The 55,228-nt window shown below is 42.0% G+C and carries 61 protein-coding genes, 22 tRNA genes, 3 rRNA genes and 1 riboswitch (2 of these 87 cut by a window edge); of the genes, 13 read left to right on the forward strand and 73 right to left on the reverse strand.

Annotated elements, in window-relative coordinates; all coding sequences use genetic code 11:
* On the reverse strand, window positions 1-72 hold the 5' portion of the coding sequence (gene menD / locus NST57_RS14990; RefSeq protein WP_341298784.1) for a 2-succinyl-5-enolpyruvyl-6-hydroxy-3-cyclohexene-1-carboxylic-acid synthase. 1,671 nt of this gene lie to the left of the window's left edge; the window shows 72 of its 1,743 coding nt (coding positions 1-72); its start codon is at window positions 70-72; its stop codon lies off the left edge, out of view.
* The gene (locus NST57_RS14995) at window positions 65-1,483 is read right to left on the reverse strand and encodes an isochorismate synthase (protein ID WP_142155823.1); all 1,419 of its coding nucleotides are present in this window, start codon (window positions 1,481-1,483) and stop codon (window positions 65-67) included. Before NST57_RS14995 ends, menD begins: the two co-directional genes overlap by 8 nt.
* 382 nt (window positions 1,484-1,865) lie before the next feature.
* On the opposite strand from NST57_RS14995, the gene NST57_RS15000 reads away from it, so the two are divergent.
* The 4 genes from NST57_RS15000 (at window position 1,866) to NST57_RS15015 (ending at window position 5,510) form a co-directional block, all read left to right on the forward strand.
* Complete coding sequence (locus NST57_RS15000) at window positions 1,866-2,804, forward strand: 1,4-dihydroxy-2-naphthoate polyprenyltransferase (RefSeq protein WP_142155824.1); 939 nt, start codon at window positions 1,866-1,868, stop codon at window positions 2,802-2,804.
* Window positions 2,805-2,922: 118 nt separating this feature from the next.
* The gene (locus tag NST57_RS15005) at window positions 2,923-3,657 is read left to right on the forward strand and encodes a TraR/DksA C4-type zinc finger protein (RefSeq protein WP_341298785.1); all 735 of its coding nucleotides are present in this window, start codon (window positions 2,923-2,925) and stop codon (window positions 3,655-3,657) included.
* Window positions 3,658-3,744: 87 nt separating this feature from the next.
* On the forward strand, window positions 3,745-4,221 hold the full coding sequence (locus NST57_RS15010) for a TspO/MBR family protein (RefSeq protein WP_008342900.1): 477 nt from the start codon (window positions 3,745-3,747) through the stop codon (window positions 4,219-4,221).
* 99 nt (window positions 4,222-4,320) lie between these two features.
* A protein-coding gene (locus tag NST57_RS15015) for an IS3 family transposase (RefSeq protein ID WP_445818773.1) occupies window positions 4,321-5,510 on the forward strand; the annotation gives its coding sequence in 2 pieces (ribosomal slippage) (window positions 4,321-4,609 and window positions 4,609-5,510; 1,191 coding nt in all).
* A 100-nt stretch (window positions 5,511-5,610) separates the two neighbouring features.
* On the opposite strand, the gene NST57_RS15020 is transcribed toward NST57_RS15015, so the two are convergent.
* From NST57_RS15020 to NST57_RS15135, 24 genes are all read right to left on the reverse strand, one after another.
* Window positions 5,611-5,682, reverse strand: a tRNA-Glu gene (locus NST57_RS15020).
* Window positions 5,683-5,689: 7 nt separating this feature from the next.
* Window positions 5,690-5,780: transfer RNA gene (locus tag NST57_RS15025), tRNA-Ser, on the reverse strand.
* A 3-nt stretch (window positions 5,781-5,783) separates the two neighbouring features.
* Window positions 5,784-5,858, reverse strand: a tRNA-Asn gene (locus NST57_RS15030).
* Between the two features lie 6 nt (window positions 5,859-5,864).
* A tRNA-Ile gene (locus tag NST57_RS15035) sits at window positions 5,865-5,941 on the reverse strand.
* Between the two features lie 16 nt (window positions 5,942-5,957).
* Window positions 5,958-6,031, reverse strand: a tRNA-Gly gene (locus tag NST57_RS15040).
* A gap of 11 nt (window positions 6,032-6,042) precedes the next feature.
* Window positions 6,043-6,118 (reverse strand) — tRNA-His (locus tag NST57_RS15045).
* 24 nt (window positions 6,119-6,142) lie between these two features.
* Window positions 6,143-6,215: transfer RNA gene (locus tag NST57_RS15050), tRNA-Phe, on the reverse strand.
* A 17-nt stretch (window positions 6,216-6,232) separates the two neighbouring features.
* Window positions 6,233-6,309 (reverse strand) — tRNA-Asp (locus NST57_RS15055).
* A 15-nt stretch (window positions 6,310-6,324) separates the two neighbouring features.
* Window positions 6,325-6,401, reverse strand: a tRNA-Met gene (locus NST57_RS15060).
* A 22-nt stretch (window positions 6,402-6,423) separates the two neighbouring features.
* Window positions 6,424-6,516: transfer RNA gene (locus tag NST57_RS15065), tRNA-Ser, on the reverse strand.
* A gap of 7 nt (window positions 6,517-6,523) precedes the next feature.
* Window positions 6,524-6,600 (reverse strand) — tRNA-Ile (locus tag NST57_RS15070).
* 4 nt (window positions 6,601-6,604) lie between these two features.
* Window positions 6,605-6,678, reverse strand: a tRNA-Met gene (locus NST57_RS15075).
* A 26-nt stretch (window positions 6,679-6,704) separates the two neighbouring features.
* Window positions 6,705-6,777 (reverse strand) — tRNA-Ala (locus NST57_RS15080).
* Window positions 6,778-6,785: 8 nt separating this feature from the next.
* Window positions 6,786-6,862 (reverse strand) — tRNA-Pro (locus tag NST57_RS15085).
* Between the two features lie 7 nt (window positions 6,863-6,869).
* Window positions 6,870-6,946: transfer RNA gene (locus tag NST57_RS15090), tRNA-Arg, on the reverse strand.
* Window positions 6,947-6,957: 11 nt separating this feature from the next.
* A tRNA-Leu gene (locus tag NST57_RS15095) sits at window positions 6,958-7,043 on the reverse strand.
* Between the two features lie 12 nt (window positions 7,044-7,055).
* Window positions 7,056-7,127, reverse strand: a tRNA-Gly gene (locus NST57_RS15100).
* 30 nt (window positions 7,128-7,157) lie between these two features.
* Window positions 7,158-7,240, reverse strand: a tRNA-Leu gene (locus NST57_RS15105).
* 7 nt (window positions 7,241-7,247) lie between these two features.
* Window positions 7,248-7,323: transfer RNA gene (locus NST57_RS15110), tRNA-Lys, on the reverse strand.
* 37 nt (window positions 7,324-7,360) lie between these two features.
* Window positions 7,361-7,436, reverse strand: a tRNA-Thr gene (locus tag NST57_RS15115).
* A 33-nt stretch (window positions 7,437-7,469) separates the two neighbouring features.
* Window positions 7,470-7,545, reverse strand: a tRNA-Val gene (locus NST57_RS15120).
* Between the two features lie 493 nt (window positions 7,546-8,038).
* A 5S ribosomal RNA gene (gene rrf, locus NST57_RS15125) occupies window positions 8,039-8,154 on the reverse strand.
* Between the two features lie 61 nt (window positions 8,155-8,215).
* Window positions 8,216-11,146 (reverse strand): 23S ribosomal RNA (locus NST57_RS15130).
* Between the two features lie 183 nt (window positions 11,147-11,329).
* Window positions 11,330-12,878: ribosomal RNA gene (locus NST57_RS15135) — 16S ribosomal RNA — on the reverse strand.
* The 16S, 23S and 5S rRNA genes sit together here with 21 tRNA genes alongside, the layout of an rRNA operon.
* A gap of 436 nt (window positions 12,879-13,314) precedes the next feature.
* Window positions 13,315-13,417: riboswitch (TPP riboswitch) on the forward strand.
* Between the two features lie 97 nt (window positions 13,418-13,514).
* Between NST57_RS15135 and thiT the strand changes: the two genes are divergently transcribed.
* Window positions 13,515-14,090 (forward strand): energy-coupled thiamine transporter ThiT, encoded by a 576-nt coding sequence (thiT, locus tag NST57_RS15140; protein ID WP_142155826.1) that lies wholly within the window; start codon window positions 13,515-13,517, stop codon window positions 14,088-14,090.
* Window positions 14,091-14,330: 240 nt separating this feature from the next.
* On the opposite strand, the gene NST57_RS15145 is transcribed toward thiT, so the two are convergent.
* The 3 genes from NST57_RS15145 to NST57_RS15155 all read right to left on the reverse strand — a co-directional run bounded on the left by NST57_RS15145 (window position 14,331) and on the right by NST57_RS15155 (window position 17,165).
* Window positions 14,331-14,885 (reverse strand): GNAT family N-acetyltransferase, encoded by a 555-nt coding sequence (locus tag NST57_RS15145; protein WP_341298786.1) that lies wholly within the window; start codon window positions 14,883-14,885, stop codon window positions 14,331-14,333.
* A gap of 190 nt (window positions 14,886-15,075) precedes the next feature.
* Window positions 15,076-16,623, reverse strand: a complete 1,548-nt coding sequence (locus NST57_RS15150) for a flotillin family protein (protein ID WP_142155829.1) — start codon at window positions 16,621-16,623, stop codon at window positions 15,076-15,078.
* Window positions 16,624-16,634: 11 nt separating this feature from the next.
* Window positions 16,635-17,165 carry a hypothetical protein gene (locus tag NST57_RS15155; protein ID WP_017367919.1) on the reverse strand — a complete coding sequence of 177 codons (531 nt, stop codon included), beginning with the start codon at window positions 17,163-17,165 and terminating at the stop codon, window positions 16,635-16,637.
* A gap of 205 nt (window positions 17,166-17,370) precedes the next feature.
* Between NST57_RS15155 and NST57_RS15160 the strand changes: the two genes are divergently transcribed.
* Entirely contained in the window at window positions 17,371-17,850 is a 480-nt protein-coding gene (locus NST57_RS15160) for a DinB family protein (protein WP_019743389.1), read from the forward strand.
* A gap of 40 nt (window positions 17,851-17,890) precedes the next feature.
* Here NST57_RS15160 and NST57_RS15165 read toward each other — a convergent pair whose 3' ends face one another.
* Window positions 17,891-19,099 (reverse strand): iron-containing alcohol dehydrogenase, encoded by a 1,209-nt coding sequence (locus NST57_RS15165; protein WP_007500606.1) that lies wholly within the window; start codon window positions 19,097-19,099, stop codon window positions 17,891-17,893.
* A 27-nt stretch (window positions 19,100-19,126) separates the two neighbouring features.
* Window positions 19,127-20,596 (reverse strand): betaine-aldehyde dehydrogenase, encoded by a 1,470-nt coding sequence (gene betB, locus NST57_RS15170; RefSeq protein WP_341298787.1) that lies wholly within the window; start codon window positions 20,594-20,596, stop codon window positions 19,127-19,129.
* A gap of 206 nt (window positions 20,597-20,802) precedes the next feature.
* Here betB and cudC point away from each other — a divergent pair, with 206 nt between their 5' ends.
* Both cudC and NST57_RS15180 read left to right on the forward strand, forming a co-directional pair.
* Window positions 20,803-21,360, forward strand: coding sequence for a choline uptake/conversion transcriptional regulator CudC (cudC, locus tag NST57_RS15175; RefSeq protein WP_341298788.1), 558 nt, complete (start codon window positions 20,803-20,805; stop codon window positions 21,358-21,360).
* Window positions 21,361-21,432: 72 nt separating this feature from the next.
* Window positions 21,433-21,505: transfer RNA gene (locus tag NST57_RS15180), tRNA-Ala, on the forward strand.
* A gap of 59 nt (window positions 21,506-21,564) precedes the next feature.
* Here the strand turns inward: NST57_RS15180 and NST57_RS15185 are convergent.
* The 20 genes from NST57_RS15185 to NST57_RS15280 form a co-directional block, all read right to left on the reverse strand.
* A complete protein-coding gene (locus NST57_RS15185; protein WP_060781334.1) occupies window positions 21,565-22,011 on the reverse strand; it encodes a hypothetical protein in 447 nt (148 codons plus the stop codon).
* A 102-nt stretch (window positions 22,012-22,113) separates the two neighbouring features.
* Window positions 22,114-22,932, reverse strand: a complete 819-nt coding sequence (locus tag NST57_RS15190) for a peptidoglycan recognition protein family protein (RefSeq protein ID WP_341298789.1) — start codon at window positions 22,930-22,932, stop codon at window positions 22,114-22,116.
* 19 nt (window positions 22,933-22,951) lie between these two features.
* The gene (locus tag NST57_RS15195) at window positions 22,952-23,215 is read right to left on the reverse strand and encodes a phage holin (protein WP_142155834.1); all 264 of its coding nucleotides are present in this window, start codon (window positions 23,213-23,215) and stop codon (window positions 22,952-22,954) included.
* A 12-nt stretch (window positions 23,216-23,227) separates the two neighbouring features.
* Window positions 23,228-23,440: a BhlA/UviB family holin-like peptide gene (locus NST57_RS15200; RefSeq protein WP_017367922.1), complete on the reverse strand. Its 213-nt coding sequence runs from the start codon at window positions 23,438-23,440 to the stop codon at window positions 23,228-23,230.
* Window positions 23,441-23,543: 103 nt separating this feature from the next.
* Complete coding sequence (locus NST57_RS15205; RefSeq protein ID WP_341298790.1) at window positions 23,544-24,629, reverse strand: pyocin knob domain-containing protein; 1,086 nt, start codon at window positions 24,627-24,629, stop codon at window positions 23,544-23,546.
* A gap of 89 nt (window positions 24,630-24,718) precedes the next feature.
* The gene (locus tag NST57_RS15210; RefSeq protein ID WP_187424748.1) at window positions 24,719-24,862 is read right to left on the reverse strand and encodes an XkdX family protein; all 144 of its coding nucleotides are present in this window, start codon (window positions 24,860-24,862) and stop codon (window positions 24,719-24,721) included.
* Complete coding sequence (locus tag NST57_RS15215) at window positions 24,859-25,179, reverse strand: hypothetical protein (protein ID WP_341298791.1); 321 nt, start codon at window positions 25,177-25,179, stop codon at window positions 24,859-24,861. The genes NST57_RS15210 and NST57_RS15215 overlap by 4 nt, the downstream gene beginning before the upstream one ends.
* 13 nt (window positions 25,180-25,192) lie before the next feature.
* Window positions 25,193-26,587 (reverse strand): hypothetical protein, encoded by a 1,395-nt coding sequence (locus tag NST57_RS15220; RefSeq protein WP_341298792.1) that lies wholly within the window; start codon window positions 26,585-26,587, stop codon window positions 25,193-25,195.
* Between the two features lie 49 nt (window positions 26,588-26,636).
* On the reverse strand, window positions 26,637-26,939 hold the full coding sequence (locus NST57_RS15225; protein ID WP_341298793.1) for a hypothetical protein: 303 nt from the start codon (window positions 26,937-26,939) through the stop codon (window positions 26,637-26,639).
* Window positions 26,940-26,950: 11 nt separating this feature from the next.
* Window positions 26,951-28,093 (reverse strand): hypothetical protein, encoded by a 1,143-nt coding sequence (locus NST57_RS15230; RefSeq protein ID WP_341298794.1) that lies wholly within the window; start codon window positions 28,091-28,093, stop codon window positions 26,951-26,953.
* A 14-nt stretch (window positions 28,094-28,107) separates the two neighbouring features.
* Window positions 28,108-28,491, reverse strand: coding sequence for a phage tail-collar fiber domain-containing protein (locus NST57_RS15235; RefSeq protein ID WP_017359000.1), 384 nt, complete (start codon window positions 28,489-28,491; stop codon window positions 28,108-28,110).
* Between the two features lie 11 nt (window positions 28,492-28,502).
* Window positions 28,503-29,426: a putative phage tail protein gene (locus tag NST57_RS15240; RefSeq protein ID WP_142155840.1), complete on the reverse strand. Its 924-nt coding sequence runs from the start codon at window positions 29,424-29,426 to the stop codon at window positions 28,503-28,505.
* On the reverse strand, window positions 29,413-30,459 hold the full coding sequence (locus NST57_RS15245) for a baseplate J/gp47 family protein (RefSeq protein WP_341298795.1): 1,047 nt from the start codon (window positions 30,457-30,459) through the stop codon (window positions 29,413-29,415). The genes NST57_RS15240 and NST57_RS15245 overlap by 14 nt, the downstream gene beginning before the upstream one ends.
* Window positions 30,452-30,874, reverse strand: coding sequence for a DUF2634 domain-containing protein (locus NST57_RS15250; protein WP_024719684.1), 423 nt, complete (start codon window positions 30,872-30,874; stop codon window positions 30,452-30,454). Before NST57_RS15250 ends, NST57_RS15245 begins: the two co-directional genes overlap by 8 nt.
* 14 nt (window positions 30,875-30,888) lie before the next feature.
* Window positions 30,889-31,155, reverse strand: a complete 267-nt coding sequence (locus tag NST57_RS15255; protein ID WP_039169977.1) for a DUF2577 family protein — start codon at window positions 31,153-31,155, stop codon at window positions 30,889-30,891.
* Window positions 31,152-32,162 (reverse strand): XkdQ/YqbQ family protein, encoded by a 1,011-nt coding sequence (locus NST57_RS15260; RefSeq protein ID WP_341298796.1) that lies wholly within the window; start codon window positions 32,160-32,162, stop codon window positions 31,152-31,154. The genes NST57_RS15255 and NST57_RS15260 overlap by 4 nt, the downstream gene beginning before the upstream one ends.
* Before the next feature lie 11 nt (window positions 32,163-32,173).
* On the reverse strand, window positions 32,174-32,842 hold the full coding sequence (locus NST57_RS15265) for a LysM peptidoglycan-binding domain-containing protein (RefSeq protein WP_341298797.1): 669 nt from the start codon (window positions 32,840-32,842) through the stop codon (window positions 32,174-32,176).
* Window positions 32,835-36,863, reverse strand: a complete 4,029-nt coding sequence (locus NST57_RS15270) for a transglycosylase SLT domain-containing protein (RefSeq protein ID WP_445818823.1) — start codon at window positions 36,861-36,863, stop codon at window positions 32,835-32,837. Before NST57_RS15270 ends, NST57_RS15265 begins: the two co-directional genes overlap by 8 nt.
* A 1-nt stretch (window position 36,864) precedes the next feature.
* Window positions 36,865-37,002 (reverse strand): hypothetical protein, encoded by a 138-nt coding sequence (locus tag NST57_RS15275; protein WP_008344097.1) that lies wholly within the window; start codon window positions 37,000-37,002, stop codon window positions 36,865-36,867.
* A gap of 41 nt (window positions 37,003-37,043) precedes the next feature.
* Window positions 37,044-37,484 (reverse strand): phage tail assembly chaperone, encoded by a 441-nt coding sequence (locus tag NST57_RS15280; protein WP_008344099.1) that lies wholly within the window; start codon window positions 37,482-37,484, stop codon window positions 37,044-37,046.
* Window positions 37,485-37,667: 183 nt separating this feature from the next.
* Here NST57_RS15280 and NST57_RS15285 point away from each other — a divergent pair, with 183 nt between their 5' ends.
* Window positions 37,668-37,724, forward strand: coding sequence for a putative holin-like toxin (locus NST57_RS15285; protein WP_229200408.1), 57 nt, complete (start codon window positions 37,668-37,670; stop codon window positions 37,722-37,724).
* A 265-nt stretch (window positions 37,725-37,989) separates the two neighbouring features.
* On the opposite strand, the gene NST57_RS15290 is transcribed toward NST57_RS15285, so the two are convergent.
* The 18 genes from NST57_RS15290 to NST57_RS15375 all read right to left on the reverse strand — a co-directional run bounded on the left by NST57_RS15290 (window position 37,990) and on the right by NST57_RS15375 (window position 49,259).
* Window positions 37,990-38,433 (reverse strand): phage tail tube protein, encoded by a 444-nt coding sequence (locus tag NST57_RS15290; protein ID WP_003213309.1) that lies wholly within the window; start codon window positions 38,431-38,433, stop codon window positions 37,990-37,992.
* Between the two features lies 1 nt (window position 38,434).
* Window positions 38,435-39,781 (reverse strand): phage tail sheath family protein, encoded by a 1,347-nt coding sequence (locus NST57_RS15295; RefSeq protein ID WP_341298799.1) that lies wholly within the window; start codon window positions 39,779-39,781, stop codon window positions 38,435-38,437.
* 3 nt (window positions 39,782-39,784) lie between these two features.
* The gene (locus tag NST57_RS15300) at window positions 39,785-39,997 is read right to left on the reverse strand and encodes a hypothetical protein (protein WP_008344108.1); all 213 of its coding nucleotides are present in this window, start codon (window positions 39,995-39,997) and stop codon (window positions 39,785-39,787) included.
* On the reverse strand, window positions 39,984-40,439 hold the full coding sequence (locus NST57_RS15305) for a phage tail terminator family protein (protein ID WP_341298800.1): 456 nt from the start codon (window positions 40,437-40,439) through the stop codon (window positions 39,984-39,986). Before NST57_RS15305 ends, NST57_RS15300 begins: the two co-directional genes overlap by 14 nt.
* A 4-nt stretch (window positions 40,440-40,443) precedes the next feature.
* Complete coding sequence (locus tag NST57_RS15310; protein ID WP_341298801.1) at window positions 40,444-40,941, reverse strand: HK97 gp10 family phage protein; 498 nt, start codon at window positions 40,939-40,941, stop codon at window positions 40,444-40,446.
* The gene (locus NST57_RS15315; RefSeq protein ID WP_341298802.1) at window positions 40,938-41,294 is read right to left on the reverse strand and encodes a YqbH/XkdH family protein; all 357 of its coding nucleotides are present in this window, start codon (window positions 41,292-41,294) and stop codon (window positions 40,938-40,940) included. Before NST57_RS15315 ends, NST57_RS15310 begins: the two co-directional genes overlap by 4 nt.
* The gene (gene yqbG / locus NST57_RS15320) at window positions 41,291-41,674 is read right to left on the reverse strand and encodes a protein YqbG (RefSeq protein ID WP_341298803.1); all 384 of its coding nucleotides are present in this window, start codon (window positions 41,672-41,674) and stop codon (window positions 41,291-41,293) included. The genes NST57_RS15315 and yqbG overlap by 4 nt, the downstream gene beginning before the upstream one ends.
* Before the next feature lie 13 nt (window positions 41,675-41,687).
* Window positions 41,688-42,611 (reverse strand): phage major capsid protein, encoded by a 924-nt coding sequence (locus NST57_RS15325; protein ID WP_039963879.1) that lies wholly within the window; start codon window positions 42,609-42,611, stop codon window positions 41,688-41,690.
* A 22-nt stretch (window positions 42,612-42,633) separates the two neighbouring features.
* Window positions 42,634-43,725, reverse strand: coding sequence for an XkdF-like putative serine protease domain-containing protein (locus tag NST57_RS15330; RefSeq protein WP_341298804.1), 1,092 nt, complete (start codon window positions 43,723-43,725; stop codon window positions 42,634-42,636).
* A gap of 35 nt (window positions 43,726-43,760) precedes the next feature.
* Window positions 43,761-45,218, reverse strand: coding sequence for a phage portal protein (locus NST57_RS15335; RefSeq protein ID WP_341298805.1), 1,458 nt, complete (start codon window positions 45,216-45,218; stop codon window positions 43,761-43,763).
* Entirely contained in the window at window positions 45,215-46,528 is a 1,314-nt protein-coding gene (locus tag NST57_RS15340) for a PBSX family phage terminase large subunit (protein ID WP_142155847.1), read from the reverse strand. The genes NST57_RS15335 and NST57_RS15340 overlap by 4 nt, the downstream gene beginning before the upstream one ends.
* Entirely contained in the window at window positions 46,525-47,172 is a 648-nt protein-coding gene (gene terS, locus NST57_RS15345; RefSeq protein ID WP_341298806.1) for a phage terminase small subunit, read from the reverse strand. The genes NST57_RS15340 and terS overlap by 4 nt, the downstream gene beginning before the upstream one ends.
* Window positions 47,173-47,323: 151 nt before the next feature.
* Complete coding sequence (locus tag NST57_RS15350) at window positions 47,324-47,842, reverse strand: sigma-70 family RNA polymerase sigma factor (protein WP_116306119.1); 519 nt, start codon at window positions 47,840-47,842, stop codon at window positions 47,324-47,326.
* A 124-nt stretch (window positions 47,843-47,966) separates the two neighbouring features.
* Complete coding sequence (locus tag NST57_RS15355; RefSeq protein WP_370648332.1) at window positions 47,967-48,152, reverse strand: XtrA/YqaO family protein; 186 nt, start codon at window positions 48,150-48,152, stop codon at window positions 47,967-47,969.
* A gap of 17 nt (window positions 48,153-48,169) precedes the next feature.
* Window positions 48,170-48,574, reverse strand: a complete 405-nt coding sequence (locus tag NST57_RS15360; RefSeq protein ID WP_142155850.1) for a holliday junction resolvase — start codon at window positions 48,572-48,574, stop codon at window positions 48,170-48,172.
* 102 nt (window positions 48,575-48,676) lie between these two features.
* Window positions 48,677-48,871, reverse strand: coding sequence for a hypothetical protein (locus NST57_RS15365; RefSeq protein ID WP_341298807.1), 195 nt, complete (start codon window positions 48,869-48,871; stop codon window positions 48,677-48,679).
* Window positions 48,849-49,001: a hypothetical protein gene (locus tag NST57_RS15370; protein WP_162835675.1), complete on the reverse strand. Its 153-nt coding sequence runs from the start codon at window positions 48,999-49,001 to the stop codon at window positions 48,849-48,851. Before NST57_RS15370 ends, NST57_RS15365 begins: the two co-directional genes overlap by 23 nt.
* 18 nt (window positions 49,002-49,019) lie before the next feature.
* Window positions 49,020-49,259 carry a helix-turn-helix transcriptional regulator gene (locus NST57_RS15375; protein WP_039963874.1) on the reverse strand — a complete coding sequence of 80 codons (240 nt, stop codon included), beginning with the start codon at window positions 49,257-49,259 and terminating at the stop codon, window positions 49,020-49,022.
* 160 nt (window positions 49,260-49,419) lie between these two features.
* Between NST57_RS15375 and NST57_RS15380 the strand changes: the two genes are divergently transcribed.
* The 3 genes from NST57_RS15380 to bioB all read left to right on the forward strand — a co-directional run bounded on the left by NST57_RS15380 (window position 49,420) and on the right by bioB (window position 51,534).
* Window positions 49,420-49,797: a helix-turn-helix domain-containing protein gene (locus NST57_RS15380; protein WP_341298808.1), complete on the forward strand. Its 378-nt coding sequence runs from the start codon at window positions 49,420-49,422 to the stop codon at window positions 49,795-49,797.
* 243 nt (window positions 49,798-50,040) lie between these two features.
* Window positions 50,041-50,391, forward strand: a complete 351-nt coding sequence (locus NST57_RS15385) for a hypothetical protein (protein ID WP_003213146.1) — start codon at window positions 50,041-50,043, stop codon at window positions 50,389-50,391.
* Window positions 50,392-50,538: 147 nt separating this feature from the next.
* On the forward strand, window positions 50,539-51,534 hold the full coding sequence (gene bioB, locus NST57_RS15390) for a biotin synthase BioB (RefSeq protein ID WP_142155853.1): 996 nt from the start codon (window positions 50,539-50,541) through the stop codon (window positions 51,532-51,534).
* A 40-nt stretch (window positions 51,535-51,574) separates the two neighbouring features.
* On the opposite strand, the gene NST57_RS15395 is transcribed toward bioB, so the two are convergent.
* The 4 genes from NST57_RS15395 to NST57_RS15410 form a co-directional block, all read right to left on the reverse strand.
* Window positions 51,575-52,048 (reverse strand): stress protein, encoded by a 474-nt coding sequence (locus tag NST57_RS15395; protein WP_341298809.1) that lies wholly within the window; start codon window positions 52,046-52,048, stop codon window positions 51,575-51,577.
* Between the two features lie 370 nt (window positions 52,049-52,418).
* Window positions 52,419-53,252 (reverse strand): undecaprenyl-diphosphate phosphatase, encoded by an 834-nt coding sequence (locus NST57_RS15400; RefSeq protein WP_200831240.1) that lies wholly within the window; start codon window positions 53,250-53,252, stop codon window positions 52,419-52,421.
* Between the two features lie 127 nt (window positions 53,253-53,379).
* The gene (locus NST57_RS15405) at window positions 53,380-54,522 is read right to left on the reverse strand and encodes an AI-2E family transporter (RefSeq protein WP_341298810.1); all 1,143 of its coding nucleotides are present in this window, start codon (window positions 54,520-54,522) and stop codon (window positions 53,380-53,382) included.
* 65 nt (window positions 54,523-54,587) lie between these two features.
* Window positions 54,588-54,980: a MauE/DoxX family redox-associated membrane protein gene (locus NST57_RS15410; protein WP_142155856.1), complete on the reverse strand. Its 393-nt coding sequence runs from the start codon at window positions 54,978-54,980 to the stop codon at window positions 54,588-54,590.
* A 200-nt stretch (window positions 54,981-55,180) separates the two neighbouring features.
* Here NST57_RS15410 and NST57_RS15415 point away from each other — a divergent pair, with 200 nt between their 5' ends.
* On the forward strand, window positions 55,181-55,228 hold the start of the coding sequence (locus NST57_RS15415) for a Gfo/Idh/MocA family oxidoreductase (RefSeq protein ID WP_142155857.1). Its footprint extends 942 nt past the window's final position; only the first 48 of its 990 coding nucleotides appear in the window; it begins with the start codon at window positions 55,181-55,183; its stop codon lies beyond the right edge, outside the window.

Below are 55,228 nucleotides of genomic sequence, written 5' to 3' on the forward strand. Positions count from 1 at the left end.
CTCCTTCACACCACTTTGCACAAATTCATCCATTAATCTGCCAATATATGTTGTCATAATTTGATTATTCAATAGGATGACCCCCAAGAGCAGACAGCATTGGTCTTAATTTCACTTGCGTTTCCTCATACTCCTGTTTTGCAAGGGAATCCTCTACAATTCCACATCCAGCAAACAAACGAACTTGGTCTTCCTCAATCAGACCTGATCGAATGGCTACAGCAAATTCTCCATTGTCTTTAGAATCAATCCAACCCACTGGCGCCGCATACCAACCGCGTTTCAGCGGTTCGATTTCACGAATCACCTCAACCGCTTTTTCCTTAGGATATCCTCCAAGCGCTGGTGTTGGATGAAGCTGTTCAATTAATGAAAAGAGTGAACAGCTGCTTTTGATTTCTCCCACAATGGGTGTAAATAAATGCTGAATGTTTTTCGTTTTATAAAGACTTGGTTGGTTTGGCTTATGCACATGATGGCAGTTTGCTTCAAATGCCTGCTCAATCATATTTACGACAATTTGATGTTCAATCAAATTTTTCTCATCATGAAGCAGTTCCTCACCTAGTGCCTGATCTTCTACTTCATTTTGACCACGTACAATGGAACCTGCCAAACAGGATGAAAAAACTTCACCGCCGCTTTTTTTCACTAAACGTTCAGGCGTCGCCCCGACAAACGCTTGTCTTCCCTGCTCTATAGCAAATACATAACTCGTTGTTTGATGTCTTAGTAATTCTGCTAATAGTGGAGCGAGTTCTATTTGATTTTTATAGTGAAGCAAGACTTCTCTTGCTAAAACAACCTTTTCATATTCGTTCACACGAATGTGTTCTGTCGCTTCATGGATTGCTTTCATCCATTCCTGGACATCTAATTCTTCCATATGAACAAGCTCAGCTTGTCCATGATTTCTGGCAGGCAATGCATCAAAATTAGAAGCTTTCTGTTCTAACTCTTGAATGAGCTGATGAACATTTCCGTCCACCTCGTTCCATTCATTGATCGTTAGAAACGTGCCTTCTTTTGAAACAGTCAGCATCATCGATGGCACAAAAAAATGAGCCTCGCCAAATGCTTCCCAGTGACGCGCCTTCTCTTCATATGGATCAAATGAAAATCCTCCAAATAAAAGCGGACCAACTGCCGCTTGCTTTAACTCCTTCTCATCATGAAAATGGAACATATGCTGTTTCAGCTGTTCCCATTCTTGATGGACGATATTGAATCGTTCTTTGCCTTGCTCTGATGATTTAATCACGGCCGCTCTCCCAAGTCCAGAAAATATCATTTGGCTTTCTGGATCAGACCAAAAAAACCGCTCGCCTAAAAAATCCGCTTCGCCGCTTTGGAAAAAGGCAAGAGGATCCAGATCGTCAACTCTTCTGGAGTAGCTTATCAAAACAGCATGGTTGACGTTATTCGCTTCTTCTAATGTCGCAAGCGCTTCCTGCCGGAAAGTACTTTGCACTGTTGTCACCATGATACATTCCTCCAAAATCCATGAAATAACATATAAAATAAAACCATCATGTAAAAAAATACATGAACATTCGAGTATGTCGAATGACCTGCTTTTCTATTATAAACCTTAACAGATGAACTTAGTAAAGAAAACAGCTTTTAAAACCTCGAATCCTTATTATATCACGCTTTCAAGATTTTTTCGCTCCCGCTTATTGAAATGAGAACATCTCATGAAAAATGGTAAGACCTGTTCAAAGATCAAGCTTTCTCTCTAGATGGGAACGATTAGCAAACATCTTTTTCTTCTTTCATCGCATCAATATATTGACACCTTTTTGAACTTTGCTAAACTGGAATTTGGACGTGTACGTATTTTTGTATTTAAAGGAGTATATTTTATGCAGCATCAATCGATATCAGATCAGCTTTCACCAATTAAGCCTGATAAAAACTGGCGTATTTGGTGGAATTTACTACGACCGCATACATTAACAGCGGCATTTATTCCCGTTACTTTAGGAACTGTCTTAGCACTTCCGAGTGGTCAAATACATGTTGGGCTATTTTTAGCTATGCTATTTGCATCGATGTTTATCCAAATTGCAACGAACATGTTTAATGAGTACTTTGATTATGTCCGCGGATTGGACAACGAGAAATCTGTCGGTATCGGCGGAGCGATAGTAAGAAACGGTGTAAAACCAAAAACAGTTTTAGGCCTCGCTTATGCCTTATTCGCGCTTTCTTTATTACTTGGGATCTATATTTGCATGATGTCTAGCTGGTGGATTGCACTCATAGGACTGGTTTGTATGGCAGCAGGCTATTTTTATACCGGCGGCCCTGTACCAATTGCTTATACACCATTTGGAGAACTTGTATCAGGTGCTTTTATGGGACTAGGCATCATTTTAATTAGTTTCTATATCCAAACAGGAACATTGACATCAAAAGCTGTGCTCATTTCATTACCCATCTCTATTTTAGTTGGTGCCATCTTACTGTCGAACAATATCCGTGATTTAGACGGTGATAAAGAGAATGGACGAAAAACACTTGCTATCCTAGCTGGACGTAAAGCGGCAGTCAACATCCTGCTTTCCATGTTTGTGATCTCATATGTACTCATTTTTGTTTATATCTTTATGGATATCGTGGGTCTTTGGAGTCTTCTTGTCTTACTCAGTGTGCCAAAAGCTTATACAGCCATTAAAGAATTTAAGCAAAAAGTAAAACCAATTGAATTAATGAATGCCATGAAGTCGACAGCACAAACCAATACGTTTTTTGGTTTCCTGTTAACGATCGCATTGATCTTACAATACTATTTCGCATAACATTAAAACGCCTGCAGCCGCAGGCGTTTTTTATTGAAGAATTGCTTCAAATTGGCACAAGTCTTACATGAAAACTTGCTCATACTAACAATATGTTTGATATGAAAGGGTGATCGCTTTGTTGTCTAAAAACGAATTACATCAGTTGAAGCAGCGACTTCTCGATGAAAAACAAGAAATTGAAGCCAAAAGCCATGACGATGAACAAAAAGTATCATTTCCTTATGATTCAGTGGGTGAACTGTCAGCCTATGATAACCACCCTGGCGATCAAGGGACAGAACTATTCGAACGCGGAAAAGACATTGCCTTAAACAGTTTGGAACATGAGCACCTATCCGATATCAATGAAGCACTCCAAGCAATGGCAGACGGCTCTTATGGTTTGTGTAAAGTGTGTAAAGCCCCTATTCCTAAAGAGCGCTTAGAAGCCCTTCCCACCGCTGTCACATGCACAGAGCATTCCAAAGAACAGACTGTTTCACAAAACCGTCCCATTGAAGAGGACTTATTAAGTCCGCCCTCAGGGCAATTTGAAAATGAAGAAAGTGCTGCATATGATGGCGAAGATGCCTACCAAGATGTAGAACGCTATGGAAACTCTGATACCCCATCCGATATGGAATTTCCTCCATTGACATACGATGATGTCTATACACAATCAGAAGATGAAGATGATGTGGAAGACTATGAAGGGTTCGCAGCTGCTGATATTGAAGGTAAAGCAAGCAAGGTCTATCCAAATAAAGCACACGAAGCTTATGAAGAAGCATTAGATGAAGAAGGTGTCATGACGGTGTTTGGTGACTTGAAGCCGTACGAAGAAGAACCTTATACTAAAAAAAATCATTAGTCCCCACATATTGGGGGCTTGATGTTTATATCATGTAATAATTGGGAAATAAGTTGAAGAGTGAATTGATTGGGAGGAGATTTCTGAATGGCTAAAAAAAGTATCATTTGGGCGGTTATCGTCTTCTTTATTACATACGCATTATTTTCTATTGCAGGGTTCCTGTTCCCTATCGACAGAGAATGGTATGACGCACTAAATAAACCTGAATGGACACCTAGTGGTGGTGTCATCGGTGCAGTCTGGGCTGTCTTATTCGCCCTCATTTCGTTATCTGCCGCCATCATTTATGCAAAGTATGGTTTTCAAAAAATCACATTACCCTTTTGGATCCTTTTTCTTTTAAATTATGTATTCAATCAAGCTTTTAGCTTTTTTCAATTTACACAAAAAGATTTATTTGCAGCTACGATTGACTGCCTGCTAGTGGCACTGACAGCACTCGCACTTGTCATCGTCTCACGTAAACTAAGCAATGTTGTTCCAATTTTATTGATTCCCTATGTTTTATGGGGATTCTTTGCGACATACTTGTCTTATACGATCTATTCCATGAATATGTAAGAAAAGACCGCTATGATGATATTATCCCCTCTAAGTAGACAGTGTAAAAAGCCCAAGAACATATCTTGGCTGTTACACTATACTTGGAGGGGATTTTTTATGGCGAGAAAAGGACAACAATTTCAACAATATTCTAAAGAATTTAAGATGAAAGCTGTCAAAATGTACGAAGAAGGAAACAAAAGTTATCAGTCATTGTCTGAAGAATTAGGTATCAAAAGCTCCACTCAGTTAAAAAGTTGGGTCAGAAAATTTCGTGAGGGGCAATCTTTTGAAGATCAAAGAGGAAAACATACAAAGTCAGAAAATCCTTTTAACGGACGTCCCAAGTTCATGTTTAAAAATGTGGAAGAAGAAAGAGATTATTTAAAGGCACAGGTAGAATACTTAAAAAAGCGTTATCCAAATCTACACGGAGAGGATGGATTTTAAAGAATGTGAGGTTTGAAGTTGTTCACGAATTAAAGAGTTTTTTTCCGTTGACATGGCTCGTCTGCATCGCCAAAGTATCACGATCTGGGTACTATAAATGGCGTAAGAATCAAAAGATTCGAATGGAACGACAACTGAAAGAACAAATCCTCAAAGAACACATCATGGCCATTCATCATTCAAGACCCTTCTATGGCTATCCTCGGGTGACAATCGCTTTAAAGAAAGAAGGATTTCGCATCAACCATAAGCGTGTCTACAGGTTGATGAAAGAGATGAACATCCAATCAATCATTCGAAAAAAACGGCGGTATTTCGGAAGACAAGCTTCGGTTGTCCATCCAAACAGATTAAACCGAAAATTTAAAGCCAATCAATACAATCAGCTATATGTGACTGATATTACCTATATCGCTTGCCAGCATCACTTTTATTATCTTTCAGCTATACAAGATCTATACAACAATGAAATCGTCGCATGGAAACTGTCAAAACGAAATGATCTTGAACTGGTCATGGAGACATTAAAGAACTTGACATCCCTGCGGGATGTCAAAGGAGCCCTACTTCATTCAGATCAAGGATTTCAATACACAACAAAAGCATATCAAAAGCGACTAGAAAACGTTGGTTTGAAGGGCAGTCATTCCCGAAGGGGAAACTGCCTGGATAATGCCTGTATCGAATCATTTTTCTCCCATCTCAAAACAGAGAACACTTACTTTTCTTCGTGTCAAACGGAAGAAGAGCTTCATAAAAGCATAGAAGATTACATTCAATTCTATAATCACGATCGATTTCAGAAAAAATTAAACCAGTGTGCTCCGGTAGAATACCGTCACACACTGGCAGGTTAGGCTTTTTATAATTGTCTACTTGACAGGGGTAAGACCATGATGGCGGTCTTTCGTTTTGCGGAAAATAAAAAAGAGGTCTTTATTAGACCTCTTTAAAAAATGACCCGTACGGGATTCGAACCCGTGTTACCGCCGTGAAAGGGCGGTGTCTTAACCGCTTGACCAACGGGCCAGAAAAATGGCGGAGAAGGAGGGATTTGAACCCTCGCGCCGCTTGCGCGACCTACACCCTTAGCAGGGGCGCCTCTTCAGCCACTTGAGTACTTCTCCATTTGGCTCCGCAGGTAGGATTCGAACCTACGACCGATCGGTTAACAGCCGATAGCTCTACCACTGAGCTACTGCGGAAAGTCATGGTGGGCCTGAGTGGACTCGAACCACCGACCTCACGCTTATCAGGCGTGCGCTCTAACCAGCTGAGCTACAGGCCCATGAACGATATGCAAATGGAGCGGGTGATGGGAATCGAACCCACGACATCAGCTTGGAAGGCTGAGGTTTTACCACTAAACTACACCCGCAAAAATATGTATGGGGCGATTGATGGGAATCGAACCCACGAGTGCCAGAGCCACAATCTGGTGCGTTAACCACTTCGCCACAACCGCCATACTGATATTTATTTATAAAAGTGGCTCGGGACGGAATCGAACCGCCGACACACGGATTTTCAGTCCGTTGCTCTACCAACTGAGCTACCGAGCCATGTATTCATTTGAAAATGGCGGTCCGGACGGGACTCGAACCCGCGACCTCCTGCGTGACAGGCAGGCATTCTAACCAACTGAACTACCGGACCAATAGAGAAAAAATTTGGTTGCGGGGGCAGGATTTGAACCTGCGACCTTCGGGTTATGAGCCCGACGAGCTACCGAACTGCTCCACCCCGCGATGATATTATTTTTAAAAAATATGGCGGAGGAAGAGGGATTCGAACCCCCGCGGGCTTTGACACCCCTGTCGGTTTTCAAGACCGATCCCTTCAGCCGGACTTGGGTATTCCTCCGTATAGATGGTGGACCTTGTAGGACTCGAACCTACGACCGGACGGTTATGAGCCGTCTGCTCTAACCAACTGAGCTAAAGGTCCTTTATAGCGGCGGAGGGGATCGAACCCCCGACCTCACGGGTATGAACCGTACGCTCTAGCCAGCTGAGCTACACCGCCATGATATAAAATAACCTTTGAAAAAGTGGAGCCTAGCGGGATCGAACCGCTGACCTCCTGCGTGCAAGGCAGGCGCTCTCCCAGCTGAGCTAAGGCCCCATAAAAGATGGTCGGGAAGACAGGATTCGAACCTGCGACCCCTTGGTCCCAAACCAAGTGCTCTACCAAGCTGAGCTACTTCCCGATCTTAATGGCGCGCCCGAGAGGAGTCGAACCCCTAACCTTTTGATCCGTAGTCAAACGCTCTATCCAATTGAGCTACGGGCGCTTATTTTATAATGCCGAGGGCCGGACTTGAACCGGCACGGTAGTCACCTACCGCAGGATTTTAAGTCCTGTGTGTCTGCCAATTCCACCACCCCGGCGTGGATGGTATAAGCGGAAGACGGGATTCGAACCCGCGACCCCCACCTTGGCAAGGTGGTGTTCTACCACTGAACTACTTCCGCATTACAGGATTTCTTTATGTTGTTTGGCAATGCGGGTGAAGGGACTTGAACCCCCACGTCATAAAGACACTAGATCCTAAGTCTAGCGCGTCTGCCAATTCCGCCACACCCGCATGAAAATGGTGAGCCATGAAGGACTCGAACCTTCGACCCTCTGATTAAAAGTCAGATGCTCTACCAACTGAGCTAATGGCTCGCTTTTAAAGCGACTTGTCTATCTTACCATATGAAAGTGGTGCCGGCAAGAGGACTTGAACCCCCAACCTACTGATTACAAGTCAGTTGCTCTACCAGTTGAGCTACACCGGCTTTATCTATCCTAACATTATGTAAGAATAAATATGGTGGAGGATGACGGGCTCGAACCGCCGACCCTCTGCTTGTAAGGCAGATGCTCTCCCAGCTGAGCTAATCCTCCACTATGTAGGAATCTCTCGATCCGACAAAGATTATTATATACAGGTTTTACTCATTTGTAAAGGCTATATTAAAAAAATTTTATTTCATTTTTCATGACGTATTTCTTTTAACAGATGATGTTCATGTTCTCAGTCAAAACAGCTTCAATTCAGCGTTTAACAGCTGTATTTCTCTTTTCTATATTTAAAAACGAGCAAATCCTTTAAAAATATCAGCAGCCTTTCAACTTTTATACTTTAATGATATAGATATTTATTCATTTTAACTGTTAAAAGCAATGTATGTTATGATTTGAATAAAATAGACTTATACACCTGCTATTCTTTCTCTCTATTGTTTTTCTCTGCATTTAAAAGTGAACATTCTCACAGACTTTCTCGTTGTTTGAGAGAATCTGCACACTTGTCGTCAATTAAATCAATCTGAATCATACAACATATCAATTAGATAACAAAAAAGACCAGTTCCGACTGGAACTGATCCTTTGAAAAGCTTGGCGGCGTCCTACTCTCACAGGGGGAAACCCCCAACTACCATCGGCGCTGAAGAGCTTAACTTCCGTGTTCGGTATGGGAACGGGTGTGACCTCTTCGCTATCGCCACCAAACCTGATGGAGAGAATGTTCTCTCAAAACTAGATAACAATGTTCAAGCTTCACATTAGAATATAGGTTAAGTCCTCGATCTATTAGTATCTGTCAGCTCCACGTGTCACCACGCTTCCACCTCAGACCTATCAACCTGATCATCTTTCAGGGATCTTACTTCCTTGCGGAATGGGAAATCTCATCTTGAGGGGGGCTTCATGCTTAGATGCTTTCAGCACTTATCCCGTCCGCACATAGCTACCCAGCGATGCCCTTGGCAGAACAACTGGTACACCAGCGGTGCGTCCATCCCGGTCCTCTCGTACTAAGGACAGCTCCTCTCAAATTTCCTGCGCCCGCGACGGATAGGGACCGAACTGTCTCACGACGTTCTGAACCCAGCTCGCGTACCGCTTTAATGGGCGAACAGCCCAACCCTTGGGACCGACTACAGCCCCAGGATGCGATGAGCCGACATCGAGGTGCCAAACCTCCCCGTCGATGTGGACTCTTGGGGGAGATAAGCCTGTTATCCCCGGGGTAGCTTTTATCCGTTGAGCGATGGCCCTTCCATGCGGAACCACCGGATCACTAAGCCCGACTTTCGTCCCTGCTCGACTTGTAGGTCTCGCAGTCAAGCTCCCTTGTGCCTTTACACTCTGCGAATGATTTCCAACCATTCTGAGGGAACCTTTGGGCGCCTCCGTTACATTTTAGGAGGCGACCGCCCCAGTCAAACTGCCCACCTGACACTGTCTCCCTGCCCGATAAGGGCAGCGGGTTAGAAGGTCAATACAGCCAGGGTAGTATCCCACCGATGCCTCCACCGAAGCTAGCGCTCCGGTTTCCAAGGCTCCTACCTATCCTGTACAAGCTGTACCAACATTCAATATCAGGCTGCAGTAAAGCTCCACGGGGTCTTTCCGTCCTGTCGCGGGTAACCTGCATCTTCACAGGTACTATAATTTCACCGAGTCTCTCGTTGAGACAGTGCCCAGATCGTTGCGCCTTTCGTGCGGGTCGGAACTTACCCGACAAGGAATTTCGCTACCTTAGGACCGTTATAGTTACGGCCGCCGTTTACTGGGGCTTCAATTCGCACCTTCGCTTACGCTAAGCGCTCCTCTTAACCTTCCAGCACCGGGCAGGCGTCAGCCCCTATACTTCGCCTTACGGCTTCGCAGAGACCTGTGTTTTTGCTAAACAGTCGCCTGGGCCTATTCACTGCGGCTTCTCGGGGCTTTAACACCCTAAGAAGCACCCCTTCTCCCGAAGTTACGGGGTCATTTTGCCGAGTTCCTTAACGAGAGTTCTCTCGATCACCTTAGGATTCTCTCCTCGCCTACCTGTGTCGGTTTGCGGTACGGGCACCTCTCACCTCGCTAGAGGCTTTTCTTGGCAGTGTGGAATCAGGAACTTCGCTACTAAATTTCGCTCGCCATCACAGCTCAGCCTTCACGGGAAACGGATTTGCCTATTTCCCAGCCTAACTGCTTGGACGCGGATATCCAATACCGCGCTTACCCTATCCTCCTGCGTCCCCCCATTGCTCAAATGGTGAGGAGGTGGTACAGGAATATCAACCTGTTGTCCATCGCCTACGCCTTTCGGCCTCGGCTTAGGTCCCGACTAACCCTGAGCGGACGAGCCTTCCTCAGGAAACCTTAGGCATTCGGTGGACGGGATTCTCACCCGTCTTTCGCTACTCATACCGGCATTCTCACTTCTAAGCGCTCCACCAGTCCTTCCGGTCTGACTTCACTGCACTTAGAACGCTCTCCTACCACTGTTCGTAAGAACAGTCCGCAGCTTCGGTGATACGTTTAGCCCCGGTACATTTTCGGCGCAGAGTCACTCGACCAGTGAGCTATTACGCACTCTTTAAATGGTGGCTGCTTCTAAGCCAACATCCTGGTTGTCTAAGCAACTCCACATCCTTTTCCACTTAACGTATACTTTGGGACCTTAGCTGGCGGTCTGGGCTGTTTCCCTTTCGACTACGGATCTTATCACTCGCAGTCTGACTCCCAAGGATAAGTCATCGGCATTCGGAGTTTGACTGAATTCGGTAACCCGGTAGGGGCCCCTAGTCCAATCAGTGCTCTACCTCCGAGACTCTTACCTTGAGGCTAGCCCTAAAGCTATTTCGGAGAGAACCAGCTATCTCCAGGTTCGATTGGCATTTCACCCCTACCCACACCTCATCCCCGCACTTTTCAACGTGCGTGGGTTCGGGCCTCCATTCAGTGTTACCTGAACTTCACCCTGGACATGGGTAGATCACCTGGTTTCGGGTCTACGACCACGTACTCATGCGCCCTATTCAGACTCGCTTTCGCTGCGGCTCCGCATCTTCTGCTTAACCTTGCACGGGATCGTAACTCGCCGGTTCATTCTACAAAAGGCACGCCATCACCCGTTAACGGGCTCTGACTACTTGTAGGCACACGGTTTCAGGATCTATTTCACTCCCCTTCCGGGGTGCTTTTCACCTTTCCCTCACGGTACTGGTTCACTATCGGTCACTAGGGAGTATTTAGCCTTGGGAGATGGTCCTCCCGGATTCCGACGGAATTTCACGTGTTCCGCCGTACTCAGGATCCACTCTGGAGAGAACAACATTTCAGTTACAGGGCTGTTACCTTCTTTGGCGGGCCTTTCCAGACCTCTTCGCTTATATCGTTCCTTTGTAACTCCGTATAGAGTGTCCTACAACCCCAAGAGGCAAGCCTCTTGGTTTGGGCTGTTCCCGTTTCGCTCGCCGCTACTCAGGGAATCGCATTTGCTTTCTCTTCCTCCGGGTACTTAGATGTTTCAGTTCCCCGGGTATGCCTTCTCATACTCTATGTATTCAAGTATGGATACTACTCCATTACGAGCAGTGGGTTTCCCCATTCGGAAATCTCCGGATCAAAGCTTGCTTACAGCTCCCCGAAGCATATCGGTGTTCGTCCCGTCCTTCATCGGCTCCTAGTGCCAAGGCATCCACCGTGCGCCCTTTCTAACTTAACCATTTCTTACTTTAGAAAGAATCACTATGTGTGATGAACTTTGCATTGCATTCAATGTGAATGTATTACTTATTGTTATCTAGTTTTCAAAGAACAATCCTGTCTCGCTAGAGACATGTTTTGAAGGGTTGATCCTTCAAAACTAAACAAGACGAAAAACGTACGCTGCTCCATATATCCTTAGAAAGGAGGTGATCCAGCCGCACCTTCCGATACGGCTACCTTGTTACGACTTCACCCCAATCATCTGTCCCACCTTCGGCGGCTGGCTCCATAAAGGTTACCTCACCGACTTCGGGTGTTACAAACTCTCGTGGTGTGACGGGCGGTGTGTACAAGGCCCGGGAACGTATTCACCGCGGCATGCTGATCCGCGATTACTAGCGATTCCAGCTTCACGCAGTCGAGTTGCAGACTGCGATCCGAACTGAGAACAGATTTGTGGGATTGGCTAAACCTTGCGGTCTCGCAGCCCTTTGTTCTGTCCATTGTAGCACGTGTGTAGCCCAGGTCATAAGGGGCATGATGATTTGACGTCATCCCCACCTTCCTCCGGTTTGTCACCGGCAGTCACCTTAGAGTGCCCAACTAAATGCTGGCAACTAAGATCAAGGGTTGCGCTCGTTGCGGGACTTAACCCAACATCTCACGACACGAGCTGACGACAACCATGCACCACCTGTCACTCTGTCCCCGAAGGGAAAGCCCTATCTCTAGGGTTGTCAGAGGATGTCAAGACCTGGTAAGGTTCTTCGCGTTGCTTCGAATTAAACCACATGCTCCACCGCTTGTGCGGGCCCCCGTCAATTCCTTTGAGTTTCAGTCTTGCGACCGTACTCCCCAGGCGGAGTGCTTAATGCGTTAGCTGCAGCACTAAGGGGCGGAAACCCCCTAACACTTAGCACTCATCGTTTACGGCGTGGACTACCAGGGTATCTAATCCTGTTCGCTCCCCACGCTTTCGCTCCTCAGCGTCAGTTACAGACCAGAGAGTCGCCTTCGCCACTGGTGTTCCTCCACATCTCTACGCATTTCACCGCTACACGTGGAATTCCACTCTCCTCTTCTGCACTCAAGTTTCCCAGTTTCCAATGACCCTCCCCGGTTGAGCCGGGGGCTTTCACATCAGACTTAAGAAACCGCCTGCGAGCCCTTTACGCCCAATAATTCCGGACAACGCTTGCCACCTACGTATTACCGCGGCTGCTGGCACGTAGTTAGCCGTGGCTTTCTGGTTAGGTACCGTCAAGGTGCAAGCAGTTACTCTTGCACTTGTTCTTCCCTAACAACAGAGCTTTACGATCCGAAAACCTTCATCACTCACGCGGCGTTGCTCCGTCAGACTTTCGTCCATTGCGGAAGATTCCCTACTGCTGCCTCCCGTAGGAGTCTGGGCCGTGTCTCAGTCCCAGTGTGGCCGATCACCCTCTCAGGTCGGCTACGCATCGTCGCCTTGGTGAGCCGTTACCTCACCAACTAGCTAATGCGCCGCGGGTCCATCTGTAAGTGACAGCCGAAACCGTCTTTCATCCTTGAACCATGCGGTTCAAGGAACTATCCGGTATTAGCTCCGGTTTCCCGGAGTTATCCCAGTCTTACAGGCAGGTTACCCACGTGTTACTCACCCGTCCGCCGCTAACATCCAGGAGCAAGCTCCCTTCTGTCCGCTCGACTTGCATGTATTAGGCACGCCGCCAGCGTTCGTCCTGAGCCAGGATCAAACTCTCCGAGGTATGCAGGATGCATATCACACATGCGTTGCTACACGATGTAGCGAACTTAGCATGTGATCATTTCCTGCCTCGCCAGTTTGACTGACTACCTATGAAGTATCATAGGATTTTTTTATAAAAACTCGAATTAACAGGTACGTTTTGTCTTGTTTAGTTTTCAAAGATCATCTTCATTTTCGCTCAGAGGCGACTTTATTAATATAACATTCTATCAAGATGAAGTCAACAACTTTTTTCTTGAATGTTATTTCTCAACCGCGCTGTTTCAGCGGCGAATACAAATATAACACCTTTTAAAAGAAGAAACAAGTATTTTTTCTAAATAATTTATTTTTCTTGATCTCTTCCTATATATTCGTACAAAAAGGGCTTAACTCCGTAATTCACTATTGTTGATCCTGTAGGTCTTTAGTATATTTATAATAGATTGAAATTAAATAACCGCAGGGGGAGCTTTGTGCTGAGAGTGAACAATTCGTTGTTCTGACCCTTTGAACCTGTCAGTTAATACTGAAGTAGGAATGTGGAATCACTTGCATACATGCATTGTATTCAAGCCGATATGTTTTTCTATGAATCACATACTCATCCTGACATGGTCTCTCCTTGCACAATTCGTGAAAAGGGGATTTTTTTATGCAGCAATCAAATCAATTAGTACGACTGATGGAGATCGCCATCATGACTTCTCTTGCACTTGTTTTAGATTATTTATCAGGTCTCTTTTTAAGAATGCCGAACGGCGGGTCAATTGCACTGATCATGATTCCTGTCATTCTCATGTCCATTAGATGGGGCGTGTCTGCTGGATTTATCATCGGTGTGTTAATCGCAGGACTGCAGCTGATGAACAATCCTATTATCGCCACACCTGTACAAGGATTTCTCGATTACTTTGTCGCATCTGTTGTGATTTGTTTAAGCGGGCTATTCTCAGGATCAATTAAAAAAGCCATTCAGGATAAAAAGCGAAAGAAACAATTCTTCTATATTATCCTAGCTGTATTTGTCGCCAGTTTCTTCAGACTGCTGACGTTCTTTATTTCAGGCGTTGTTTTCTTTTCTCATTACGCACCAAAAGGAACGCCGGGATGGGTGTATTCATTAGTTTATAACAGCACATATATGATTCCTTCATTTATCATTTGTAGTATTGTTCTTTGTTTACTCATCCCTAATGCGTCTCGTTTGGTTTTTCCTCAACAAAAATAACCTGGCTGCTTCAGCGGGTTATTTTTTTATGCATAATTTGCTGCTCTATTGAATCTATTACTAGTAGAAGATTTCATGCTGGAGGTACGACAATGAATCCTTACTCCATTATGCTGTGCTGTTACATTCTCAGTCTCGCCTATTTTTTGGCAAGTTTCTATGAGGCATTAAAAATAGCAGGTGTGAAAGGAAAAGTAGAGGCTTCTCCTTTTATATCTTATATTTTACTCGCCACACTTTTTACTTTTTTTTCTCACTATTACTGGAAGCTGACGATATAATCTGTTGAACATGAGCACTTAGTACAGACAGTTCCCATCCATACCCTGTTTCCTCATGTTTTTCACCAGCCAGCTCGAACTGGCTGGTGACAGCAAAACTAGGCTGCAGCTTTTGATAAAATTGCTTCGCTGAATTTTGCTCAAATACCCAGAGCAGCATATTCTGATAGCCTTTCTCTATTAAATAATCCACACCTTTTGCAATCAAAGCCATACCCGCTCCTGATTTCTGTTTTCTCTGCAACAAATAGATGGCATAAAGCTCACCATCGTATGTTGAATATCTCTCATCACGCTGTTTTCCGAAGGAAGCAAAACCAAATACTCCGTCAGTATCCTCTGCGACAAATGTGCCTTCAAGCAATCTGCTTCTCCAGCTCTCTTCCCGCTCCTGTACATTTAAAGCATCTAAATACTCTTGTGAAATGATGCCGTGATAAGTCGTTTGCCAGCTCTCCACATGGATTTGCGCGATTTTAGGAATATCGTTATGTACTGCATGTCTAACCTTCATCTGCACACTCCTTCTAGCCATTTTCTACTCTATGTTTCATATGATAAGTTTCTATTTTATAAAATTCAATCCCTAATGGATATCCGTTGACATGTCTGCAGGCATTCTTGTCAATCTTTCTTCTATTAAAAGACACCGGCATGTGCCCCAAGTAAAATAGACACCCTCTATCAGAAGGTGTCTTTTGATTTTATTCTTCTATTTGACGATCAGCGATTTCTTTTTTTCTTGGCTGTTTGATTTCATTCGTCAGTTCTTGGATGCTTTGTTTCACATTGCCTTTGCCAGAGAAATTCTCAATAATTTCTTTGACATCAATTCCAGAGGAAGCTTTCAGACTTTCTTGAAGACTGGACATAAGGTTTGTCGCATAGCCGGTCACTTTATTGGCACCGCTGCCTTCCCCGTTACCGCCTGTATCAACAACTGTAATTTTATCAATGTTAGAAAGTGGAGCAGATACTTGTTTCGCATATTCAGGTAGCATTTTCACAATCATATCGAGAATCGCCGCTTGACCATACTGCTCGAATGCTTCTGCAATTTTCTCTTTCGCTTCTGCTTCCGCAAGTCCTTTCAATCTAATGACTTCTGCTTCGCTTTCCCCTTTTGCACGATCGGCTTCCGCTTTGGCAAGCCCGTCAATCCGAACTTTCTCTGCTTCTGCTTTTGCCATTGCTTCAATGCTGTATTTCTTCGCATCTGCTTCAGCAAGACGCTTCGCTTTTTCCGCCGCAGCCGACTGCTCAACAGCATAACGGTCCGCATCTGCTTTCTTTTTCACTTCGGAATCATATTGACGTTCACGACGCTGAATCTCTTTTTCTTCCAATTCAATTTGTTTTTGACGTTCGATGATTTTGACTTGCATTTCTTGTTCCGTTACGTGTTGGCGGTTGCGAGCTGTTTCTAAATCGTACGCTTGGTCAGCGCTTGCTTTCGCTGTATCTTGTTCACGTCTAAATTCCGCTCGTTTCAATTCATTGATTTTTTCCGCCTCTGCGATTTCGGTCGCTCGCTCAAGCTCAGACTTCTTCGCATCTTTATCTGCTTCAGCACGTTTGATACGTGTTTCTTTATCTGCTTCGGCCGTTGCAATATCTGCATCTCGTTTCACTTGGGCAATTCTTGGCTTACCTAGAGATTCTAAATAGCCATTTTTATCACGAACATCTTTAATAGTGAACGACACAATGACGAGTCCCATTTTCGCTAAATCTTGAGATGCGACACGCTGTACTTCTTGAGAAAATTTCTCTCTGTTTTTATAAATCTCTTCAACTGTCATTGACCCTAAAATGGAGCGAAGGTGTCCTTCTAGTACTTCTCTTGCTTCATTTTCACGATCTTCTTTTGTTTTCCCTAAAAACTGCTCTGCCGCAGTGGCGATTTCTTCAATTGATCCACCAATTTTAATGATCGCCGTTCCATCGGCCATGACTGGTACACCTTGTTCAGTATAGACTTCAGGCGTTGAAACATCTAGCTTGCTAGATAGTAAGCTGAGCGGCTCTGCTTGTTGAAAAACAGGGAGTACAAAGGTACCTCCACCTCTTACAATCTTAATCTTGTTTCCACCTTCATCCACGTGGACATTTTTACTTCCGAGGTAACTTCCTGTGACGATTAATGCTTCATCTGGACCAGCTGTCCGGTATTTCGAAACAAATACACCAATAAGTGCAATGAGAATCACAAGCACAATTCCAATAATAATTAATATGGTTGTTCCTGGCATAGCATTCCCTCCTAGATTTCTTCATTTGGTATAACAGATAACACGCCTTTGTTCACTTCGACGACCAGCACCCGGGTTCCATATGGAATCTCCTCTTCGTCGAAACTGACGGCAGGCTTTGAGATTTTCCCGCTGTTACTAATTAACAGCACTTCTCCAAACCCATCTTTTGGTACAGATACAATGATCTCCCCAGTTCTTCCTTTTAGGTCGGCCTCCGTATATGAAAGGGATTCTTCAGCAGAGGAAAGCGGGACTAAGACAAATACATGTAAACAAGTAACGAGAACCACTGCGAGAATGGCAGATAATACTGCGCCAAGTCCACTTCCTACAATTGCTGTTTTTTCAGAGATAAATCCTCCAGCCGAGAAAAAGGTAAGAAATGCGAGGATCAATGTTGGTTGAAGGAACGGGACAGGAATCGCTTCAAACAACCCATCAAATACATCGCCAAAAAAGACGAAAACAAGCGTCAGGATTCCTGATACCATCAATATGTATAAGTACAACGTCTGAAGAGGCAGCCCAAACACATCCATCTTCCTCACCCTTTCTTTATGAAATGAGCAGCCTTTCATTCATTTAGACCATGCTCACATCCAAGTGTATTCCTTCTAACAGGTAATACGAACCACTTTTGTAAAGGTTTCAAATTTCCTCACAATTCTTCAAAGGAATTCAACGATAGCTCAAGAATGATTGTCATGTACCAGTATGTTAAAATTTGATCTTGAGGTGATGAAAATGAGTTTATTACATGATGCAAGACAAGAATTGTGGCAAGAGCTGCAAGGTTTGAACGAAGAACAATTGAATCAAAAATTATCTGATGATACTTGGAGTATTCAAGAGGTGGCAGATCATTTAAAGAAGATGGACCTAGTTGCAGCAAAACATCTAGCTGCCGAGGGGAAAAAAGCACCGATTAAAGAATATGAGCCAAAGCCGGTGGAAATGGCAGAGGATCGTTCAAGAAAAGCCACTGCGCCTAGTATTGTTGAGCCAGAGCGCAAGCATGTGACACCTACACATTTAAAAGATGAGCTTGATACAGCTCGTGAGAAATTAAATCAAATTTTATCAACGTTTACAGAGGAAGATTTCAAACGCGTGATTGCACATCCTGTGTTTGAAGAACTTTCATTAAAGCAATACCTTGATTTTATCGGCGCACATGAAAAGCGCCATATTCATCAAATTAAAGAAATTAAAGAACAGCTATAAGATGTAAAAAAGACTCCCTTTTGGGAGCCTTTTTTCATTGTTACACTGTTTTAGGTGTTAAATCAAAGCAGCGAGCGTAAATCCAGTTGTATGCTTTTTCGTTCAGGTCTCTTGGATTTCCAACTGTTTGCGGATCTTTCATTGCTTCTTTAGATAAACGGTCGATCATATCTTTTGGTACACCTTGTTCTTCTAATGAAGGAACTTCTAGGTCTTCCACTAAATCATACATCCAATTCACTGCTGCTTTTGCAGCTTCCTCTGTTGTCATTCTGCTTGTATCAATTCCGAATGCTTGCGCAATTCGAGCGAACTTCTCTGGGTACCCTTTCCAGTTATATTCCATGACAGGTCCCATCATTGCCGCTACACATTGGCCATGTGCGACAGGAATAATACCCCCAAGCGTTTGACTCATCGCATGGGCTGCACCAGCTGATTCACTTCCATAGGAAAGTCCTGCAAGCATCGCAGCTTGTGCCATTCCATATCTTGCTTCTAAATCCTCTCCATCAGCAAAGGCACGGCGAATATAATGAGCAGCATATTCAATGGCCATGAGTGCTACTGCATCTGTAATTGGCTGAGCAAATTTCATCGTATAGCATTCGATTGCGTGCGCAAGCGCATCAATACCCGTCATTGCCGTCACATGCGGCGGCATAGATACATGAAGCTCAGGGTCAATCACTGTTAGATGAGCTGCAATGAGTGGTCCACCTGTGTTGAATTTGAATTCCCTTTCTTCGTCAGTGATCACTGCCCACTGCGTGACCTCTGAACCTGTACCAGCCGTTGTCGGAATTGTGGTTAACGGAGGGATTCTATTTTCAAGCGGTTTTTTCCCCTCAGCCGCTTCGTAATCAAGAACTGATCCTTCATGAGTCGCTTCCACACCGATAGCCTTCGCTGTATCCATTGAGCTTCCGCCACCTACTGCGACTAAACCATTACAACCTTCTTTTTCATATAACGCAGATCCTTCATTCACTAAACGGACTGGCGGGTTTGGTTCTACTTTATTAAATAGAACCACATCAATTTGCGCTTCTTTTAATGAAGCAATCACTGGATCTACAACACCCGCTTGATAAATACCAGGGTCTGTTACAAGCAATACCTTTGAAACGCCGTACGCTTTCACTTCTTCCCCAACATGTTTCACTGCCCCAATGCCATGCTTGATGACAGTCGGAATTTCAAACGTATGGAATTTTTGCATGCTTTCAATTTTCATATTTAAAGTCATATAGAATCTCCTCCAGATAAGTGATATTTATTTAAACCAATGAACTGCTTCCGGTTTTGTATTTCGATATAAATGTTTTAGTTCCGTATATTCTTCAAGGCCCGTACGTCCTAATTCACGTCCAAGACCTGATTGTTTATATCCACCCCACGGTGCTTGGGCAAAATAAGGATGGAAGTCGTTGATCCATACCGTGCCTAATCTTAATTGACGAGCCACTCGTTCAGCTTTGCCGATATCAGAAGACCACACCGCTCCTGCTAAACCATAAATCGTGTCATTTGCCAGCTCGATGACTTCTTCCTCTGATCGGAAGGATTCGACAGTGAGGACTGGTCCAAACACTTCTTCCTGAACAATTCGCATCTCTGATGTACAGCCTGAGAAAATCGTCGGCAAGTAGAAGAACCCTTTTTGAAGCTCCTCTGCTTCTGGTCGTTTCCCGCCTGTCTCTAATGTTGCGCCTTCGTCTAAACCGATGCTGACGTATTTTTCTACTTTTTCTCGATGCTCAGCTGAGATGAGCGGTCCGCTCTGGGTTCCTTCATCAAAGCCGTTGCCTAGCTTGATTTTTTTCGTACGCTTCACCAGTTCTTCTAAAAATTCATCGTGAATGGATTCTTCCACTAACAAGCGTGAACCTGCTGAACACACTTGCCCTGCATGGAAAAACACGGCATTCATTGCCTGGTCAACCGCTACGTCTAAATCAGCATCTTGAAAGACGATATTCGGGTTTTTCCCGCCGAGCTCAAGGGCGATTTTCTTCACATTCCCACTGGCTCCCTGCATGATTTTCTTACCTGTTTCAATACCGCCTGTGAATGAAATTAAATCGACTTGGTCATTGACAGCCAGCTCATCTCCAACAGTTGCTCCAGGTCCAAGCACTAAGTTGGCAACGCCTGCTGGAACACCCGCTTCTTCCATAAGTTTGAAAACTTTGATCGTGGTTAATGGTGTAATTTCACTTGGCTTTAGTACGATTGTATTTCCAGCTGCAAGTGCAGGAGCGATTTTCCAGCTCGCTTGAAGCAATGGATAGTTCCAAGGAGTGATTTGACCGCATACACCGACAGGTTCTCGGACTAATTCACTTTTTGAGTTTGGAATAGGCGATGCAATGATTTCCCCGCCATCCTTATCAGCAAGCCCCGCATAATATTGGAACACGTTCGCAATATCGTCCATATCTGCTTTGCTTTCTTCTAATGTTTTGCCAGTATCAAGTGATTCTAATTTGGCTAATTCATCAAGGTCTCGCCTAATCAATTCAGCAATTTTAAACACAATATTTCCTCTTTCAAGTCCAGGCATGTTTGCCCAATCACCTTGATCGAAGCTTTTTCTCGCTGCCTTAATGGCTAACTGCGCGTCATTTCTTGATCCTTCACTGACTGTCGCGATCACTTCTTGATTAAATGGATTGATGATATCTCTTGTGTCGCCACTCTTAGCGCCAACCCATTGTCCATCGATAAATAGTGTTTGACTCATAGAAGGAACCTCCTCTGATTCTCTTTAGTAAGTTTGTTAAATAAAAATTTAACGTTTTGAACATAATTAACTTAACATGTTCAAATTTTTCTGTCAAAGGGGGATATGCTTCTTTTATTTTGACATTTTGCATTCTTTCGTTAACATATAGTCCATAAAGATTTTTTTGAACGTATTGAATTCACTTAATAGAAAGCAGGGACAAGATGAAAAAGCAGGAACAGCCACAAGCAGAAGAACGCATTTTAGCTGCTAAAGATCTCGTCATTGATTCCATCGCTGAAACAATGGATCTCTATGGCATTACTAGAAGTGCGGGTATTCTATATGGGACGATGTATTTAAATGAGGAAATGACGCTGGATGAAATGCGTGAAGAGCTGCAAATGAGTAAGCCTAGTATGAGTACGGGTGTAAAAAAACTGCAAGACATGAATATTGTCAAAAAGACCTTTCACCGCGGCCGAAGAAAACACAGCTTTGTTGCTGAGAAAGACTTTTTTAAGTTTTTCATGAACTTCTTCCCGCAAAAATGGGAACGAGAGGTCGAGGTTAATCTGGCAGCGATTGAAGAAGCGCAAGAGCGCCTTCAAGATGTAGCTCGTGATGATCAGGCGGAGGAACATGAAAGAGAGGAAGCGAAACAGCTCATTGAACAGCTTGAAAGCTCAAAAGCCTATTATGACTGGCTTAGACGATTAGCCCACTCGGTTCATTCGGGAGAAATCTTTGACTTTATTCCGATTGATCAGAAAGAAAAATAGCCGGGGTGTTTGTGTTTTACAGCTTGAATTTTACAGGAGGATTGATTATAATAAGTTATGTCGTAATACTTCGGGGCATTAGCTCAGCTGGGAGAGCGCTACGCTGGCAGCGTAGAGGTCAGCGGTTCGATCCCGCTATGCTCCATTATCAAAAGCCTATCCAATGATGGATAGGCTTTTTCATTTGATTTTACTCATAAAAGCTTATTTGTCTGGTTCTTGAATTTGATAACCAAAGACTCCTTTTATTTCAACATCCCCACAACCTTCTTTTTTAGTCAGTTTAATACCATGGGGTCTATAAATGTAGCGACCACTTGATAAAATTCGGTCTGTTGCACTTAGATCATATTGGTTACCTGTATACTCTTTGACTGATGACGGAAAATCCGTTCCTGATAAGGATGTTCTGTAGAGTGTCACCTCTAAAGTACAACCTTCTGCATTTAGTATAGAAAATTGGTAGCCGTGAGTAGATGGATATTGTTCAGGATTATTTTGACCTCCTGGTACCCACAGATATTTTTCCTGTTCCGTCATGATGAAATCAACTTCTACTTCTCGATAAATGGTCTTAGCTGCAACCTTTTCCATATTAAAATGGAACATGACAATGAAACAAAGAGACATCATTAATAATATTCGCTTCATACAACCCCTCCATTCATTTTTACCATTATACAACAAACAACACCAAAAATGGTTTTATTTTACTTTTTTATAAAAGGAAAGGGTTTTTTCATTCCATATGTGTTAACTTTCTATGACCTTTCTTAATGTTTCTTTGGTCTTTGGACCATATATGCCATCTGGGGTTAACCCATGCATCATTTGAAATCGAGACACTGCATTCGCAGTCTTGGGTCCATAGTACCCATCGATTCCATTGTTGATCGCTCCCTTATCAGGATAAAAATAAATCGATGCCAAGGCTTGTTGTACGGCTTTTACAGCTGTCCCTTTTGTAAGAGGCTTTGTCACTTTTAAAATACCTGCAGGCAAACTGTATGTTTTTTTGACCTTGTTGGTTTTAGATGTTGATCTCGTTGATATGGTTTTGATAGATGTTTCTTTCACAGGTTTAGCTGTTGTCATTTGACTTGATGCTGATGCAATACCAGCTTTGAAGCCATCCCACCGATTTAACAGCTTACGCGGACACTCTTTGCCGCTCCAATGCTTATGCGGCACCACGTTAGATAAAGGAATTCCTAAATCCCCCATCAGTTTCCGAATAAGCCATTGGGCGTTTTTAACAGCCTGTTCAAAGTTAGCGCCTGCATTTTCACAAATTTCAATTCCAATTGATTTCATATTGCCGGTTCCCCTGCCATCTCCTGCGTGCCAGCCATTTTCGTTTAAAGGTAAATGCTGATAAATGACCTGATCATCGACAGTGTAGTGCCAGCTAACCCCGGTACTAGCCCGAGCAACAAATGCTGCATGATTCGCCGCATCTGCCCCCCGTCCAGTGTTCGATGTATTATGCACCGTAATATAGAGCGGCTTCATCCTATTTCCTGGTCTGTTGCGATTTTGTTTTGGGATGAGTGCTTGAATGATCTTTACCATATTGTTTCTCCTTCAAAAATTATTTTGTTAACCCTCTTTGTTTCAGGGCATCTTTTTGCAATTGACCTTTATAGGTCACATAATTATTTTTAAACCAAGCCATCACGGCAGTGACCATAGTGAAAATTGTGGAACCTGCCACATATAGTGCCTCTCCTACGGTTTGCACTTGCTCCTCGCTAATCGGCAGCACTGTTTGTCCAAACATGACAAGCGTTTGGTTGATAAGCGCAATAAAAAGAAGCACTGTGCGAATCACAGTGCCTTTGTCGAATGTTTTCATGATGTTTTCCTCCTATTTTAAATTCCGTTCAATTTTATCGAGCTTGTCGATCACGACGTCATACTTCTCACTAAACTTTGCTAACACATCATTTTGCGCCTCGATTTGCTCATTGAGTTTGTTTTCTCGTTCTTTTGTAGTGTTGAGAACATAAAACAGAATCCAGCAAAAAAGAACGGCGAATGGGCCTTGTGTCATTAAGTTTTGAACGACATCTACTTCCATTTGAATCACCTTCTTTCCCGCAAAAAAATAAAGCCATTAGGCTTTGTATATTTCTCCAGTTATATTTTGATAGTCTTCTGCTTTAGTGGCTTTCTTATTGTAACTACCATAGTGGAATTGCTTCATTCATTTCAATACGTGTTACCTTTGACGGATCATTTGCAATTAATCCATCTAATTTTAAACTACCATCTTTAGATAAAGACATCCTAGCAGATCCGTATGAACCAACCGTCGCACAAGCGAAAACGGTTAAAGAGGAAGGTTTATACGTTAAACGTGCAATTTCTGTTTCATTAGCCGAAGCTGTTTCAAATGATCCTCTCAAATATAAAATATTTTGTCTGACAGAATATTTCAATGGGTTGACTGAATATTGGTTTATATTACTATTTAGAATTACATTATACCAAGCAGCAGTTAAATCTGAAGACGTGAGATGTTTTTCCCATTCAGTCCATGTATAGTCAGTCTTCCTAATTCTATAAAAAGAGTTTAGACCATTGACTGCATCATATATAGTTTGTAACAAGGTATTCCCATAACTTATCACTATCATAAATGCCCTTTTGATCTCTTTTGGACCATTAAGGCCAGCATTATAAATGAGATACATTCCTGTTTCTATAATTTCGTTATAGTCGGTGATCTCACTTACCCCTTTATAAATAGGTCTACCATTGTTTTGAGTCAATTTATACAACTGTCCATTGTTCCATTTATCTTGTTCAGCTACTGTCGGAAGCTGTGTCCAATTGATAGATATGTGGCTAGGATAATAGTAAAAGTAATATGCACTGCCGGATGTATCTATTGCGAAACCTGTTCCAATATTATTTTGCCCCACTGTCTGTATCCCTCTAATTGCGTATTGTGAAGGGTTATCCTCAATTCCACTGGGCGCATAGAATGTACATGTTCCTTTGTCTTTAATTGAATCAAAAATTCTTGAACCAACGGAAATATTTAAAAGTTGTGTTCCATTATCACCTGTAATTTTATACAGTTGCGACTCATTCCATTTCTTTTTTTCTACTTCTGAAGAGTGTTGGCTTGGATCATTGATATGAAGAGTTATTTGTTCTGATATACCAGTGTCGTTATGAAGCAATGTTTCCAACATATCATTAAATAGATCTGCATGAGCTTTATCACTCGTTTCAAAAGGGCGAGGAGTTTTTATCTCCAATGTGTTCTCTCCTTTCTATAATTGCATAAGTTGTCTGAATGAGATTGAAACAGAATTCAGCAAAAGAGACCGGCAAAAAAATAAATCTATTAGGCTTCGTACATTTCTCCAGTTATATCTTTATAGTCATTTGCCGAGATCCAGCCAATGCTTACATAAAATGCAACGTCCTCTGGGCCGTAACACTGCCAGTCCCAGAATTGTTTGATATCTGCTACAGTTGGAAACATCATTCTGATCTTCCCCCTTTCTGCATAGCCAATAGCTGTGTTAATTGTTTTGACAATAAAGCATTTTGTTTCTTTAAAAGTTCTATATCACTTGGCGGGAGAGGGGCTGGTTTTAGGCTATCTATATACTCCTGTGTCGCTAATTCATACCATTGTTGTTTTTCCACATCAAATGCAGCTTTATAAAAAGAGGGATTATTGGGTGGTGCAATTGTTGTACAGTGCTCTGGAATAATATAATTTCCTTCATCATCCCTCTCATACACTTCTATTGGTCTGACCAATTCATTTTGATGATTATATTCATAGACTTGGATCATTTTGATCACTTCCTTAATTTAATGGGATGACCGTATCTAGATAATAACCAGTTACAGCACTGTCATTTTCTGATAGTAAACCAGTTAGCTTTAGATCTCCTGTCTTATATATAAGTAGTTTACTATGACCAGTTGTACCTGATACTGGAACTGATACTACTAGGCCTTTATCTGGTAAGCCCAGTAAGCCCGTAATTGGAATCTTTCCACAGATAACTTCTCTATTTGCTTTTAGGTGGCCTCTCAACAATAATAAATTTCCCCATCTAGTATATTCGACTGGTCTATCTCCTATAGAGGAACCATTGTCAAGCGTGACATTTAGCCACTTGACATTTTCAAATTCAGCATCAGTTACTATTTTTTTCCACCCTTTAAAAATACCGTCAGTATGAACCGTTCCGAACCAATGAGTGTTGTCATAACTCCTGCTGACATGAATGGTCTTTCTACCATTTACAGTTTCTAAAACGTCAATATTAAACCAAGCTGAATCATTTTCAGTAGGCATATTTACTACGTTAGATCCAACAGCAAAATAAAACCCTGAAGGTAATGTTAATATATCTGTGCCCATTCGCATAGATAATCTTGTCCCATTGGTATTCAATAAATGATGATCGTTTAGTCGTTTCCACCCACTCCATTCTTGTTTAGTGCCTGTAACATCAGTTGTTGAGCGATTAACATAAATATCTCCTGTATTGTTTACACCAAGTATCCATCCATATATATTTTCACTGAAAACAGATAAAGCCCTCATTGAACTAAATGTCGGTAAATCTTCATGTCCCTCCTGAATATACCAAGAATGTACACCAGGTAACGTTGTTAATCTATCTAATATACTTGAATCATTTGCATTAATTCTCTCATACGCTTTCCCATCGTCAGCAGTGATTTTAGATAACTGTCCTGCGTCCCATTTATTTTTTTCATTTTGAGTAGGCATTTGCAGCCAATTGATCGCCATGTCTTTCACATAATAGGAAAAACAGAAAACGTTGCCTAACGTATCAATTGCGATTCCAACACCAATATTATTTTGACCTACAAGCTGGAATCCCCTTAATGCAGCGTTGCCAATAGCAGGAGAATCAACTACCCCAACACCTCCAGGCGCATAGAATGAACAGGCACCTAGAGTTTTAATTTCGTCATAGATACTGCCGCCAGCAGGGATACTGATCAATTGGGAGCCGTTATCATTTGTCAGTTTATACAGCTGCGAATTATTCCATTTCTTCTTATCTGTACTAGAAATGTGAGGATTTGAATCTTCTGTATGAAGGTTGAATTGCTTCAACAGTTCTTGGTCATTTTCAATCAAAATCTTCACCATATTGTTAAATAAATCTGCATGCGCCTTGTCATTTATCTCAAAAGAACGCGGTGTTTTTAAAGCCATGTTCCTCCCCCTTATATATGAATAATGAATCAAAAATCTACGTGAATTTTTATAATAATTTCAACTCTTCTATGTCACGTAATATGTGTGTCATTTGTTTTGTTAAAAATGCAATTTGCTTCTTCAATATTTCAAGATCATTAGGTAAAGGCTTTATTTTAAAGCTATTCATATACTCTTGCGTGGCTGTTTCCTCCCATTGATTTTTTTTAGGATCAAATTTTGCAATATATGATTCAACAGGAGGTGGTATATCTGTAAAACCTTCAGGTATATCTTCATGTTCATTTACGAGTAGTTTTTCTTCACCTGGTATATAGATAAATTGATCATCATATTTATAAATCCACATATTATTACCTCCTACAACGTACTAAATTTGATTAAAAACGTAATGAATTCTGTTGGATTGGCTGTGTTAGAAGATAATTGCACACACACTCTTCCATCAGTTGTGATCAATGTCCTATGATATTGTGGTGTTCCAGATGTTCCAAGGCTAGAAGCCACTCCAACATAATAGACAGGCTGCTTTGGACGGTAGCCTTCTGGTAAAACAAAAACAGGAATTTCCCCTAATGGACCATCTCTTACAGCTCCATTAATTTCGACTTCTCCTAAAGCATTTTTACTAAACCGAATCGGTAAAGAACTCGTACTGTATAGTTTCCATCCGTTTAGTATTCTAGGTGTGGTCCACGTTACTTCTTGATCTGCTTCAGTAAGACTACGCCTCCAACCTTGCCAACCTAGATTTAAGTCAAGATAGTTAGTAAACATGTTATTTTTATAGTCTATTGCAATGACCCAACCAAACGTACCTTTGTTGTTACTGTCGGATGAAGTAAAATGATAAAAACCTCTTGAAGCCAAAGCTGAGGGGTTGTCTTGTACACCAGCAGGTGAATAAAATGTACCAAATGTTTTTCCTGTTTCAGTTAATTTATCTAATAAATTTTCTGTCGCTCCCACAGATACACGTACGCCACCCGTGTCATTTGTAATTTTAATCAGCTGACTCCCATTCCATTTATTTAAATCCGATATATTTGGTAGAGGGGTCCACGTAATCGTAGTGTGACCATAATTATAGTAAAAACTGTAAGCATTCCCTGCAATGTCTACCGCAAAGCCTGTCCCTATGCCATTTTGACCTACTATTTGCATACCTCTCAGTGATATATTTGATGGTGATGGAGAATCTTCGACTCCAGAAGCTGCGTAAAATGTACATGTTCCTTTATCCTTAATCGCATCAAATATTTTTGAATCATCTGAGACATTGATAAGCTGCATTCCGTTATCTGCAGTTATTTTATAGTTTTGAGAGTCATTCCATTTCTTCTTTTCAGTTTCAGAAGCATGTAAATTCATATCCTGTGTGTGGTTCAGGAGCTGCTCTAATAACCCATTATCATTTTCAAGCAATGTTTGAACCATTTCATTAAATAAATCAGCATGGGCTTTGTCACTAGTTTCAAACGTTTTCGGTTTATTTATATCCATTTAAATCCCCTCCATTAATAAATATCATCAATCTCAAAAACAAATTCGATGTCGCCGTCTTTTTGTTTGTCTGTCATGGTGCGGATGGCGGTGAATTTGCCGGCTTCGTCGACAAGGGCTAGTTCATTGATGACTTCGCCTGCTAGTTCTCCTTCAGCGATGGTGCAGGTGTAGCGGATTTTTGCCGGTTCCATGAAGGTAAACGAGTCAATATTTTTTTGAATCAGTTCTTTTTTGAGTGCTTGTTCGGTTCCGTCAAGAGAGATCGGTTTTCCATCCTTTGTTCCTCCATTTCCGAACGCCATTTTGACGACTTTTGTGAGTTTTGTTCCTTCTGCTCGTGCCTTTGCCATTTGTTGACGTGCATATAGTGTGGTTACGGTTAATTGATCAGCCATTGTGATCCTCCTTATAGGTCTATTTTTTTAGAAGTTGCTGCCAGCATTTTTGATCCGTCAAGCGGAACGGATCCATCGAGAATCCAGTAATGCTCCTTGATCAGTAAACTGCCGCCTTGTTCATTTTGAACATGTACCGGTAAGCGGAATGTCATCCTCTTTTTCACGCGATGTGAAAGCTGGTTCTTTGCACGCAAAGTCAGCGTAGCTGCTTGCTTTGTTTCATGCGATGCTCCAGTCATGACATAATTCATACGATATGCTGTCTCTTTCTCTTGTTGAAGCGGCATTCTCATCTTTAATGAATGCCGAAAACGAGCAGGGACCTCTGTAGTACCTCGTATCCCGCTGAGATAGAACGTTCCATTTAATACGAATTCACCATTGAGTAAAATTGGAATATGATCGAAAAAGCCCACTCTGCTTCGCAGTGTGAGCCGCTGGTGATGATCATTTGTTTCATGAACATCTGTATGATGAATGGCGGTGAACGTATACGCCAAATGTGCTGGCTTTAACGTTTCGAGTATTTCGACGATATATCTTGTGTTTTGCAGGTCATCTAGGTTGACACGCAATGCAAAATGATAACGGTTGACTGTAAGACGGATGATCGCACTTGGATTTTTAAGAAATCGATTCACAGATTTCTCTAATGAAAGATACGTAATTGGTGGAATGTTCGACATCATATTGAGTAATCGCGCCCTGCGCAGCTCAATCGAATCATCTGACTCTCGCTGCACCTTGAGCATTCTTTCCCACCGATTCAATCCCCACGTCGCTGTTAAAGGGAAGAACTGATCCGTTACATCAAAAACGGATTCGTCCAATTGTTCAAACTCTGGCGCCTCCGTTTTTAGTAAATGATCCACATCATAAATCTCTGTGAAATAAGGCGGCAAGTAGTTTTTCATTTCATCAAGTTTGCTCAATAACCTTCACCTGCCTTAGACGTGGTATCTCAATGTCCTGTAATACTAAGTTTTTTGACTCTCCATTCAATAAGACGTTTGCATAATCGGACACACTCTCTGAATGGTACAAAATATCATTTAAGGCGGACATTCGAATCGTACTTTTTTCAAATGCGATTGATTTTAACAGTGCTTTGACCTTTTCTTCTATTTCTTTTTGCGCACCTTCAAGTGTCCAGTCCATCTGAAGTTCGACGGACACTTCTATGTCAATATCCAGCCACTTGGCGCTTTCCACAGTTGCTTTTGAGCCAATAGGAGCTTGTCCTTCTCCTTCTCCCGGTACAGGGTCGATATACTCCTGGACCCTTTTGACAAGAAGCTCAGATGCTACATCTAGATTGCCGTCTGTGATCACAATTTTGACCGTTCCCTCTCCATTCCATAGCGGGAACACTTTCGCTCTGCCGACACCAACCACTTCCTCGGCCCACTTTTTGTAATGTGCTCTGTTGGCACTGACAGCCTCTCGCCTTGCGCGTATTAAATACCGATCGTATAATGACGCATCATCTTCTTCCTCTTGCCCTGGTATCACCAATTCCTTCATGATCATCGACTCTAGACCGGGAATTGTATCAAGCGATAGCAGCGGCTGACCTGTTAATTGCCCATTGCCGACTGTACCTGTTGTCTCGCATTCTAGTGTACCGTCCTTTGAAAATTGAAAATAAACATCTTCAATAAAGAATCTTGATCCTGCTGGAATGTTTACGTTCTCTGGTTGAATGGTTGCGGACCAGACCGCTTTGGTGGCTGGCTTTCGTTCAATCCCCACTTCTGCTGCTCGTCGATCTAAAAATTCCCCCTGTGCTGTATCAGCAAAGACAAGCTCAAACACTTGATCAAGCCAAATATACGACTGAGCGAGTTCAGCAGCAGCAGGTGCCAAGGCATTCCAAATGACGCTGTTTTCTCTTTTGTCTATATCATCTGGCAGCCTGTCCAGCATTCTTTCCATCAACGCCTCATACGTTTGCTCCTCAAACATCTCCCTCCATCACCTCCTCTATTTCTAATGTGCCTTCATCTGTGACAATGGCTAGTTTGACTTGAAAAGCATCATTTTGCTTCGTGACCTCTATCTCTTCAATATGATCAATCCGCTCATCAACGACCAATGCTTCTTCTAGCAATCTTGGAATCTCCATTTCTTTGTATTCATCTGTTGCTTCTGTATCGGTCAATAGCTCCTGAATTTCAGTACCAATGTCGTGACTGTAAATGGGATGTGCATAGCGCTCTGTTCGCAATGTCATATAAATAAATTGACGGATCGCTTCAATGCCTGTAATGGCTTCATTTGTCAGCCTACCATTTTCAAAATCTATGCGATACGTCGTCGAGGTTTCTACCTCTTCGTCTTCTTCTGTTTCCTCGATTTCTTCCTCTGGTGAAAGTGCCACATTCATCACCTCCCTTACAATTTGTCGATGATGTAAAAGGACTGCCCTCCTGCCATTGCAAGTACCATAATGCTGTCTCCCTTTTTCAACTCATCATCCTCACCCTTATTTAAGCGTTTAGGCCAAATGAGCAGTTCTTCTGGAATGATCAGCTTACTGTTCTCATTTAATCGGATGTGAAGAGGCGAAGCCATTGTGACCTCTCCAATCACCAGATCAATTGGAGAAGCTGCATCTACTGCATTGACAGCAAGTCGTTTAATTGCTTCACTTAATCTCATGCTTGATCACCCTTTGGCATGGAATTTTTCTCAACGACGTCAATTGTCATGGTGTGCTTCACTCCATTGAATTCATGCTTGTCTTGATCGATCCAGTAGGTTTTTTTGACGTTGATTTCAGGGATTTTCAAATAGATTGGCAAACCGCTTTGCAGTTCAGGGATTCCGAGTGCTTGTATGCTTTTCACTTCTTGTTTGACGCCTTTTTTTTCAGCTAGGCGTACTTTCGCTCTTTTTTGAAGCTGCGGCTGGTTGATTTGACCTGTGACCGTCTCCACATGCTGTAAAATGCCGTACTGACTCTGACCCGCTTTATCCTGTTCGATCACCACAATATCTGATTTGCTGCCTTTTTTCTTATTCTTCCCCTGTTCGTCTACAGACGTGCGCATCTTCACACGTGTTGCTGTCTCTTCAATGGAGGTGCTGTACTGATAACCGATGAGGTTGACGCCTGATTCAATGACCCACACGTCCTCTGGATCGGGCCAAGCTCTCAGCCCCATCTTGCCTTTAGCAGAATAAATTTGATAATTTCTACCGGTTTGCCGCTTCGTTTCCTTCAATGCTTTTAAAATGATGTCATATAAACTCGTGTCATTTTTAAAAACGAGAGACTTCATGACATGTCCTGTATTTGCGATGGATGTCATAGGGATTTGAAAGTCTGCCCCGATCCGCCTCAAAATTTGATCTGCCCGTTGATTTGAAAAAACATATACATCTTGGTTTTTCACTAAATATTGGAGCATATCGTATGCGGTAAAGGTCAGCTTTCCTTCAACAGGCGTCCTAGAAAACACGATGCCTCTGAACAGCTCTTTTCCTTTCCATTTAAAAAGAACCGTGTCTCCTTCTGAGACACGGTAATATGTTTGACTGCCTTGCTTTGTGATAATATTCGCCTGAATAGAGCGAGGGGCCTGATACCTTTGCCCCTGAAGTGTCACACTCTCTGTGACAAGCTCATACATCGTGCCGCTTCTGATGGCAAAAAGCTCAATCAATGTCAGCCCCCCTATTGTGGTATTTTCAATTTTTGCCCTGGAAAAATCCAATGTCCCGGCTGTTTAATATTCCGTTTACTTCGCTTGATCATCGCTGCTTTATTGGCATTCCAAATACGCCGCCATTTTGCACTATCGCCATAAAAACGGCCTGAAATGGCCCACAGAGTATCTCCCTTTTTGACAGTGTACAATTTTGGTGGTGTTTTTGAGGGTCTTTTCTTTTTGGTTTGTTTTGCTTTTTTCTTTCGTTTGATTTTCCTAGGCGATGCGGTTTTATATTCCTTTAACTCGATCGTAAATTCACGATCCCCTATGTCATAAGACCCTTCCTTGTGTGTGAAACTCTCAATGCTGCACGTCATATTGATTTTAGTCCCTGTCACAATCAGTCGCACAGACTTCTTTGAACGCATCATTCGTTCAATTTTCGCTATTGCATTCTCTGGTGATGGAATGCTTTTATATTCAGCAATTGGCGAATATTTCTTAGGAAATAATGAGGTGAATGATACTTGTTTAGCCGATGGTACATCAATAAAAGTCAGTTCTCCAAAAGAGGAGACCTTCACCGTTTCATTTTGTACGTTATTTGTGATCTCAAGTTCGGATGGAAGCACAGGGAATCGCAACTTCTCCTTGCCTTGGGAAATCCACAATTGATACACTGATTTACCCATCGATCACGACCCCTTTCGTTCCTGTCTGAAGCTCTACTTCCAGTTCGTCTACAAGCATTTGTCTAATTTTTTGGACAAGCGATTGCTGATCCTGTCCATTATGGAAATGCTGATCACCATTGAACTGGATGGTGATTTGTTTGTTGCCTGACGTTGTTGTATTCCCAGCTGACTGTGCTGAGGTGACTTGCTGCATCTGTGATTCTGGTAAAGGAGCAGATGCATTTGATGGATCATAGACTTGCATCCCAAGTGCCTTGGCTGCCTGCGTCAATAAATATCTCCCGCGAATGCCTCTTTCTTCTGGAATAATCCACTCGCGTTTGTTTCCTTCACCGACTCTAGCTACCTGCTCCTGAGTAATCAATCCGCCATTGGCGTAGCCTTTATAAGGACCGCCTCTTCTCATACTCCGTAATCCCGGTGTATTGAAGACTGTTCCATATCTGCCCTTAATGTAGTTAATGGCTGCTACGGCATTATGAATTGGGTTCCAAATATCATTCATGCCCTTGCCTTTATTGGAATGGAAGGTCGGTCCAATGGTTTGCATTAACCCTTTAGAAGGCGTTCCCTTCTTGGCGTTGGAATCCCACAAGTTGATGGCTTTCGGGTTACCATTTGATTCGTGCTGAGCGATTGTCATAAGACCTGGAAGCCAGCTCATCGATGTGCCAGTCGCCATCAGAGCTGCCATGAGCCATTGCTGAACACTAAGACCTGAAGCACCCATACCGCTGAACGCTCCGATTAATGAACCCGCTTGATTTTCAGCAAACTTTTTCACATCAACTGAATCGAGCCCTTTGACGACACCAATCGATGCGAATTTCCCTAGACTCATCATGACACGTGAAGGAGAATGAATGTCTAGTTCTTCTCTAAACGCCTGTTCCACTTTCTTCGCCATTTCTTTGGCAGCTTGTGTGACTTCACTTGCTTTTGAACGCATGCCGCTATTGAAGGCATCGATCATTCCTGAACCCCATCCTGGTGATTCTTGTTTGGCTTGCAGGAATGGTTGTTTGACGTGTTGATCTACGTATTGGCTTGTGCCAATTGATGTAGCATTTTGACCTGTCGCAAAGCCACTAACAGTTCCAGAACCCCAAGTTGGTGATACTGTCATCACTTGTTGGTATGGTGCTTTTACACGACTTTGCAAAAAGCTGTCTGTTCCTGTTGGTGTCATTTGCTGGCCAGTAGCAAATGCCGATACCGTTTGTTGTCCGTACTTTCCTGAATCTGATGTCATTTGATTAAATGGCTGCTGAATGTTTTTTTGCTTCCATTGATCAAGTGAAACCACCTTTTGATTCAGCCCTTGTTCAAAATCATGATTAAATTGCTCACCTATGCTGGCAGATTGGATGTTTCCATTCATTGAAACCGTTCCACCAATTGAACCGGCAGAAGCAGTTGGAGCTGCTGGAGCATTTGGCGTTATTGGAGCTGGAGAACTAGAAACTGGACTTGCTGCTCCGCTGCTGCTTGGCACAACAGACATTCCAAGATGAGAAGCAGCTTGTGCAAGCAGCATCTTCCCACGTCCCCGGTTATTTTGAGTTGGAATGACAAATTCGTTACCTGCTTCACCAATCCATGATAAGGTAGGCTGGGTGATATAGCCGCCTGTGGCTTTTTTATCAGGATCTCCAAATAAATGTTTTACTACAAAATTAATGCCATCGCCCGCTTTGTCAAAAATCTTTTTAACCCAGTTAAATGCTTTAGAAAAACCATCACTTATGGCACCAGCCACTTTTACGATCGGTGTCTGAATATTATCTTTAAACCATTTGGATAATCCATTCCATATATCTGTCACCACTTTATACGCTTCTTCAAACTTCTTCCCAATGCTATCTTTAATGGTTCCAACTGTTTCTACAAGAGGGTTCCATACATTGTTCATAAACCAAGAGGATACTGCTCCAAAAATTGATTGAATGGTTTTCCACGCATTTGATAATGCTGTCCAAATCCCAGTAGCGACTGTAACAACTGTGCTGCTTAGCGGTGTCCACACATTCTCAATAAACCAGCCTGCTACTGCACTGAATGTTTCTTGTATCCACGTCCAGGCATTGACTAGACTTGACCAGATCGTGGTTGCTACTGTAACGACTGTGTCGCTTAGCGGTGTCCAGACGTTTTCGATAAACCAGCCTGCTACTGCACTGAATGTTTCTTGTATCCATGTCCAGGCATTGACTAGACTTGTCCAGATCGTGGTTGCTACTGTAACGACTGTACCACTTAGTGGTGTCCAGACGTTTTCGATAAACCAGCCTGCTACTGCACTGAATGTTTCTTGTATCCATGTCCAGGCATTGACTAGACTTGTCCAAATCGTGGTTGCTACCGTGCCAACCGTGCTGCTTAATGGTGTCCACACATTTTGGATAAACCAGTCTGCGACTGTAGACCACACTTCAACAATTTGATCTTTGATTTCAATGGCTTTTTGACCAATCTTTTCAAATCCGCCACCATCAAACCATTTTCCAATTGTTTCACCGATAGATTCTCCGCCCATACTGCCAGCGATGCCGCCTACTAGGCCGCCGATGGCTGTGCCTACTCCTGGTACTACACTTCCAATAGCTGCACCTGCTGCTGCACCTGCCATCCCTCCGGCGATGCCGCCTCCAGTCGCACCGATCTTTTCACCAGCATTCTCTTTTTTCATACCAATTAGATTTGTTGCACTAAGTACACTGCCTAGAATAGGTACTTTCTTTAATAATTTGCCGCTCCCTTTACCGATATTTTTCAACGCATCCCCTAATTTACTTGGAGGTCTTCTATTCATTTCGGTTCTTGTTGTGGCATTTGGATTTCTAGGTTGTCTTGATGATTGACCATTTCTATTTTTGGTTTTAGTAGATCCTCCCCTGCTTAAACCTCTTGCACAACAGGGACAACAACTATTGCGAAACAAACCTTTACCACCTCGCGGCTTAGATTTCTTATTGGGAGCTGAATTTGATGGTGTGGATGTTGGTGCTGTTGTTGGCGCTGTTGTCGGCGCTGTTGTCGGCGCTGTTGTTGGCGCTGTTGTTGGCGCCGGAGTGGTACTGTTATTTTCACTTGATTGATCACTTGCACCTAAGAGTCGATCTAATCCAGTTTTCACCAATTCATCTAGTTTTTTTTCAGGATTAAATTTAATCTTCTCTTTTATTCTTCCAATTACATCTTGCTTGTACTCTTCCATTTTATTTTCAACCCAAGGAAGTGCCTTTTCGTCCCAAAACTTTCTAGGACTTAATTTTTCTTTCACCTTGTCTGCAACATCACCTGCATATTTTTCAATTTCACTTAATCCTTTATTAGCAAGGCTCTGGAGCCAACCCTGTTTAGGTTCATCCGTTTTAACCGACGGACTAACAGCCTCAGGTTCTTTTTTTATGTTTTGTTCTTTCACAACTGACTCTGCCTGATCTCGTTTTTTCAACTTACTCTTTGCATTGTCTTGAACAGACACTCTGATCTCATGTTTAGCCATTGTCAAGCTTTTGAGTGTCTTTTTGATTCGTTGAATGGCAGCGGTGGCTTGGTCAACCATGTTTAATCTCATATAGTACGTTCTGTTCATGAGCTGAAGGATTGATTTTTTGATCGATGACATTTTTCCTGACAACTGATCATTCAGTTTGAACGTCAGCAGGATTGGACTTGCTTGTGATTGTTTCAAGCGATCTATACTGGATTTAATGACATCTAGTCCTTTTGCTTGAATCGATATGACCATCTGTTTCGGTATCATGTTCAGCTGGTTTGTTAATGATTTGAGATCACGATAGATTCCTTGATCTAGCTTCATGGATAATACAGAAAACCTTCTCATCGATAAATTGAGGTTCCTTAGCTTCTTTTCATCCATTTCCAGGCTTATTTTCACCGGTTTTCTAAATGGTTTGAGCTGCTTCTCAAACGTTTGAAATCGTTTTTGAATGCGCAACAGCTTCTTTGATACTTTGTCTTCTAATTCAAATCGTGCAGTGAGCTTCGCCAGTTTATTTCCCTCCTTTCTTTGCTTCTTTTTCTAGCATGTCGAGTTTGTAGCTGATGAGTCCGAATAGGAATGCCTTAAATTGTCTTGGTGCTTCATATAAATCGAGGAGTTCTGATGGGGAATAGTGAAGCTCATGCATGGCGTAATATAAAAACACCGCTTCCTTATCCCCATCTTTTATTAGTTTTTTGCTGCGTCTTCTAAATCTTCAATTTCGTCTTCAAATCCGTTGATTTCAATGGCTTTGTTTAACCAGTTTGCGTATTCACCGCCGACAGATAAAACACGTTTTGCAACTTCAACTGGATCTTGTGTGCTGTAGGCTTCTCTTAATTCCTTTGAGCGGAAATCTGGATAAATCGTCGATTCAATGGCAATCCGTGCATAGAAGCGCTGGCTGTCTAAGTCTTTCACACGGCCTCTGCCTTTGACATTTTTGAACGTGGTGTTTTCTTTTTCCAGTTCATCAATACGTTCCGTGGTAATCGCTTTGAAGACAAAAGGAATGACATTCCCTTTTTTATCAACAAAACGCTTAGAAATTGGCACTTTAACCTCTTCTGCTTCTACTGTTTGTCCTGGCATAAAAAATGAAAGATCAAATGTTTGTTTTTCGCTCATGTTTAAAAACTCCCTTTTGTTTGTTTTTTGAATACAAAAAAGCACATCCATTTTTGAATGTGCTTTCCAATCTTTTCATGTATAATTGAGTACGTACAATTGAACGGCTTGCTCAAGGGCGTCTGGCTCATCCCCGATAGGAAGGGGGTGATGCTCATGTCAACGTTCCAAGCGATTTCCCTAATGCTTTTATTCGGGATGTTTATCCTTGCTTTGTTGACGTATATAAACAAAAAATAGACTCCCCCTTGAGCTTTGGTAGGTGAAAGGGAAAGTCTATCCTTAAAACTATCTAATTGATAAGCCAGCCCCTTGAAGGGCCTCATTGTACATTGCCGGGATGTTAGCGCATCCTGGCTTCTTTTTATTGTATGCAAATCGCTTTGCATGTAAACATAATTTTGTGTGTCATTGAATGCAATGTGCATTACAAATGCATTCATTTTTCATTACATTTGCATTATAGCATAATAGCTAATTAATTAGCTAATTTCCTCCACATTTCTTAGAAAGAATTCTTCAGCTTTTCAGGCAGATCAAAGTCTTCAAATGTAAATGGAACTTCTTCTTCAAGTGCCTCTGAATCGACATCTAGTCCAGCAATTTTAGCTGAATCAAAGTTGACATCGAATAATGTCACACGCTCTGTGCCTCGGCCTGATGATTTATCATCAATTACCGCTTGAAGAGTGAAATAAGGATCTTCCCCTTTTTTCACATAGTTGAGCATGAGTTGAACGAAACGTGACGTAACTTTATAGAATGTTGCCGTTCCTGTTCCGTTTGCCCCAGTTGTTTTATGGCCAGTCATTCGGCGGCCCATTACGTTCACTTCTGATTTATTTTTCTCCACGTTTGCTTCAAACGTTTTGATAAAGGCAAGCTCCTCACCTTCTAAGAAAAGACGACCTTCTTTACCTGAGATTGTATTTTGTGCTTTAAAAGCCATCTTACTTCACCTCCACATTGAAATAGAATTTTTCTGCTGCGTCTACTGGCTGTACTGCTAAATCAATGATAAATCCATCACGATCTTCATTGAGGCCAATGACGATATCTGTTTCTGAGTTAAAGCCTGTAATGCCGCTTCCATCTTGAAGTTGTGTGAGATACTGTGTAATCAGTGTTTTCACAAGCTGCACTCCATCATCAGATGCTGGAATGTCATTGCCATTGGCTTTGCGTAATTTAATCAAATTTTTCAGTTCAAATGTTAAATCATTGTTGATTGCATCTAGCACACGGATGATTTTGTTTTTCGCCATTTGCTGGTTCTTTTCAACCGTGAAGCTTGTCAAAGAGTTAATATCTTTTTCAACACTCACCGTGCGGTCTCTTGCATCGAAAGTGAAAAGAAACTCTCCTTGTGATAAACGGTATTCTACTTGATCATTATCAAGACGCTCTAATGTATCGACTGCGCCTTCGTATTCAACAAAGGTCAGTGACTGATTAAAATTCGCTCCTGCACTTGCTCCTGCGACCCAAGCAGTTGTTTGAGCAGGCGTGAGTTCTGTTCCGTCTTCTAAAACAACACCGCTTGTGACATTGATGATTCCTTCTTGATCAGCTGCATAGTTAGCCACAACGCCTTGTACCTTACGTCCTTGCTTATCACGTAAACGCTCAATAAATGACGCGAATGTTGCTTTTAATTGCTCACTATTATCGACTGGGAGTGCAATGACATCAAAGTATTCCGTTTCAGCTGCTTCTAGGAAAGCTGTATAATCTGCGACACTTGCCACACCGTTTTTCCCGCCGCTTAACGCCGCTCCAGCAGTAATGACCGCTTCGCCTTCACCAGAAAATTGAACGTATTTGTTTTTCACAAGATCTTTGACATCTGTAACCACCTGTTTATCGACAATATCTGTTCCAAGATAGGTGATGACGTCACGTTTTGTGCTGTCGAGTACATTTTCTGCCACTTGAATGGTAATCTCATTTCCTTTTTGACCACCGTAATTGGCAGTGACCACAAAATTTTCTGCGATTTCCGCTTTGGCTGGCTCTCCTTCGTTTAGGCGGTAAAGCAAGACCGTTTGCGCTTTTTTCTTCGCTTCACGGAAAAGAAGAAGTGACTTATCATCAATGTTGAGCCCGACCTTTTTATTTAAGTCTTCCATATCGGAAACGGAAATAAAGGTTTTTGGTTCTCCCCAGCTCATGACAAGAGGAAGTGCAACTGTTCCTCGCTCGCCTAAAGTAATTCGCTGCTCTGCTGTTGTTTTAAAATTAAAGTAAATGCCAGGACGATTTTTCTCTGTACCTGGTGTAAAAGTGCCTCCGTTCATCCTTTAAACCTCCTTGGACAAAAAAGCATCGATGTGCTTCTTTGCTTCTGTTTTTGTAATTGGTTGATGTTTGATATAAAAAAGAGCACCTTCAAGGATTTCTGGTTTTACCCCAAAAAGATCCTTACTGTGCTCTTTTAAGGCTTCAAATGAAAAGCCAAATTCTTTTTCTTCGCCCGCTGTTTGATCGAGCTGTGTTTTTTTAGTCTTGCTCACGTTTGATCACCCCATCTGAAAAGTTGATATCTTCTAGGCTTGGCTGTTTATCTCGGTTGTACCAATAGCTGCTATCCCACGTCAGGACAATCGCTGCTACACCTTGATCTATGATTCTTGTTTCCACTCTTTTTATGCGGACATAATCATCAAGCACCTCTCCATCTTCACTGATCATCTGAATGATTTGACGATCAGCAAGCAATGCATCGACGACTGTTTCCGCCGCATCATGCGCTTCTTCTGTATCTATATGAAACACTTTCACTTGCAGCGAATAAGATTTCATAAAAGTAGACACTGTATCTGGACCACTAATGACAGTCACTGGCGGTACATAAACAGATGGCACTTGGAAACGCTCTGGCAGAAGACGATCATACATTTTCACTGGAAAGCGTGTGTATATATAATGCATGATTGCCCCGACTTCTTGATTCATTCCATCACCTCCCAAAATGTCGATCGATCCAGCTTTGAAGCTTTCGATCCAGCGAGTGTTCAAACATTTGTTCATAGAGCATGACGGCATGATCCCAGTACCCATTTCCTTCAATCCATTGAGATGAAAGCATCATGCCAGTACTGGCGTTTGGATCATATTCAAAGCGGCTGCCAGCCCATCTGCCAGGCACCCATCTTCGTTCTCCATTTGAAGAAATGGCATGTCCATCGTTCACGTAAGAGGCATATTCAAGCTGTGTCCCTACTTCTAGCGTGAGCCCGCCTCGGGAAGTGAGAAAGTGATTCTCCTTGTCACCTTTTTGAAAGGAATTGAGGAGACGGCCTGTATCAACAGCCTTTTCTTTGATGATTTCATCTTGAATGATGTCTAAAAACTGTAAGCCCATTTTCTGTAACCACTCTTGATATTGCACTGTTAAGCCGCCACTATTCGCCTGCTGGAGCTGGGATAGCAGCCGGTCAAGTCCATCAATTTTCATAGATTTTCCTTTCTGACGGCCATCACTTCCATGTGATGATTTTTCACTCTTTTTGGCTGCTGCAACTTGAGTGAGATGCCGTTCCACACCATTTTGTCATGCAAGCGAATGTCGCTTGCTAAAGGAAAATGGATGAGATAGGACTGATAGATGACTGTATTCGGTTCTTCTTGCACGAGTGACTGGCTTTTTTCTACGACATAGCAAGCCACATCTCTCATACTTGGTGTATCAGGATAAGTGAGGTCCGTTTGCAGATCCCCTGCTGGTATACCAAATTTGCCCCGGACTGCCCCCTCATTCTCTAAGTGAAAAAGATCACAGCGATCCGTTAATAGAGAATCATAGCTCATAATGATCTCACCTTTAAATTGGCGCTGCCGCCAGTTAATGAAGGTTCAATATAATCAACAAGAAGGGCATACACATAAGGTCTGGCTTTTACTTTGTCCACTGCCTTTGCATATGAATAATCACCCATTTTTTCTGATGTCAAGCCTTTCATCATGGATTCATCATCATTCAGCATGGCAAAATACTGGGCCATTTTTAATAAGGCGATCCTTGCTTTTTCAGGAATGGGTTGATATTTTTCATGCGTAAAATCGTGCCCGACAATTTGAAATACCGCTGCTTCTGCTTCGATAATATCTGCCGTTAGTCTCTCTACAGAACGATTTTTCACGCGGTCAAATACCGAATAGGCTTGTAGTTCCTCAGCAGAAATGATCATAGCCTGCTATCACCTACTCTTTCACTTTCATTACTTTGGCTACAGCATCCTCTTCCTCAAATTTGCTGTCGAGCTTTGCTGTCAGAACAATGATAAACTTACGGCTGCGAATATCTTTTTCTACTTCAATACGAATATTGCGAGAAAAACCTACGATAATGTTTTTCGGGTGTGTCAGTAAAATATCTGATACGTCTGTACCCGCTTCATCATATGGCTGCATATTGGCAAGACCTTTGACCGGAACACCAAATGCCGAAGAAAGTCCGCCTTGAATCGCCGCATCTCCTAGACCTGTCTGACGGTTTGCTACTTGATCCTTCCACTCGACCTCTAAACTTGGAGATGTGTAGAAACGGAAATCCTGAGGTACACGTAAATATTTTGACGGCATCGCTTTATAGGCTTGTTTGAACATTTGACGGCTAATTTCCGCTCCATTCGCATCAACAATATGAGAAACTGCCTGTTTTCGTACGCCATCCATTTGGGCTAAAAATGGATCTTGTGATGTTGTATCACCATTGACGATCAATTCTTCAATATCGACTGCTGCTCGTTCCGCCAGCATTTGCATAATGGTCTGCTGAATTCCGTCTTTTTCAATGTTGTTTTCAATGCTGTCGTACGTCATATGAATTTCAGCAATGACTTCTTTTGCATTGAGCTGGACAGTGCTTGTCGCTGGGACAACACGGTCTTTTGCATCAAGCGCTTTCCCTTCTTCTGCTGGGCGTAAAATACGCTGGCCAAAGCCGATTTTTTCGATTTTTTGTGAATCACTTTCCATTGGAATGATTCGTGCATCATTTAAAACGGTTGGTGTATTTTGCATCATTCTAATGAATGTGTTGGATTGGGCTGCGTTCATGAGACCGCCTGTTTTTAAGCTGGCAAGTGTCATTTCAGCCTTGCGAATCAACTCTTGATTTCTCACACTTTTTCCTCCTTATTTAGGCTTATAGTAAGCCATCCCATATGGGCTTTGTCATATCATTTTGTGTATCGTGGTTTGTTTGTTTAGAAATGCCCCGCGCTTTTTCAAGCATGTGAATCCGCTCTGAAATAGGCAGTAGCTGCTGCTGAAGCACTTCCTGAATCGCTGCTTTTTCTCTGCCTGCTGATTTCTCTAGGGAAGAGAGCTGATGACGAATTGGCGCAACCACTTGCTCCAGCACTTTTTGTACAGGTTCTTCTTCACCTGTTTGATCTGTCCCTTGTTTATCCGCTTGTTGTAAAACGTTGTCGATGGCCATTTTTGCTTTTTCTAGTTCGCGTACTTGATCAGTTGTTAATCCGGCATCTTGCTTTTGAACGGATGCTGGTCTTTCGCCAATCGTTTGGAGGACATCATTTGTTTTCAACACATCCTGCACGATTGGAATCAATTGTTCAAGTGCCGCTCTTACGCTAGACTCATCACCATCACTTAACTGCAACGTTTCCAGCAGATGATCTAAAACGCTCCAAAATTGTTGTGGCATATTTGCACCTTCCTCTTTCAAAAAGAAATTTTTCAGCAAAGAAAAAAGCCCTCTCTCGTTCGTTTCTTGAGATAGGAGCTGATCGTGTTCCTCTATTGCGATGATGTCTGCTGTTCCAGCCATTGAGTAGCCTGTAATGTGGCCTTGCTGAATTTGGTCCCAAATATCTTGTGATGCCTTTGTCACAAGTACCCAAGATCCTTTTTGAATCAGCTCCCCGCCTACTTCAAAATCCGCTGGGGCAATGTATGATTCGACGACTTCACCAACACCCTCTTGAAAATCATGCTGTTTATCAATGTGACGGGCATCTTTCATAAAACCGTGTGCTGCTCTTTCAATTTCTTTGGCCGACATAAAGTCTTGATGTGCATCAGGTGTATTCGGTTCATACACGACGCCATATACGAGGCGATGCGCATCCTCTGCCTTCGTCAGGACGCTGACTTCCTTTTGAAAGTCAGGCTGCTTTTTCTTTGCTTTCATCAAGAAAAATTTCTTTTGGTTGGCGGCCCTGTCCACATAGGAAACATGTGTAATTTTTGCGTTTTTTAATTCCCTTGGCATATGTTCACCCCCTTTCAAAAAAAGCTCACGTCCTGCTATTTCTCCAGCTGGTTTGGCTCAGATGGTGACAGCCCATCAGCTGTTTTTATGCGGCTTTCTAAAGGTCGGTGGTAGAATTCTTCCGGCCATTCCTCTAACGTCTTGCCAAGAATGCGGCCTGCTAGATCTCGTAAATCGTTTGGCGATACTGCCCCAGCCTGAATAAATGGTGTCAGAACCTTCGCTATCTCTAATGGATCTCTAAAGTCAGGACCATTTAATAGAAAGCGGACATGCCATATATCTAAATCCGGGAGAAAAAGAGTATTGAGTTTCCCTGTAATAAGATGCCGCTCTGGCTGAAATACTTGCTCCTCCGTTGTTTTACGTGCGGTATCTGCCGTCGCCTTGTTATAATCTTGAGACTCACCTGTGTAAATAGGCGGCAGACGAAAAGCGGAGCGGATTTTGTTTCTCGTCTTTTCATCGTATTCTAAAAAGAGCGCATCCTCTTGCAGGATTTCCGCCAAGGATTTAAAGTTCACTTTGACATTTGATACATCTTCTTCACCTGTTAATCCTTTTTCTGTCGGAAGCCCTTCTACTTCAAGCAATAAAAACTTATGCGCATGGTCAGAGCCTTCAATATCATCCATATAATCTTGTAGCTGCTGATAAGAAGTCTCTGACAGCATGCCGTTTTCGACAATGATGGCACCAGGTACGTGCCTTCCTTGCTTAAAATAAAGATAATTCAGCTCTTCTGCTTTTCGTGCGCCATACATATTGACGATGTTGCCAATCCAGCGGGGAATCCCATACGTCCCACTGCCAATTTTAAAATGAATGACTTCTGTTGCTTGAAGCGGTTCTGGTGTAGCATCATCGTACTTGCCTGTTTCACAATTTAATATGCGCGGATCACCATACTCCTTGAAAAAGACTTTCTTCTCATTGATGACCTGTACATATTTTCGGAATCGTTTCTTGCGATTCATCGTCTTCATTTCGCCGTTTTCTGTATAGCGGAATTCGACGTCGACTGGCTCACTCAGCTTGCAAATGCGGATATGGAGTGCATCCAAATACTCGATTCCTGCCGGCTTTCCTTGTCCATCCCGCAGCACCTCTAAAAAGCCATTTCCTGTTTTCTCCCGGTCTTCTAGGACATAACCAAGAATCACGTCAGCAGACTCATCATAGTTCATGTATTTCGTAAACTCTTCGAGTCTTGTCCATTCCTGCTCGGCTGTCTTCTTTTTGACCGGTCTCACATCTTCCGCATTAAAATCAAAGGCGTATTCCACCCCAAATCCAAAGCCTAAAATGTTTGTTCGATATGCATCTATACATTGCTGAAGAATCGTTGAGTATTCTGCCATGCTTTTTAATTCATTAATATGGTAGGGCGGGGGGACAATGTCATCTTTTTCGTATGAAAATTCATCCTCATACATTTGTTTTGTATGATCAGACATGTTGGCCTTCATAATTGTTGCTTTCAATTGTTTCATTGTATGGACCTCCTCTCTCTGTTTGGACGGACACGCTCCGAGACGGTCTGTTTCAAATCTGTCACCTCATAATCATCCAGCGCATACCAAATGGCGGATAATGTGTGTGGATCGATTTGAAATTCATCTTCCTCTAAGCGGCCGTTCTTATCTGCCTTATAGGTTAGTGATTGAAGTTCATAGATGGTATAAGGGCAAGCATCAGAACAAATGATTTTCTTAAATCGTTTGATTTTCTTTGTATATTGCAAACGTGACCCTTGGAACTTATGTGCAGCGACCATTTGAAATCCGCGCTGCCGAAAATAGTGAATCGTTTTAGGCTCTGCTGCATCTGCCTTAATCAGTTCCTTTGATTCAACAAATTCTTTCAGATCAACAGCTGTTTCATCATCCGTTTTCCCGCGGTCGTAATATTCCCAATAAATATATAAGTACTTTTTTTCATGATCGACAGCTAACCGAATGAGCGCATTGTAGGATTCAACAAATCCAAAATCCATCCCCGCTCGTTTCAGCGGTCTTTCAATCTGCCGGATCGCTTCTAATACGTCAGCATGCTGTCTGACCTCAAATTGCGGAAACACTTTTGTGCCATTGATACCGAAGTATCCTTTCCTTGCAATTCGATAAAGATCTGGATCGTATTCTTTCAGCTCATCCAGCTGCTTGACATAGCTTTTAGGAAGAAATAGATTGTCTTCTGCTGTTGAGTGGTGATAGTACGTATCTTTTATCACGATGGTTCGCTGCTTGTATAAGGTTTCGTCATCAAGGACAAAGCGTTTTAGCTGCTCATCTCGAAAGAAATGTCTGTACGTCCAATTATCCTGACCAACGGGATTCGTCGATAACATCATATAAAGAGGTAAAACCGGATGTCTCAGCCTTCCAAGCAGTTCTTTAAACCCTTCATAAGAAACCTCGGAACACTCCTCAATCCAAATAATCGAGATATTGTTGATCGACTTCAATTTCTCAGGCTTGTCCAGCCCTTTAAATAAAATGCTGCTGCCATTGCGAAAAGTGAGTGCAAGCGGTGAACTGCGGCACTTTACTAGATGATCGATGCCAAGATCGCTGACGATTTCTTGTAAAAGAGAATAGGTCGACTCCCGGTGCGTATCATACACTTCTCGAATGACAAGTGCTGTCCGTTTTTCCTCAAGCAGCTTTAAGATCAGCTTTAAAGCAATGTGATAGCTTTTGGATGAGCCATAGCCGCCTACTAAAAACTGAAACTTTTGATTCCAATCGAACAAAAAGTGTTCAAAGTGAGGATTGACTTCTTTTTCAATCAACGGCGTCATGCATCGTCCTCTTTTCTTTTGATCATGATATGAAGATCTTCTTCTTTTTCCTCACGAACTGCTTTTTTTGTTTTTTCGATTGTCAGCTCAATTTGCTTCAGCCTTAATCTTCGTTCATCTTTCGCGTGAGCGAGCTCTTCAAACTGTTTAATCAGCCGTCTTAGCTCTCCCATTGCACGAGATTGGGCATTTAAAAAAGTGGCATGCCGATCCCATGAAAATTGAAACGAAAATTCCTCTGCCGTGATCTCTGGCTCTGGATGAATGCCTTCACCTGTTTCTTCCTCTAATGAAGAAGGCAAGTACGTCGCCTTTTTCAGTTCTTTGATCATGTCATCTTGATCTGCTACATGCATGATGCGCTGCGCTCGAATAATGGCTGCGTATTGAATTTGAATTTGATCCCAGATGATATCAAGAGATGTGCGCCCATCCATTTTTTCCATGATTTCAATCGTTTCATCTGAAAGAAATTGATGAAAGATCGAGTGCGCCTGCTTTGACGGTGTTTTTTGTCTTTGCCAGCCATATCGTCTTTTCCATGATTTGACGGTATGGATGGAGACGTTGTAATGATCCGCTAGCTGCTGGTACGTCATCCCTTTCATATAATCCTGCTTAGCCTCTATCCGTTTATCTTTCATTTACATTCACCTGCCGCCTCCTTTTAGTTCGAATGATTCCCTGAAGAGGAATCATTTGTGCCGGGCTAGCAAACATTCGTTTGGTCTTTCTAACTATAGGTGGCAACTGTAAGACAAGCTTTTGAAGATTGAGTGATGAAAGAAAAAACGCCTATTCAGCAGCTTTGAATAGGCGTTCTTGTACTTTTTTGGACATTTTGGTCCGAGCTCTTTCCATATGTTTTTGGACTGTTCCTTTTTTTACATCTAGCATAATCGCAATCTCGCTAAATGATAGCCCCTGCGTTGTGTGCATAAAAAACACGTCTTTCTCTCGATCTGTTAAAACAGACAAAGCTTCATCGATTCGCCTTTTGTCCCGCTCACTTACCTCTCTTTCTTTCTCTTGAATGAGGGTGTATTCATGTGATAAAGCCTCTAATACTTCTGGATTGGCAAGAATGGTGCGCTGATACACAGATCTTCTGTCTAATCCTCTGCGTGCGCCTGGCTCTCTGCCGATTTGAAGCCATTCCACCACATATTCTAAATCACTGACCATACTGGCGACCATTTTTTGATCATGTTTGTCCTGATCTGACATCTGTTTCTCTTCTTTGTCTTTTAATTGTTCATATCGTTTTCTGGCATCTTTTAAACTTCTTTTATATTCAATCAGTAAATCTTGCATCTGTGCTCTCTCCCTTTTTTATGAAAATAAAAAACGGACACCAATCAGCCCCTTTCTATAGGGTCTTGATCAGTGTCCGCAGGCTTTCCGTCTTGGACTTATTCAGTTGTTCTTGTTCATCAGGCTAGCTGATTTTAAAACCAATCTCGTGATCGACTCTTGCAAAATGTCCTTTTGCTGTTTGAATAATCGTTTTTCCATGCTCAGGTACATCCATCATATAAGCCGTTCCTACGTTTCCATCTAACACAATGACTTGAATCTTTCCTTTTTCCATTTCACCGACAAATGTCTGGTTTTCTTGAATCATGAGTTGTTTTGGCTCATTCATATGCTTGTCTCCTTATTTGGTGGTGAGGATCTCATATCATCACCCATCGTATTTAAAATGATTTCCATTCGAGGACGCATGCTATAAAACTGTGAAACTCTTAATTCTACAATCTGTAAAGAGGCGTCATCGGCAATGGCATGAAGTGCTTCTTGTATATGCTGCAAACTTGGCTGGAGAATGCTGATGTGTACTGGGCGTATCAAGCCTTTTTCTGCAGATGTACGCGTGTCTTGGCTGTTCGCTAGATCAATGGGCATATTGTAAAATAAGCGAATGTCGAGTGATAATGCGCCTTTTATTCTGCTTGAGCATTGCGCTTTTGCGGCTGCTTGAATTCTGTTTATCAATGTCTCTTTTTTGCATAAATGTTCTTTTTCAATGATAAAATGAAGGACCATGCTACGATCTCCCGTCATCCTTCGCCCACTGCCGAATGTCTTGTTCGTTTTGACCCGCATTGAGCAAACATTTCAGGAATGTCATGATTTGCTTCAATCGATTCATGTCGCATTCATCCTTTCCTTCTTATTGTCATCAACGGCTTTTTCTGCCATGAGGGTCATGTATGTGCGTTTTTCTTCTGCCGTGGGGAAAGCAAACATCGGCTCTTTTTGATGAAAAGTGATCCAGCCGCCAGCTTGTACTAGGCAATGCTGTGCTTCTTTTCGGGCATCAAATGTCATCTGATGTCTCATCATCATCAAATCCTTTCTCACGATCCTCGTCCTCTAATCGATAACCATTTCGGGACATTTCATATGGCCAGTAACGTTTTGGATAGCCGAAATCATTCATTTGTGTCACCATCGGATGTTCGATATTCATTCTGTTTGTCTCCCCTTTTTAAGAACGGTCTTCTTCAAGAATATTACTCTTTTTGTGTAACTTTTGACCAAAAAAAAGCTCTTGAACACCGATATTTAGCAAATCTGCAATATGCTTGGCTATTTCTAAGCTGGGCTTTGTTCGGCCCATTTCTATATTTGCATAGCCACTCGTGTACTTATATCCAAGTTTTTTCGCCATATACGTTTGTGTTTTTCCTTGTAATATTCGTTCTTCTCGTAAATTTTCAAGTTTCATGTTTCCACCTCTTACTCATTATGTGTAAGTTATATTCATTATGATAATATACACAAAACGAGTAAGTCAATCACATTTTTATTCTTTTTGTGTATTTATTTATCTTTTCCGTGTAATTCATGATAAAATTTACACATAATATGAAAAAAAGGTGTTTCCGATGGATAATTTGACTGGAAAGATTCTAACTGAATTAAGAGAGAGGCATGGATGGAGTAAGTCTACCGTTGCCAAAAAACTCGGATTAAAGGCGATGTCAACCTATGCTAACTGGGAGTATGGATTGAGAAAGCCCGATGGTGAAATGATTGTGAAAATTGCCGAGTTATACGGGGTCTCAACAGATTATCTTCTCACAGGTAAAAACAAAAACGCCTCTGATGACGATCTTGCAGATGATCCTGATTTGCAAATTGCGTTTAAAGCTGCCTCCGATTTTTCTGAAGAAGCACGAAGACAAACCATCGACTTTATTAACTACATTAGAGAGAAAGAGAAACAAAAAGGCCGTCAGCCAAAACAGACAGACGACAATTAAAAGATCTCTTTTCATAAAGCATCACATAGCTGGGTAGATACCCAGCTTTTTTTATGTCTCTTTTCCCCCCTAAAAAAGAATGACATATGAATAAAAAATCATGTGTTTTTTGGGTGAAATCGTCTTCCCCTACATAATATGTGACAATTTTCACCAAAAATACTCATTTTTCCACTGATTTTAGTTGACATATAATTCTATTATTATTAATATATGTATATACCAAAAAAAGGAGTGTTACCGATGAAAAAATTAATGAAAGCTTGTACATTGTCTTTAGCTGCTTTAGGTGCTCTTACGTTCTTCCAAACTGAAGGTGCTCATGCAGCTGCACAGCCTAAAGAACCAGTTATAGCAAAAGCTCCTATTATGAATAAAGTGATTACGGTGAACCGCACACTTACTGTAGGTTCTTCGATCGCTGTTTCACTTCCAGCAAGTCAAATTTCTGTCTCAGGCGCAACGTATGCCATTCAATTAGACCAAACTGCTCCAAATTTCACTTGGATCCGTGCTGTACAACGCGGTTCTGTTACAGTGTCTTACTATAATTCACTAGGTGAGCTCGTCATTAACTATATTACTGTTCGTTAAGCGATGTTTTTCATATGAAAAGGCGATGACTACATGTTCATCGCCTTTTTGTGTTTTTTAATTAAGCCGCTTACCAGTGCTTGCCAATCTCTATCTATTATGTTAACTTTTAATAAAAATAAGTTTACATATTGAGAGGGGCTTATGATGGGAAAAATAACGTCTTTGTCTTGGGAAACGATCGTGAAGAAAGCCATCAATCATGAACCGATTACGATGGAAGAAGGTCTAAAAATTCTTGAAGCAGACGACGCAGAGTTACTGCCTATTATGCATGCAGCTTATCAGGTGAGATTTCATTTTTTTCAAAAAAAGGTAAAGTTAAATATGATCTTTAACGCCAAAAGCGGATATTGTCCTGAAAACTGCGGATATTGTTCACAATCGGTGATTTCAACAGCTCCTGTTGAGAGGTATACAATGCTTGACCAAAAAACCATTGTGGCCGGTGCGCGTGAGGCGTTAAAAAGAAAAGCAGGGACTTATTGTATTGTAGCAAGCGGGAGAGCACCTTCACACCGTGAATTAGATGAAGTCACCGCAGCAGTAAAGGAAATTACTGAGACGATGCCTTTGAAGGTGTGTGCATGCCTTGGATTATTAAATGAAGAAAAAGCGAAGCGTCTGAAGGAAGCGGGGGTTCATCGGTATAATCATAATCTCAATACACATCAAGATCATCATGCTCAAATCACAACGACCCATACATATGATGACCGCATATCGACCATTGATAAGGTCAAACAGTCAGGGATGTCACCATGTTCTGGTGTCATTATTGGCATGGGCGAAACCAATCAGCAAATTGTCGAAATGGCTTTTGCGCTTAGAGCCCTTGATGCGGATTCGATTCCCGTCAACTTTCTCCATGCAATTGAAGGAACGCCTCTTGCACATCAAGAACGCACACATCCGATCAAAGCGTTGAAGGTGTTGGCACTGATGCGTTTTATCAATCCGGCTAAGGAAATTAGAGTATCTGGGGGAAGAGAGTTTAATTTGCGAACGCTTCAACCTCTCGCATTATATGCAGCGAACTCTATTTTTGTTGGCGATTATTTAACGACAAAAGGACAACAAGTTCAAACTGATCATCACATCATTGAAGATCTAGGTTTTGAAATAGAAGAATGTGCGCTTTAAAAAAGTCTGCCGATGAATCGGCAGACTTTTGAGGTCGAGATTAGAATCTTTTATGGAAATCGACAGTACCGCTTCCTTCTTCGCGGTCAAAGCTGCCAACGAACGTCCAATTAATATAGCCGCCGTCACCATTATTGACAAACGTACCATCTTCAAATACCCAAATCCCAAACGTAATACCACCATATTCAACACTATCATAGTAGACAACATTGTTCAGTCCGCTAAAGTCATGATCTTGGCTTAAGTTTTGAACAACCACGTTATAATTTTGACCTGCTTCATAGAATGCACTGTATGCCGCATTTTTTACAAATCCATCACGATTTTGAGATGATTTTACTGCTTGTTCAATTTTATCGGCAATGGCTACTGGATCAATCGAAACACTTCCATCGACACCTGTTGTCGTAGCAGCTTCAGCCTTTTGACCAAAAGTCGTAAGAGATAAAGGGACAGCAACCATTGACGTAGCAATCACAGAACTAACAAAGAACTTGCTTGTTTTCCTCATTATTTCTAACTCCTCCTTTAATTGGTATGTTTATGTACTACCCTTTTCTTTGTCACTTAAACACTAATTTAAGAAAAAACTTCTTTTTCTACCAATTAAAAGGGTGATTTTACTGTTTAAAAGGGCAAATCAACAAAAAACTACTCTTTTACAAGAGTAGTTCAGATTGTTGACAAAGGGCTAAAATGAACTTTATTTTAGCCTTTTGTCTTCTTTTCAGCGTGATAGAAAGCCTTTGCAGCCCTAGGAAGGACGAGTACTGGCGCGGAGCGAATTTGACATTCGTGAGCACCAGCACGCAGGACTGACAAAGAATGCGAGGGTTTGTCTACACGCTGAACTACTCTTTTACAAGAGTAGTTTCTTATCATTACATAAACAGAATAAATAAAATCAGACCTAGAATGATTCGGTAGATCGCAAAAGGCACCAGTTTGATTTTATTGATCAGTTTTAGGAAGAATCGAACAACAAAGAGAGCCACAATAAACGCACTCACAAAGCCAACGATAAAGAATGGAAGCATATCTGTTGTTAAGTATTCGGCATTTTTCACAAGTGTTAAGAGGCTTGCTCCCGCCATAATCGGCATGGCCATAATAAACGTAAAGTCAGCCGCCGCTCGGTGATTCAGACCAAGAATAACACCACCTGCTATTGTAGAACCTGAACGCGAGAAGCCTGGCCATAGTGCTAAACATTGAAATAGCCCGATATACAGCGCTTGTCTATACGTCATGTTATCCACAGAACTTGTTTCTGCTTTACGTTTATTGATCCAGTCAGCGACAAGCATCAGCACAGCCCCTAAAATCAAACCGACAGCGACCGTTCTCACATCAAACAAATATTTATCAATATAATCTTCAAATAAGAATCCTAAAATGACGGCTGGGACGAGTCCAACAGCAATTTGAGCGATGGTCAGCTTATGTCCGCTGCGTTTTTGTTCTTCTGTGATATTTTTCTTTAAGCCTAACAAGTTCAAAATACGATCTTTGAACACGATCATGACAGCTAAAATAGAACCTAACTGAATCACGACTTTAAATGTGTTTGCAGCCTCTGGCGTAATGATGTCTTTTGATTTTAGCCAAAGATCATCAACAATGATCATATGCCCAGTAGACGAGACAGGTGCATACTCTGTTAATCCTTCGACAATTCCTAAAACCAGTGCCACGAATAAATCCCATAGATTCATGATTTTCTTTCCTTTCAATTCTGATCTTTTGAACTGGCCAAACATCTATGTCCACATAAAGACAAGCTTTCTTTTTCGAAAGCTCGTCTTTATGATACTATATTTTTTTCTAAAAAAGATTATGACATCAAACCTTTTCTTCTTTATACAAATTGGATCGCATTTTGAACCAATCAAACAGGTGGGTCGTGATTACTTTCAGAACGGCATACGTCGGAATCGCAACAATGATGCCGACGACACTGAACAATTTACCTGCTGTTAATAGAACAAAGATAATCGTGATCGGATGGATATGGAGGTTTTTCCCCATCACCTGAGGAGAAATGAATTTCCCTTCAATGAGCTGAACCACTGTCCAGACAATGATGAGTTTTAAAAGCATCACTGGTGAAGTCACAAGCGCAATCACAATCGCTGGTGTAATCGCAATGGTTGGACCAAGGTATGGCACTACACTTGTACATGCCGCAATAATTGCCAGCAGCAACGCATAGTCAAGTCCAATAATCAGATAACCGATTAAAAGAAGAACACCAATACAGAAGCTGACAATGATCTGTCCAAGAATATAAGAGCTCAGGCGATGGTTCATTTCGTGAAGCACAATATGTGTATGTTCTCTAAATTTATTCGGAATAAATTTCAAGAAATAGTCCGGCAGTTTTTTGCCGTCTTTTAATAGATAAAACAGAATGAATGGAACCGTCACGATCGAGATGATAATTTCAGTAAGCGCTCCTAAGAAAGTGCCGACTCCGGTAAAAGTGCTTTCCAAAATCTTCGTCGCTTGACTTGACGCTTTACTTACCAATTCAGAGACGTTAAAGTTCATCGTTTTCTGCACTTGACTAATAAAGTTGCTTCCAGTTAATTGTCTAATCTGTTCTTCTACCGTATCAACGTATTTTGGCAGATTATGAAACAGACTCATCGTTTGTGCTTGTAAAAAAGGAATAATGGACACGATGGTCACTGTAATAATCCCAATTATGAGAATATATAAAAGCAAAATCGAAAAGATCCGTTTGACCTTAAATCTCTCTAATAAATTCACAATCGGATTTAATAAGTAATACACAACCCCCGTCAAAATAATCGGTAAGGCAATGGTTTTAATGAGTACAATGAGCGGTGTGAAAATAAAAGATGTTTTCATGAAAACAAGGATATTCAAACCTATTAATAGCAGGATGAGTAAAAAGAGAACAAACTTGTTATCAAGAAAAAATTTTCTAAATCGACTGCTCCACATTTGCATAGAATTCATATCTTTCCTCCAAACACGGGCTATTTTATTAGTAAATTGTACACTACTTGATCATCATTTTGTGATCATTGTTTCAGCTTTTTTTCTCGTTTCGCAATGGACATGGCCCAACCAATGAAAATCGGTTGTCCAATTAATCTCATCCATAACAAGGCTTGTTCTGTGCTCTCTTGTCCTGGAAATGGAATCCCTTCTCTCGCAGCAAATAGGTTCGCAGGGAAAATGAGCACAAGATAGACAGCGATCATTTTTGCTGCCACAACCCTTGCATTTGGAAGAAGCAGTAATACAGCCAGCAGCCATTCCAAGCATGCGGTGGCATAAATGATGCCATAGGGAAATGGCCACCCAGACATCATGCGGGCAAAGCCGCTTGGCTCTATCACATGAAAAACACCGGCTGCTATGAATAAAAGCGCGAAGGCGTATGTACTTCCTATATGCAGGATGCGCTTCATGTTCGTTTTCTCCTCCTCTCCTTCTCAAGTATTACCCGAATGAAGGAGGAAACTACCCACTTTTCGTACATTTATATTCTTTATGTAAGACGCATCAACTGAGATAAAGGTTTCATCCACTTTTCAATAAAAAGGAGATTCTTTCATACAAATGCTTTCAAAGCATGTATAATCAGAGAAAAGCAGAAGGAGGGAATGTGATGATTCGATTTGCTGTCATCGGAACGAATTGGATTACAGATCGATTC

Origin of the sequence: Bacillus sp. FSL M8-0077 (genome assembly GCF_038050255.1) — a bacterium.
Taxonomy (GTDB): domain Bacteria; phylum Bacillota; class Bacilli; order Bacillales; family Bacillaceae; genus Bacillus; species Bacillus altitudinis.

Excerpts from the sequence above, each read along its gene's own strand:
- NST57_RS15365 (WP_341298807.1), bottom strand. The coding sequence starts at position 48,871 with ATGAGACATCAGATGACATTTGATGCCCGAAAAGAAGCACAGCATTGC.
- NST57_RS15155 (WP_017367919.1), bottom strand. The coding sequence starts at position 17,165 with ATGGATGTGTTTGGGCTGCCTCTTCAGACGTTGTACTTATACATATTG.
- bioB (WP_142155853.1), top strand. The coding sequence starts at position 50,539 with ATGGGAAAAATAACGTCTTTGTCTTGGGAAACGATCGTGAAGAAAGCC.
- NST57_RS15230 (WP_341298794.1), bottom strand. The coding sequence starts at position 28,093 with ATGGATATAAATAAACCGAAAACGTTTGAAACTAGTGACAAAGCCCAT.
- NST57_RS15165 (WP_007500606.1), bottom strand. The coding sequence starts at position 19,099 with ATGACTTTAAATATGAAAATTGAAAGCATGCAAAAATTCCATACGTTT.
- NST57_RS15185 (WP_060781334.1), bottom strand. The coding sequence starts at position 22,011 with ATGAAGCGAATATTATTAATGATGTCTCTTTGTTTCATTGTCATGTTC.
- NST57_RS15370 (WP_162835675.1), bottom strand. The coding sequence starts at position 49,001 with ATGAATATCGAACATCCGATGGTGACACAAATGAATGATTTCGGCTAT.
- NST57_RS15265 (WP_341298797.1), bottom strand. The coding sequence starts at position 32,842 with ATGGGTAAATCAGTGTATCAATTGTGGATTTCCCAAGGCAAGGAGAAG.
- NST57_RS15330 (WP_341298804.1), bottom strand. The coding sequence starts at position 43,725 with ATGCCAAGGGAATTAAAAAACGCAAAAATTACACATGTTTCCTATGTG.
- NST57_RS15225 (WP_341298793.1), bottom strand. The coding sequence starts at position 26,939 with ATGTGGATTTATAAATATGATGATCAATTTATCTATATACCAGGTGAA.
- NST57_RS15340 (WP_142155847.1), bottom strand. The coding sequence starts at position 46,528 with ATGACGCCGTTGATTGAAAAAGAAGTCAATCCTCACTTTGAACACTTT.
- NST57_RS15315 (WP_341298802.1), bottom strand. The coding sequence starts at position 41,294 with ATGAGCTATGATTCTCTATTAACGGATCGCTGTGATCTTTTTCACTTA.
- thiT (WP_142155826.1), top strand. The coding sequence starts at position 13,515 with ATGCAGCAATCAAATCAATTAGTACGACTGATGGAGATCGCCATCATG.
- NST57_RS15290 (WP_003213309.1), bottom strand. The coding sequence starts at position 38,433 with ATGGCTTTTAAAGCACAAAATACAATCTCAGGTAAAGAAGGTCGTCTT.
- NST57_RS15145 (WP_341298786.1), bottom strand. The coding sequence starts at position 14,885 with ATGAAGGTTAGACATGCAGTACATAACGATATTCCTAAAATCGCGCAA.
- NST57_RS15210 (WP_187424748.1), bottom strand. The coding sequence starts at position 24,862 with ATGATGTTTCCAACTGTAGCAGATATCAAACAATTCTGGGACTGGCAG.
- NST57_RS15305 (WP_341298800.1), bottom strand. The coding sequence starts at position 40,439 with ATGAATCAAGAAGTCGGGGCAATCATGCATTATATATACACACGCTTT.
- cudC (WP_341298788.1), top strand. The coding sequence starts at position 20,803 with ATGAAAAAGCAGGAACAGCCACAAGCAGAAGAACGCATTTTAGCTGCT.
- NST57_RS15200 (WP_017367922.1), bottom strand. The coding sequence starts at position 23,440 with ATGGAAGTAGATGTCGTTCAAAACTTAATGACACAAGGCCCATTCGCC.
- NST57_RS15275 (WP_008344097.1), bottom strand. The coding sequence starts at position 37,002 with ATGCATGAGCTTCACTATTCCCCATCAGAACTCCTCGATTTATATGAA.
- betB (WP_341298787.1), bottom strand. The coding sequence starts at position 20,596 with ATGAGTCAAACACTATTTATCGATGGACAATGGGTTGGCGCTAAGAGT.
- NST57_RS15405 (WP_341298810.1), bottom strand. The coding sequence starts at position 54,522 with ATGAATTCTATGCAAATGTGGAGCAGTCGATTTAGAAAATTTTTTCTT.
- NST57_RS15000 (WP_142155824.1), top strand. The coding sequence starts at position 1,866 with ATGCAGCATCAATCGATATCAGATCAGCTTTCACCAATTAAGCCTGAT.
- NST57_RS15160 (WP_019743389.1), top strand. The coding sequence starts at position 17,371 with ATGAGTTTATTACATGATGCAAGACAAGAATTGTGGCAAGAGCTGCAA.
- NST57_RS15235 (WP_017359000.1), bottom strand. The coding sequence starts at position 28,491 with ATGGCTGATCAATTAACCGTAACCACACTATATGCACGTCAACAAATG.
- NST57_RS15355 (WP_370648332.1), bottom strand. The coding sequence starts at position 48,152 with ATGATTCAAGAAAACCAGACATTTGTCGGTGAAATGGAAAAAGGAAAG.
- NST57_RS15310 (WP_341298801.1), bottom strand. The coding sequence starts at position 40,941 with ATGAAAATTGATGGACTTGACCGGCTGCTATCCCAGCTCCAGCAGGCG.
- NST57_RS15190 (WP_341298789.1), bottom strand. The coding sequence starts at position 22,932 with ATGGTAAAGATCATTCAAGCACTCATCCCAAAACAAAATCGCAACAGA.
- NST57_RS15150 (WP_142155829.1), bottom strand. The coding sequence starts at position 16,623 with ATGCCAGGAACAACCATATTAATTATTATTGGAATTGTGCTTGTGATT.
- NST57_RS15375 (WP_039963874.1), bottom strand. The coding sequence starts at position 49,259 with ATGAAACTTGAAAATTTACGAGAAGAACGAATATTACAAGGAAAAACA.
- NST57_RS15400 (WP_200831240.1), bottom strand. The coding sequence starts at position 53,252 with ATGAATCTATGGGATTTATTCGTGGCACTGGTTTTAGGAATTGTCGAA.
- NST57_RS15395 (WP_341298809.1), bottom strand. The coding sequence starts at position 52,048 with ATGAGGAAAACAAGCAAGTTCTTTGTTAGTTCTGTGATTGCTACGTCA.
- yqbG (WP_341298803.1), bottom strand. The coding sequence starts at position 41,674 with ATGATCATTTCTGCTGAGGAACTACAAGCCTATTCGGTATTTGACCGC.
- NST57_RS15350 (WP_116306119.1), bottom strand. The coding sequence starts at position 47,842 with ATGCAAGATTTACTGATTGAATATAAAAGAAGTTTAAAAGATGCCAGA.
- NST57_RS15385 (WP_003213146.1), top strand. The coding sequence starts at position 50,041 with ATGAAAAAATTAATGAAAGCTTGTACATTGTCTTTAGCTGCTTTAGGT.
- NST57_RS15295 (WP_341298799.1), bottom strand. The coding sequence starts at position 39,781 with ATGAACGGAGGCACTTTTACACCAGGTACAGAGAAAAATCGTCCTGGC.
- NST57_RS15280 (WP_008344099.1), bottom strand. The coding sequence starts at position 37,484 with ATGAGCGAAAAACAAACATTTGATCTTTCATTTTTTATGCCAGGACAA.
- NST57_RS15010 (WP_008342900.1), top strand. The coding sequence starts at position 3,745 with ATGGCTAAAAAAAGTATCATTTGGGCGGTTATCGTCTTCTTTATTACA.
- NST57_RS15410 (WP_142155856.1), bottom strand. The coding sequence starts at position 54,980 with ATGAAGCGCATCCTGCATATAGGAAGTACATACGCCTTCGCGCTTTTA.
- NST57_RS15360 (WP_142155850.1), bottom strand. The coding sequence starts at position 48,574 with ATGGTCCTTCATTTTATCATTGAAAAAGAACATTTATGCAAAAAAGAG.
- NST57_RS15220 (WP_341298792.1), bottom strand. The coding sequence starts at position 26,587 with ATGGCTTTAAAAACACCGCGTTCTTTTGAGATAAATGACAAGGCGCAT.
- terS (WP_341298806.1), bottom strand. The coding sequence starts at position 47,172 with ATGAAAGATAAACGGATAGAGGCTAAGCAGGATTATATGAAAGGGATG.
- NST57_RS15255 (WP_039169977.1), bottom strand. The coding sequence starts at position 31,155 with ATGAGATTAAGTGAAGCAATTAAACGACTTGCTGTCAATGCAGTAGAT.
- NST57_RS15335 (WP_341298805.1), bottom strand. The coding sequence starts at position 45,218 with ATGAAACAATTGAAAGCAACAATTATGAAGGCCAACATGTCTGATCAT.
- NST57_RS14995 (WP_142155823.1), bottom strand. The coding sequence starts at position 1,483 with ATGGTGACAACAGTGCAAAGTACTTTCCGGCAGGAAGCGCTTGCGACA.
- NST57_RS15380 (WP_341298808.1), top strand. The coding sequence starts at position 49,420 with ATGGATAATTTGACTGGAAAGATTCTAACTGAATTAAGAGAGAGGCAT.
- NST57_RS15215 (WP_341298791.1), bottom strand. The coding sequence starts at position 25,179 with ATGATCCAAGTCTATGAATATAATCATCAAAATGAATTGGTCAGACCA.
- NST57_RS15195 (WP_142155834.1), bottom strand. The coding sequence starts at position 23,215 with ATGAAAACATTCGACAAAGGCACTGTGATTCGCACAGTGCTTCTTTTT.
- NST57_RS15245 (WP_341298795.1), bottom strand. The coding sequence starts at position 30,459 with ATGTTTGAGGAGCAAACGTATGAGGCGTTGATGGAAAGAATGCTGGAC.